This is a genomic window from Stenotrophomonas sp. Ste96, from assembly GCF_024519495.1.
In the GTDB taxonomy this organism is placed as follows: domain Bacteria; phylum Pseudomonadota; class Gammaproteobacteria; order Xanthomonadales; family Xanthomonadaceae; genus Stenotrophomonas; species Stenotrophomonas bentonitica_A.
This window is the reverse complement of the sequence record NZ_JALJRX010000006.1, coordinates 151536-203812: the sequence shown is the minus strand read 5'-3', so window position 1 is coordinate 203812 and position 52277 is coordinate 151536. Positions and strand designations below refer to the sequence as shown.

48 protein-coding genes are annotated in these 52277 nt (G+C 68.1%); 34 read left to right on the top strand and 14 right to left on the bottom strand.

The window, feature by feature from the left end; genetic code table 11:
• Positions 1 to 197: 197 nt before the first annotated feature.
• Positions 198 to 1595 carry a cytochrome ubiquinol oxidase subunit I gene (locus OC373_RS15850; protein WP_261998047.1) on the top strand — a complete coding sequence of 466 codons (1398 nt, stop codon included), beginning with the start codon at positions 198 to 200 and terminating at the stop codon, positions 1593 to 1595.
• 1 nt (position 1596) lies between these two features.
• The gene (cydB, locus tag OC373_RS15845; protein ID WP_019185501.1) at positions 1597 to 2610 is read left to right on the top strand and encodes a cytochrome d ubiquinol oxidase subunit II; all 1014 of its coding nucleotides are present in this window, start codon (positions 1597 to 1599) and stop codon (positions 2608 to 2610) included.
• Between the two features lie 198 nt (positions 2611 to 2808).
• Here the strand turns inward: cydB and OC373_RS15840 are convergent, their stop codons facing one another.
• Positions 2809 to 3831, bottom strand: coding sequence for a pteridine-dependent deoxygenase (locus OC373_RS15840; protein WP_070426213.1), 1023 nt, complete (start codon positions 3829 to 3831; stop codon positions 2809 to 2811).
• A gap of 126 nt (positions 3832 to 3957) precedes the next feature.
• Here OC373_RS15840 and OC373_RS15835 point away from each other — a divergent pair, with 126 nt between their 5' ends.
• The 21 genes from OC373_RS15835 to OC373_RS15735 all read left to right on the top strand — a co-directional run bounded on the left by OC373_RS15835 (position 3958) and on the right by OC373_RS15735 (position 24700).
• A complete protein-coding gene (locus tag OC373_RS15835; RefSeq protein ID WP_070426212.1) occupies positions 3958 to 4692 on the top strand; it encodes a beta-ketoacyl synthase chain length factor in 735 nt (244 codons plus the stop codon).
• Positions 4685 to 5488 (top strand): lysophospholipid acyltransferase family protein, encoded by an 804-nt coding sequence (locus tag OC373_RS15830; RefSeq protein ID WP_019185498.1) that lies wholly within the window; start codon positions 4685 to 4687, stop codon positions 5486 to 5488. Before OC373_RS15835 ends, OC373_RS15830 begins: the two co-directional genes overlap by 8 nt.
• Positions 5475 to 5735: a phosphopantetheine-binding protein gene (locus OC373_RS15825; RefSeq protein ID WP_019185497.1), complete on the top strand. Its 261-nt coding sequence runs from the start codon at positions 5475 to 5477 to the stop codon at positions 5733 to 5735. The genes OC373_RS15830 and OC373_RS15825 overlap by 14 nt, the downstream gene beginning before the upstream one ends.
• A 20-nt stretch (positions 5736 to 5755) precedes the next feature.
• A complete protein-coding gene (locus OC373_RS15820; protein ID WP_019185496.1) occupies positions 5756 to 6013 on the top strand; it encodes an acyl carrier protein in 258 nt (85 codons plus the stop codon).
• Between the two features lie 22 nt (positions 6014 to 6035).
• A complete protein-coding gene (locus tag OC373_RS15815; protein WP_019185495.1) occupies positions 6036 to 6587 on the top strand; it encodes a membrane protein in 552 nt (183 codons plus the stop codon).
• The gene (locus tag OC373_RS15810; protein WP_261998046.1) at positions 6580 to 8265 is read left to right on the top strand and encodes an AMP-binding protein; all 1686 of its coding nucleotides are present in this window, start codon (positions 6580 to 6582) and stop codon (positions 8263 to 8265) included. The genes OC373_RS15815 and OC373_RS15810 overlap by 8 nt, the downstream gene beginning before the upstream one ends.
• The gene (locus OC373_RS15805; RefSeq protein WP_261998045.1) at positions 8258 to 9043 is read left to right on the top strand and encodes a glycosyltransferase family 2 protein; all 786 of its coding nucleotides are present in this window, start codon (positions 8258 to 8260) and stop codon (positions 9041 to 9043) included. Before OC373_RS15810 ends, OC373_RS15805 begins: the two co-directional genes overlap by 8 nt.
• The gene (locus tag OC373_RS15800; protein ID WP_019185492.1) at positions 9040 to 9987 is read left to right on the top strand and encodes an acyltransferase; all 948 of its coding nucleotides are present in this window, start codon (positions 9040 to 9042) and stop codon (positions 9985 to 9987) included. Before OC373_RS15805 ends, OC373_RS15800 begins: the two co-directional genes overlap by 4 nt.
• Positions 9977 to 11533 carry an aromatic amino acid ammonia-lyase gene (locus tag OC373_RS15795; protein WP_070426210.1) on the top strand — a complete coding sequence of 519 codons (1557 nt, stop codon included), beginning with the start codon at positions 9977 to 9979 and terminating at the stop codon, positions 11531 to 11533. Before OC373_RS15800 ends, OC373_RS15795 begins: the two co-directional genes overlap by 11 nt.
• Positions 11520 to 11942, top strand: a complete 423-nt coding sequence (locus OC373_RS15790; RefSeq protein ID WP_019185490.1) for a thioesterase family protein — start codon at positions 11520 to 11522, stop codon at positions 11940 to 11942. The genes OC373_RS15795 and OC373_RS15790 overlap by 14 nt, the downstream gene beginning before the upstream one ends.
• Positions 11939 to 12559 (top strand): outer membrane lipoprotein carrier protein LolA, encoded by a 621-nt coding sequence (locus OC373_RS15785; RefSeq protein WP_261998044.1) that lies wholly within the window; start codon positions 11939 to 11941, stop codon positions 12557 to 12559. Before OC373_RS15790 ends, OC373_RS15785 begins: the two co-directional genes overlap by 4 nt.
• The gene (locus tag OC373_RS15780; protein ID WP_261998043.1) at positions 12552 to 14897 is read left to right on the top strand and encodes an MMPL family transporter; all 2346 of its coding nucleotides are present in this window, start codon (positions 12552 to 12554) and stop codon (positions 14895 to 14897) included. The genes OC373_RS15785 and OC373_RS15780 overlap by 8 nt, the downstream gene beginning before the upstream one ends.
• 42 nt (positions 14898 to 14939) lie before the next feature.
• A complete protein-coding gene (locus OC373_RS15775) occupies positions 14940 to 16181 on the top strand; it encodes an NAD(P)/FAD-dependent oxidoreductase (RefSeq protein ID WP_261998042.1) in 1242 nt (413 codons plus the stop codon).
• Positions 16169 to 16720, top strand: coding sequence for a DUF3261 domain-containing protein (locus OC373_RS15770; protein ID WP_261998041.1), 552 nt, complete (start codon positions 16169 to 16171; stop codon positions 16718 to 16720). The genes OC373_RS15775 and OC373_RS15770 overlap by 13 nt, the downstream gene beginning before the upstream one ends.
• Positions 16717 to 17904, top strand: a complete 1188-nt coding sequence (locus OC373_RS15765) for a beta-ketoacyl-[acyl-carrier-protein] synthase family protein (RefSeq protein ID WP_261998040.1) — start codon at positions 16717 to 16719, stop codon at positions 17902 to 17904. Before OC373_RS15770 ends, OC373_RS15765 begins: the two co-directional genes overlap by 4 nt.
• Positions 17901 to 18362 carry a hypothetical protein gene (locus tag OC373_RS15760; protein WP_019185484.1) on the top strand — a complete coding sequence of 154 codons (462 nt, stop codon included), beginning with the start codon at positions 17901 to 17903 and terminating at the stop codon, positions 18360 to 18362. Before OC373_RS15765 ends, OC373_RS15760 begins: the two co-directional genes overlap by 4 nt.
• Positions 18359 to 19090 (top strand): 3-oxoacyl-ACP reductase FabG, encoded by a 732-nt coding sequence (gene fabG / locus OC373_RS15755; RefSeq protein WP_070426205.1) that lies wholly within the window; start codon positions 18359 to 18361, stop codon positions 19088 to 19090. Before OC373_RS15760 ends, fabG begins: the two co-directional genes overlap by 4 nt.
• The gene (locus OC373_RS15750) at positions 19090 to 20331 is read left to right on the top strand and encodes a beta-ketoacyl-ACP synthase (RefSeq protein ID WP_261998039.1); all 1242 of its coding nucleotides are present in this window, start codon (positions 19090 to 19092) and stop codon (positions 20329 to 20331) included. The genes fabG and OC373_RS15750 overlap by 1 nt, the downstream gene beginning before the upstream one ends.
• Before the next feature lie 75 nt (positions 20332 to 20406).
• The gene (locus OC373_RS15745) at positions 20407 to 20844 is read left to right on the top strand and encodes an excinuclease ATPase subunit (RefSeq protein ID WP_070426203.1); all 438 of its coding nucleotides are present in this window, start codon (positions 20407 to 20409) and stop codon (positions 20842 to 20844) included.
• 261 nt (positions 20845 to 21105) lie between these two features.
• Positions 21106 to 21372, top strand: coding sequence for a YcgL domain-containing protein (locus tag OC373_RS15740; RefSeq protein ID WP_261998038.1), 267 nt, complete (start codon positions 21106 to 21108; stop codon positions 21370 to 21372).
• Entirely contained in the window at positions 21365 to 24700 is a 3336-nt protein-coding gene (locus OC373_RS15735) for an ankyrin repeat domain-containing protein (protein ID WP_261998037.1), read from the top strand. The genes OC373_RS15740 and OC373_RS15735 overlap by 8 nt, the downstream gene beginning before the upstream one ends.
• Before the next feature lie 74 nt (positions 24701 to 24774).
• On the opposite strand, the gene OC373_RS15730 is transcribed toward OC373_RS15735, so the two are convergent.
• The gene (locus OC373_RS15730) at positions 24775 to 26580 is read right to left on the bottom strand and encodes a monovalent cation:proton antiporter-2 (CPA2) family protein (protein WP_070426201.1); all 1806 of its coding nucleotides are present in this window, start codon (positions 26578 to 26580) and stop codon (positions 24775 to 24777) included.
• A gap of 345 nt (positions 26581 to 26925) precedes the next feature.
• On the opposite strand from OC373_RS15730, the gene mgtE reads away from it, so the two are divergent.
• The gene (mgtE, locus tag OC373_RS15725) at positions 26926 to 28296 is read left to right on the top strand and encodes a magnesium transporter (RefSeq protein ID WP_019185477.1); all 1371 of its coding nucleotides are present in this window, start codon (positions 26926 to 26928) and stop codon (positions 28294 to 28296) included.
• 52 nt (positions 28297 to 28348) lie between these two features.
• Complete coding sequence (locus OC373_RS15720) at positions 28349 to 31093, top strand: bifunctional acetate--CoA ligase family protein/GNAT family N-acetyltransferase (RefSeq protein WP_261998036.1); 2745 nt, start codon at positions 28349 to 28351, stop codon at positions 31091 to 31093.
• Positions 31094 to 31115: 22 nt separating this feature from the next.
• Here OC373_RS15720 and imm9 read toward each other — a convergent pair whose 3' ends face one another.
• Positions 31116 to 31583, bottom strand: a complete 468-nt coding sequence (gene imm9, locus OC373_RS15715; protein WP_261998035.1) for an Imm9 family immunity protein — start codon at positions 31581 to 31583, stop codon at positions 31116 to 31118.
• A gap of 194 nt (positions 31584 to 31777) precedes the next feature.
• On the opposite strand from imm9, the gene OC373_RS15710 reads away from it, so the two are divergent.
• Positions 31778 to 32473 carry an alpha/beta hydrolase gene (locus tag OC373_RS15710; protein ID WP_261998034.1) on the top strand — a complete coding sequence of 232 codons (696 nt, stop codon included), beginning with the start codon at positions 31778 to 31780 and terminating at the stop codon, positions 32471 to 32473.
• A gap of 127 nt (positions 32474 to 32600) precedes the next feature.
• Here the strand turns inward: OC373_RS15710 and dkgB are convergent, their stop codons facing one another.
• Together dkgB and OC373_RS15700 are read right to left on the bottom strand one after the other, a co-directional pair.
• Positions 32601 to 33404, bottom strand: coding sequence for a 2,5-didehydrogluconate reductase DkgB (gene dkgB, locus OC373_RS15705; RefSeq protein ID WP_261998033.1), 804 nt, complete (start codon positions 33402 to 33404; stop codon positions 32601 to 32603).
• A gap of 164 nt (positions 33405 to 33568) precedes the next feature.
• Positions 33569 to 34783, bottom strand: a complete 1215-nt coding sequence (locus OC373_RS15700; RefSeq protein WP_261998032.1) for an MFS transporter — start codon at positions 34781 to 34783, stop codon at positions 33569 to 33571.
• A gap of 127 nt (positions 34784 to 34910) precedes the next feature.
• Here OC373_RS15700 and OC373_RS15695 point away from each other — a divergent pair, with 127 nt between their 5' ends.
• Positions 34911 to 35813, top strand: coding sequence for a LysR family transcriptional regulator (locus tag OC373_RS15695; RefSeq protein ID WP_070426195.1), 903 nt, complete (start codon positions 34911 to 34913; stop codon positions 35811 to 35813).
• Positions 35814 to 35888: 75 nt separating this feature from the next.
• On the opposite strand, the gene OC373_RS15690 is transcribed toward OC373_RS15695, so the two are convergent.
• On the bottom strand, positions 35889 to 38021 hold the full coding sequence (locus tag OC373_RS15690; protein WP_261998031.1) for a methyl-accepting chemotaxis protein: 2133 nt from the start codon (positions 38019 to 38021) through the stop codon (positions 35889 to 35891).
• A 181-nt stretch (positions 38022 to 38202) separates the two neighbouring features.
• Between OC373_RS15690 and OC373_RS15685 the strand changes: the two genes are divergently transcribed.
• A complete protein-coding gene (locus tag OC373_RS15685) occupies positions 38203 to 38655 on the top strand; it encodes an Rrf2 family transcriptional regulator (protein ID WP_261998030.1) in 453 nt (150 codons plus the stop codon).
• Positions 38645 to 39553, top strand: coding sequence for an NAD(P)/FAD-dependent oxidoreductase (locus tag OC373_RS15680; protein ID WP_261998029.1), 909 nt, complete (start codon positions 38645 to 38647; stop codon positions 39551 to 39553). The genes OC373_RS15685 and OC373_RS15680 overlap by 11 nt, the downstream gene beginning before the upstream one ends.
• A 92-nt stretch (positions 39554 to 39645) precedes the next feature.
• Here the strand turns inward: OC373_RS15680 and OC373_RS15675 are convergent, their stop codons facing one another.
• On the bottom strand, positions 39646 to 40605 hold the full coding sequence (locus OC373_RS15675) for an aldo/keto reductase (protein ID WP_261998028.1): 960 nt from the start codon (positions 40603 to 40605) through the stop codon (positions 39646 to 39648).
• A 225-nt stretch (positions 40606 to 40830) separates the two neighbouring features.
• Between OC373_RS15675 and OC373_RS15670 the strand changes: the two genes are divergently transcribed.
• From OC373_RS15670 to OC373_RS15660, 3 genes are all read left to right on the top strand, one after another.
• Positions 40831 to 41640 (top strand): methyltransferase, encoded by an 810-nt coding sequence (locus OC373_RS15670; RefSeq protein ID WP_261998051.1) that lies wholly within the window; start codon positions 40831 to 40833, stop codon positions 41638 to 41640.
• A 56-nt stretch (positions 41641 to 41696) separates the two neighbouring features.
• Entirely contained in the window at positions 41697 to 41957 is a 261-nt protein-coding gene (locus OC373_RS15665; protein WP_261998027.1) for a hypothetical protein, read from the top strand.
• A gap of 70 nt (positions 41958 to 42027) precedes the next feature.
• A complete protein-coding gene (locus OC373_RS15660; RefSeq protein WP_070426189.1) occupies positions 42028 to 42570 on the top strand; it encodes a pseudouridine synthase in 543 nt (180 codons plus the stop codon).
• Between the two features lie 56 nt (positions 42571 to 42626).
• Here the strand turns inward: OC373_RS15660 and OC373_RS15655 are convergent, their stop codons facing one another.
• The gene (locus OC373_RS15655; protein ID WP_019185464.1) at positions 42627 to 43016 is read right to left on the bottom strand and encodes a hypothetical protein; all 390 of its coding nucleotides are present in this window, start codon (positions 43014 to 43016) and stop codon (positions 42627 to 42629) included.
• A 180-nt stretch (positions 43017 to 43196) separates the two neighbouring features.
• Positions 43197 to 45701 (bottom strand): ATP-dependent helicase HrpB, encoded by a 2505-nt coding sequence (gene hrpB / locus OC373_RS15650; protein WP_261998026.1) that lies wholly within the window; start codon positions 45699 to 45701, stop codon positions 43197 to 43199.
• A gap of 103 nt (positions 45702 to 45804) precedes the next feature.
• On the opposite strand from hrpB, the gene OC373_RS15645 reads away from it, so the two are divergent.
• Complete coding sequence (locus tag OC373_RS15645; RefSeq protein ID WP_261998025.1) at positions 45805 to 46602, top strand: TatD family hydrolase; 798 nt, start codon at positions 45805 to 45807, stop codon at positions 46600 to 46602.
• Between the two features lie 80 nt (positions 46603 to 46682).
• Here the strand turns inward: OC373_RS15645 and OC373_RS15640 are convergent, their stop codons facing one another.
• The 5 genes from OC373_RS15640 to OC373_RS15620 all read right to left on the bottom strand — a co-directional run bounded on the left by OC373_RS15640 (position 46683) and on the right by OC373_RS15620 (position 51336).
• Positions 46683 to 47579 (bottom strand): epimerase, encoded by an 897-nt coding sequence (locus OC373_RS15640; protein WP_261998024.1) that lies wholly within the window; start codon positions 47577 to 47579, stop codon positions 46683 to 46685.
• Between the two features lie 5 nt (positions 47580 to 47584).
• Positions 47585 to 48523, bottom strand: coding sequence for a 2-dehydropantoate 2-reductase (gene panE, locus OC373_RS15635; RefSeq protein ID WP_261998023.1), 939 nt, complete (start codon positions 48521 to 48523; stop codon positions 47585 to 47587).
• A 66-nt stretch (positions 48524 to 48589) separates the two neighbouring features.
• On the bottom strand, positions 48590 to 49360 hold the full coding sequence (locus OC373_RS15630; RefSeq protein ID WP_026070141.1) for a hypothetical protein: 771 nt from the start codon (positions 49358 to 49360) through the stop codon (positions 48590 to 48592).
• 219 nt (positions 49361 to 49579) lie between these two features.
• Positions 49580 to 50380, bottom strand: a complete 801-nt coding sequence (locus OC373_RS15625; RefSeq protein ID WP_019185458.1) for an ABC transporter permease — start codon at positions 50378 to 50380, stop codon at positions 49580 to 49582.
• Positions 50377 to 51336: an ABC transporter ATP-binding protein gene (locus tag OC373_RS15620; RefSeq protein WP_026070140.1), complete on the bottom strand. Its 960-nt coding sequence runs from the start codon at positions 51334 to 51336 to the stop codon at positions 50377 to 50379. The genes OC373_RS15625 and OC373_RS15620 overlap by 4 nt, the downstream gene beginning before the upstream one ends.
• 104 nt (positions 51337 to 51440) lie before the next feature.
• Between OC373_RS15620 and OC373_RS15615 the strand changes: the two genes are divergently transcribed.
• Positions 51441 to 52190 (top strand): ferredoxin--NADP reductase, encoded by a 750-nt coding sequence (locus tag OC373_RS15615; RefSeq protein WP_261998022.1) that lies wholly within the window; start codon positions 51441 to 51443, stop codon positions 52188 to 52190.
• The last annotated feature ends 87 nt before the right edge of the window (positions 52191 to 52277 follow it).

The window sequence follows — 52277 nt, the reverse complement described above, 5'->3', positions numbered from 1 at the left end:
ATACCCTTTCCGGCGAATGTCCTCCGGCGTCGGCCTGCGGCCGCCCCCTCCCCCTTTATTTCGCCTCCAAGGGTATGGGGGCCCAGCGCCCGACCCACCTGCGACAAAGTGAAGCAGCGCGTCACCGGGTCGCATGTGCCTTTCACGGATACAGGCCCAGACTGGTGCGGATTCCAGAAGCCAGTCGGAGGCGTCTCTTGGACGCGTTGTTGTTGTCCCGGATCCAGTTCGGGTTCGTCATCAGTTTCCACGTGCTGTTCCCGGCCTTCACGATCGGGACCGCCAGTTGGCTGGCCTTTGTCGAATCGCGCTGGCTGCGCACCGGCAATCCGGTCTGGCGCGAGCTGTATTTCTTCTGGCAGAAGATCTTCGCCGTGTCCTTCGGCATGGGCGTGGTCAGCGGCATCGTCATGGCCTTCCAGTTCGGCACCAACTGGCCGCGGCTGAGCGAGGTCGCCGGTACCGTGATCGGGCCGCTGCTCACCTATGAAGTGCTCACCGCGTTCTTCCTGGAAGCCAGCTTCCTGGGCGTGATGATGTTCGGCTGGGGCAAGGTCTCGCCGCGGCTGCATTTCTTCTCCACCTGCATGGTGGCGCTGGGCACGCTGGTCTCCACGTTCTGGATCCTGTCCTCCAACAGCTGGCTGCAGACGCCGGCCGGCTACGACATCATCGACGGCATCGTGCACCCTCAGAACTGGTGGCACGTGGTGTTCAATCCCTCCTTCCCGTACCGCCTGGCGCACATGGCCCTGGGCTCGTTCATTACCACCTGCTTCGTGATCGGTGGCGTGGGCGCGTGGTACCTGCGCAAGGACGTGCACCGTGAAGCCGGACGCAAGATGCTGCTGGCCGCGGTGGGCTTTGCCGCGCTGACGGTGCCGGTGCAGATTTTCGTCGGGGACATGCATGGGCTGAACACGTTGAAGCACCAGCCGATGAAGATCGCGGCGATGGAAGCGCACTGGCATTCCGAAGGCGAGGGCAAGGGCGTGCCGCTGGTGGTGTTCGCCGTGCCCAACGAGAAGGCCGAGCGCAATGACTACGAGATCGCGATCCCGCGCCTGGGCAGCCTGATCCTCACCCATTCGCTGGATGGCACCTTCGATCCGCTCACCTCGGTGCCTGCCAGCGATCGGCCGCCGGTGGTCCCGGTGTTCTTCGCATTCCGGGTGATGGTCGGGCTGGGCACGCTGATGCTGCTGCTGGCCTGGGTCTCGGCGTTCCAGTGGTGGCGCGGCAAACTGCTGCAGTCGCGCTGGTTGATCCGCGGCTGGAACTGGATGCTGCCCAGCGGCTTCATCGCGCTGATTTCCGGCTGGTTCGTGACCGAGATGGGCCGGCAACCGTGGGTGGTCTATGGCGTACTGCGCACGGCCGATGCAGTCGGCCCGCAGAGTGCGTGGATGACGGCGTTGTCGCTCGGTGTGTACATCGTGGGCTATGCGTTCGTGTTCGGCTGGGGCATCTGGTACCTGGTGAAGATCATCCGCACCGGTCCCAAGCCGCATGAGCCGGCACCGAAGCTGGATGCCGGCAGCCACACCCCGGCGCGGCCGCTGTCCGGTGCCGATGAACCGCTGGAGGAGCGCTGAGATGGAGATGACCACCTGGTTGCCCGTGGCATGGTTCGCGGTGATCGGCTTCGGCGTGCTGATGTACGTGGTGCTGGATGGCTTCGTGCTCGGCATCGGCATCCTGGCGCCGATGGCCGAGGATGAAGAACAGCTCGACATCATGATGAACACCGCCGCGCCGATCTGGGACGGCAACGAAACCTGGCTGGTGCTGGGCGGGGCCGGGTTGATGGCGGCGTTCCCGAAGGCGTACGCCGCGCTGCTGTCCGCGCTGTACCTGCCGGTGCTGCTGCTGGTGGTGGCGCTGGTGTTCCGCGGCGTGGCCTTCGAATTCCGCTTCAAGGCACACCGCTCGCGCAAGCTGTGGAGCGTGGCGTTCGGCCTGGGTTCGCTGCTGGCCGCGTTCGCGCAGGGCGTGATCCTCGGCGCGCTTGTGCAGGGCCTTCAGGTCGTGGATGGCCGTTACGTGGGCGGCGCCTTCAGCTGGTTCAGCCCGTTCTCGATGCTGACCGGCGCTGCCGTGGTGTTCGGCTACGCGCTGCTGGGCAGCACCTGGCTGATCCTCAAGACCGAGGGCCGCGAGCAGACCTTCGCGCGCACCTTGACCCGCCCGCTGGTGGTCGCCGTGATCGTGTTCATGGGCCTGGTCAGCGCGTGGCTGCCGTTCCTGGATTCGCGCCTGATGGCGCGCTGGTTCAGCGATGGCAACTTCTGGTGGCTCTCGCCGGTGCCGTTGCTGACCTTGGCGGTCGCCACGGCGCTGTGGCGCAGCGCGATGCACCCCAAGCGCGATCTGCCGCCGTTCCTGTTGACGCTGGGCCTGTTCGTGCTGGGCTTCATCGGCCTGGTGCTGGGCATGTGGCCGTACCTGCTGCCCCCCAGCATGACCTTGTGGCAGGCCGCCGCGCCGGCCTCGTCGCTGAGCTTCAGCCTGGTCGGGCTGGTGATCCTGCTGCCGGTGATCCTGGGCTATACGGCGTGGTCGTACCGGGTGTTCCGCGGCAAGGTGCGGGCGGATGTGGGGTATCACTGAGGAAAGCGCGGTGGCTATTCCCGGTTCCGTGTGGGCGAGGGCGGTCAGACCCTGCGCGCACGTGCCGTAAACCCATCCATGGGGGCTCGACGGGTGCCAGCGATGGCGAAGAGCAGCCGACCGACGGTCGGCTCTACGGGCAGCACGCCACCGACGCCGACCCCGATCAGGCACGACCGGCACATCACGCCGTTTGGCTCAGCCGTGCAGCCCCTCGATCTCCACCAGCAGCTCCGCGCGGCACACCTCCGCATGCAGCACCACGAACGGCGGTGCCGTCGGCAGCGCCGCCATCTGCGCCGCCACCGGGCCCATATCCTCCGCTCGGCGCACATACACCTTGAGCACCGAGCCCGAACCCAGCACCGGTGACAACGACGGCCGCTGGCCGCGCGCCGTATCCACCAGGCTCTGCAGATTCGTCAGCGTCTCGCGCAACTGCTCATCCACCGCCCCCGTGTGCTGCGACACATGGCCCACGATCGCCGCCGTCCCCGACTGCAGCAGCGGCAGGCCCGTCGCCAGCGGCGGCAGCAGCGCACGCGAAAAACTGGGCGACTGCGGCCCGTACTGGCGCGGATACCGGAACGCGCTCACCTGGCGCGGATTCTCCAGCGGCTGGCCCGGTTCACGCGCGGCCAGCCAATACACCTGCAGGCGGCGCTCGCCATCGAAACGGCCGATGCAGGTCGCCGCCGGCAGCGCGGCCTCGTCCAGCTCGCGCAGGCCACGGACGCGGCCCACGCAGAAGCGCCGATAACGTTCCTGGTCACCGTCGCCCTCGGTCACGGCATCAAGATAGTTCCAGGTCCGCAGCAGGTGCGGATAGCCGCACCGCGACAGGAACGCGCTCATCCGCGCGTAGGCCTCGGCCGCAGCCGATTCGATATCGCTGTCGGTCTCCTCGATCTCCAGCACCCCGAACAGCAGGCTGTCGTTGTGCGACCAGCGTACCCCGTCGGTGACCCCGTGTTCGACCGGCGTGCCGCCGCGCCAGACCTCGATCTGCGCCGGGCCCTGTTCGGCCAGCGGCACCTGCAGCCAGCGCGGGTCGTCCAGCGTGGCGCGGGGAAGGCCGAAGCCGAACACGGCCAGCGTGCGCGGGTCGGCCAGTGCCGCCTCGCGCTGCGTGGCCGGGACGTACGCGACACGGAACAACGCGGGTCCGGAGGAAGGGGAAGCGACTGCCGGGGCCGTTGCGTTGTCGATCGTGTTGCTCATTTCAGAATGTGAATGCAGCCAGTGCCGAGAGTGTCATGATAGCGTGCGCTCCTTTCCCGGCGCCGCCACCGGTGCCAGGCGATGTCGACGGCCTTCTCCTGGTACCCATCCATCATGTTGGCGGGAATGATTGAGTTTTCTGTAATCGATTGGGCGGCGTGGGCGCCGGGCATCACCACCCACGCGCAGTGGCAGGCGTGGGCGAAGGCCCCCTGGCTGCCCACCGGTGAGGACACCCCCGCGTTGTCCGAAGTGCCCGCCATGCAGCGACGTCGCATCGAGCGGCTCGGACGCATGGCGATCCAGACCGCCTGCTGGTGCGAGCAGCCCGACGACGGTGGCCGGGTGCCGCTGGTGTTCGCCTCGCGGCACGGCGACGTGGCCCGTTCGATGGAGCTGCTCAACACCCTGAGTGCGGACCAGCCGATGTCGCCGACCGGCTTCGGCCTGTCGGTGCACAACGCGATCGCCGCGCTGTACTCGATCGCCCGCGGCCAGCGGGGCAACTATCTGGCCCTCGCGGCCGGCCGGGCCACGGTGGAAACGGCCTGCGTGGAGGCCTTCGGGCTGCTCGCCGATGGTGCGCCGGAGGTGCGGCTGGTGGTGTACGAATCGCCGCTGCCGCCGATCTATGCCGGCTTCGCCGACGAGCCCGACCCTTTCTTCGCGTGGTGCTGGCGGCTCGGGCCGGCCAGCGGCCCCGGCACCCGACTGTCGCTGGGCTGGGGTGCCGGCGGCGGGGATCGTCCCTCCGACGGTCTGCCGCATGGCCTTGAAGCGCTGCGCTTCCTGCTGGCGGGGTCGCCTTCGCTGGGCCTGGAGGCCGACGGCCAGCACTGGAGCTGGCAACGCCATGGCTGAGCGCTGGCCGGCCCGGATCAACCGTGCCTGGCGGGTGCTGGGCACGGGGCTGAGCTTTGCCGCCTTCGGGATCGGCGGGCTGGTCCTGGGCGGGATGCTGTTCCTGTCCCTGTTGCTGGTCCGCGACCCGGTCCGCCGGCGCGTGCTGGCGCGGCGCCTGGTCCAGGCCGGTTTCGCCACCCACGTCGGCCTGATGCGCCGGCTGGGGCTGATGACCTACGAGATCCGCGGGGGCGAGCGCCTGCAGCGCAACGGCCTGCTGATTCTGGCCAACCATCCGACCCTGATCGACGTGGTGCTGCTGATCGCCCAGCTGCCCAATGCCGACTGCGTGGTCAAGCAGGCCGTGGCCCGCAACCCGTTCATGCGCGGCCCGGTCCGGGCCGCCGGTTATGTTTCCAATGATGATGGGGCCGGGCTGGTGGACGACTGCATCGCCGCGGTCCAGGCCGGCGGCAACCTGGTGATCTTCCCGGAAGGGACCCGGACCGTGCCCGGGCAGCCGCTGCGCCTGCAGCGTGGCGCGGCCAACATCGCGGTGCGGGGCCGGCTGGACATCACCCCGGTGCGGATCACCTGCACCCCGCCGACCCTGACCAAGGGCCAGAAATGGTATCGTGTGCCATCACGGCGATTTCACGTTCAGCTGGAAGTCGGGGAGGATCTCCCGATCGCCCCGTTTCTGAACGAGACCGGCGATGCGCCCAGGGGGGATGCCTTGGCGGCCAGGCGTGTGACCGATCATCTTGCCCATTACTTCGACTTCGCTGGAGACCCGACCCGTGCAGGCACTTGAGCACGAGATCAAGGAATTGATCATTTCATCGCTTTCACTGGAAGACATCACTCCCGAAGACATCGATTCCGCCGCCCCCCTGTTTGTCGAGGGGCTGGGCCTGGATTCGATCGACGCGCTGGAACTTGGATTGGCCCTGCAGAAAAAGTACGGTGTCAGCCTGTCAGCCGATTCGGAAGAGACCCGTCGCCATTTCTCCAGCGTGCGTGCCCTGAGCGAGTTTGTCGCCGCACGCCAGCCGTCCTAACGGCGCGTCAGGATTTACCCATGACCAAGAACGAACTTTTCGAGCGCATCGTCAAGATCCTCAAGGACAGCTTTGAGATCGAGCCGAGCCGCATCACGCCTGCCGCGCGGCTGTACGACGACCTGGACATCGACAGCATCGACGCGGTCGACCTGATCGTGCAGCTCAAGCCGCTGCTCGGCCGCAATCTGCAACCGGAAGCCTTCAAGCAGGTGCGCACCGTGCAGGACATCGTGGATGTGGTGCACGGGCTGTTGCCCGGTCAAGCGGCCGCCTGACGGCCATCGCTGAAGACTGACCATGGTCCGGGTACGCGTCGCGGCGTTTGCGTTGCTGTCGCTGGCATACCCGCTGGTGGTGTACCTGTCGCTGGGCCGGTTCGAGCCGCGCTGGTTGTCGCTGCTGCTGTTCACCCTGGCCGCGCTGCGCGCGCTGACCACCCGCCAGGCGGTGTGGTGGGTGGCCGCGCTCGGTACCGGCGTGCTCGCCCTGGTCGCCACGGCCTTCAACCAGGCGCTGCCGCTGAAGCTGTACCCGGCGCTGGTGAATGCGGTGATGCTGGTGATCTTCGCTACCAGCCTGCGCTTCGGCCCCAGCGCGGTGGAGCGCCTGGCGCGGCTGAGCGAGCCGGACCTGCCGCCGTTCGCCGTGATCTATACCCGCCGCGTCACCTGGATCTGGTGCGGCTTCTTTGTTCTCAACGGAAGTCTGGCCCTGGCCACGGCGCTGTGGGCGTCCAACCAGGTCTGGGCGTTCTACAACGGATTGTTGGCGTACGTGATGATGGGTGCTCTGTTTGGTGGGGAATGGCTGGTCCGGCGACGGGTCAAGGCGGCGCATGCGCATGGCTGAGTGGATCGCACTGGACCGGCTGGCGCTGGTGCCGCGCCCGGGCCGCATCGTCGGCATCGCCGGCGACACCGTGGTGGACCATCCGCAGTTCCGCACGCAGGTGCTGCGCTGGCAGCAGGCCTTTGCACGCGCGCCCGGCACCGACTGGGCGCTGTATTTCGATGACACGCTCACCTTCGCCGCCGCTCTGCTGGGGGCGTGGCATGCCGGCAAGCGCGTGTTCCTCGGGGGCGACAACCTGCCGGCCACGCTGGAAGGATTGAGCCCACGCGTGGCCGGTTTTGCGGGTGACGTGCCGGCGCGCTATGCGCCGCTGCAGCCGGATCCGGAGGTCGATCCCGCCGTGGTGCTGCAACCGCTGGATGAAGCCGCACTGGCACTGGTGGTGTTCACCTCCGGCAGCACCGGTGCGCCGAGCGCGATCGTCAAACGCATGCGCCAGCTGACCCGCGAGGTGGATGCGTTGCAGGCCGCCTTCGGCGAGCAGATGGACGGCGCGCAGGTGCAGGGCACGGTTTCGCACCAGCACATCTACGGCCTGCTGTTCCGCGTGCTGTGGCCGCTGGTGGCCGGCCGCGCGATCCAGCCGCGCCGGTTTTTCCATGAGGACCTGGTCAGCGCGCTGGGCGGCCAGCCGTCGGTGCTGGTGGCGACCCCGGCCCACCTCAAACGGTTGCCCGAACAGCTGGACTGGTCCTCGCTGGGCGGCCAGCTGCGTGCGGTGTTCTCCTCCGGCGGCCCGCTGCCGACCGAGGCGGCGCTGCAGGTCCGCGCCCTGATGGGCGTGGCCCCGACCGAGGTCTTCGGCAGCAGCGAGACCGGTGGCGTGGCCTGGCGGCGCTGGAGTGCCGCCCAGCCGCAGTGGCATCCGTTGCCGGGCGTTGCCTGGCGGATCGAGGAAGGTTGCCTGGCGGTGCGTTCGCCGCACCTGGACAACGACGACTGGTGGCTGACCCAGGACCGCGCCGTCGCCGATGACGGCCACAGCTTCCGGCTGCTCGGCCGCGCCGACCGCATCGTCAAGATCGAAGAGCGCCGTGTCTCGCTGGACGCCCTCGAACAGCAGCTGCGTGCGCACCCGGCGGTGCAGGACGTGCGCGTGCTGGTGCTGCCGGGCGCGCGCGAACAGCTGGCCGCCGTGGTGGTGCCGCAGGCGGCGGGCGCCGCGAACTGGGACGATGCACAGCGCCGCCGCCAGGCGCAGCAGCTCGGCGCGCATCTGGCCCAAAGCCACGATGCCGTGACCCGGCCGCGCCGCTGGCGTTTCATCGACGAACTGCCGCTCAACGCGCAGGGCAAGGTTACGGCCGCGGCACTGGCGGCCCTGTTCCGGCCGCTGATGCCGACCCCCGAGTGGCAGCAGCGCGATGCCACCAGCGCCTCGCTGCAGCTCGTGCTGGATCCGGACCTGGTCGCATTCGACGGGCACTTCCCGCAGGCCAGGATCCTGCCCGGCGTGGTCCAGCTGGACTGGGCGATCCACTACGGCCGCAGCGCATTCACGATGCCGCCGCAGTTCCTGCGCATGGACGCGGTCAAGTTCCAGCACGTGGCCCGCCCGGGCGACTGCCTGCAGCTGAGCCTGGGCTGGGATGCGGCCAGGTCGGCGATGAGCTTCCGCTACGTCTCCATCCATGGCGTGCACGCCAGCGGCCGGGTGGTGTTTGGTGATGCGTGATGACTCCGGTGACGGCATGAGCAGATCGGCCTTCGCCCCGCTGGTGGTGATCCCGGTGTACGACCACGCGCATGCGATCGGTGCGGTGGTGCAGGGCGTGCTGGCCAGTGGGCAGCCGTGCCTGCTGGTCGACGATGGCTCGCACCGGGAGTGCGCGCAGGTGCTTGATGCGCTGGCCCGCGAGCACGCGCCGCGGGTCACGCTGCTGCGGCTGGCGGTGAACCAGGGCAAGGGTGGCGCGATGCTGGCCGGCTTTGCCGAAGCCGCGCGCCTGGGCTACAGCCACGTGCTGCAGATCGATGCCGACGGCCAGCACGAGACCGCCGATATCCCCCGTTTCGTCGCGCTGTCGCAGGCGCAGCCGGAGGCGGTGATCTGTGGTATCCCGCGCTATGACGCCAGCGTGCCCAAGGCGCGCCTGTACGGCCGCTACGCCACGCATATCTGGGTCTGGATCAACACGCTGTCGCTGCAGATCCGCGACTCGATGTGTGGCTTCCGCCTGTATCCACTGGCCCCGGTGATCCGCCTGATGGGCGAGGAAACCATCGGCCGGCGCATGGATTTCGACAGTGAAATCCTGGTGCGGCTGTTCTGGCGTGGGGTGAAGGTGATCAGTGTGCCGACCGCCGTTACCTATCCCAGCGATGGCGTCTCGCACTTCGATGTGTGGCGCGACAACGTGCGCATCAGCCGCATGCACGCGCGCCTGTTCGTCGGGATGCTGTGGCGCGCGCCGCGGCTGCTGTGGCAGCGCATCGCAGGGCCCGGCGCATGACCACGCCCGCCCCCGGCAGCGCCCCGCACTGGGCCGACATCGGCGAGTCCACCTCGGCCGCCGGCGTGCTGTTCCTGTGCTGGGTGCACCGCTGGTTCGGCCGCTGGCCGTTCCGGCTGTGCGTGTACCCGGTGGTGCTCTGCCACTGGTTGAGCAACCGGGTCGCGCGCGAATCGTCGCTGCAGTACCTGGAGCGCCTGCAGGCCCATACCGGCGTGTTCCCCTCGGCACCCGGGCGCTGGCAGAGCCTGAAGCACTTCGCGCTGTTTGCCGACACCATGCTCGACAAGCTGCTCGGCCTGGGCGGCCGCTATCCGCCCGAGCACATCCATCTGCAGCGCGACCTGGTGCTGGACAAGATCGCGCGCCGCGAAGGCGGGCTGATCCTCACCGCGCACATCGGTTGCCTGGAGCTGTGCCAGGTATTGGCCGAGCGGGTGCCGGGCTTCCACATCACCGTGCTGGTCCACACTGCGCACGCGCAGCGCTTCAACCGCCTGATGCAGCGGCTCGATCCGCTGGCCTCGGTGGAGCTGCTGCAGGTCACCGACATGGGCCCGGCCACCGCGGTCGAGCTGCAGCGCCGGGTCGAGGCGGGTGGTTTCGTGGCCATCGTCGGCGACCGCGTGCCGCTGCGTGGCGGGCGCACCGTGCCGGCCCCGTTCCTCGGCCACACCGCGCAGTTCCCGATCGGCGCCTATGTACTGGCCGCGGCGCTGGCGTGCCCGGTCTACACCATGGCCTGCCTGCATCACGGCCGCGGCTACCAGGTGCGCTTTGAACAGTTCACCGACCGCATCGTATTGCCGCGCGGTTCGCGTGACGCCGCGCTGACCGCGCAGGCGGAACATTTCGCCCGGTGGCTGGAAGTTCAGGTCACCCAGGCACCCTTGGACTGGTTCAATTTCTTCCCCTTCTGGGATCAGGCATCTCATGGCAAGTAAGGCCGATCAGGCACCCTCCGTCCGCTTCGGCGATGCGCCGCTGACCATCGAAGACGTGGTCGCGCTGTCACAGCGCCAGGCCCAGGCCGTGGTCACCGACGATGCCGCGTTCACCGCACACATCCAGCGCGGCGCGGACTTCCTCGATCGGCTGCTGCGCGAAGACGGCGTCATCTACGGGGTGACCACCGGCTACGGCGATTCGTGCACGGTGAACATTCCGCCAGCGCTGGTGGCCGAACTGCCGCACCACCTGTTCACCTACCACGGCTGTGGCCTGGGCCGTTTCCTGGACCCGCAGGAAACCCGTGCGGTGATCGCCGCGCGCCTGGCTTCGCTGGTGCGCGGCATGTCCGGGGTCAGCCACCCGCTGCTGCAGGGCCTGGCCACGCTGCTGCGGCATGACGTGCTGCCGCTGATCCCGGCCGAAGGCTCGGTCGGCGCCAGCGGCGACCTCACCCCGCTGTCCTACGTGGCCGCGGTGCTGTGTGGCGAGCGCGAGGTGCTGTACCAGGGGTCGCGCCGCCCGGCGGCCGAGGTGCTGGCCGAGATAGGCATGGCGCCGCTGCGGCTGCGCCCCAAGGAAGGCCTGGCGATCATGAACGGCACCGCCGTGATGACGGCGCTGGCCTGCCTGGCGTACGACCGCGCCGACTACCTGACCAGGCTGGCCACGCGCCTGACCGCCTTCAACGTGCTGGCCAGTGACGGCAACGCCCATCATTTCGATGAAATGCTGTTCGCTGCCAAGCCGCACCCGGGGCAGACCCGGATCGCCGCGCGCCTGCGCCAGGACCTGCACAGCGACCGGCCGCCGCGCAACGAACAGCGCCTGCAGGACCGTTACTCGCTGCGCTGCGCCCCGCACGTGATCGGCGTGGTGCAGGACGCCCTGCCGTTCTTCCGCCAGCTGATCGAAACCGAACTCAACAGCGCCAACGACAACCCGCTGATCGATGTCGAGGGCGAGCGCATCCTGCATGGTGGCCACTTCTACGGCGGCCACATCGCCTTCGCGATGGACGCGCTGAAGAACACCATCGCCAATCTGGCCGACCTGCTCGACCGGCAGATGGCGCTGGTGGTGGATGCACGCTTCAACCATGGCCTGCCGGCCAACCTGTCAGCCGCCACCGGTGAGCGCGCGGCGATCAACCATGGTCTGAAGGCGCTGCAGATCAGTGTCTCGGCGTGGACTGCCGAAGCGCTCAAGCAGACCATGCCGGCCTCGGTGTTCTCGCGTTCCACCGAATGCCACAACCAGGACAAGGTCAGCATGGGCACCATCGCCGCGCGCGACTGCCTGCGTGTGATCGAGCTGACCGAGCAGGTCGTGGCGGCGCTGCTGATCACCGCCCGCCAGGGCGTGGCGCTGCGTGAGCGCGTCGGCATGAAGGCCACGCTGCACGGCGATCTGGCCGCGATGTACCAGGACCTGTCCGAGCGCATCGCCCTGATCGAGGAGGACCGCGCGCTGGATGGTGAGCTGCGCGCCCTGCTGGACGATATCCGCGCACAGCGCTGGGAGCTGTATGTCGACGCCTGATCTGAGCTTCGAGGTCGCGCTGTCGCCGGCCTTCCATGACTGCGATGCGATGCAGGTGGTCTGGCACGGCAACTACTTCAAGTACTTCGAGATCGCGCGTTGCGCCCTGCTGCAGCGCCATGATTACGACTACCCGCAGATGCGCGATTCCGGTTACCTGTGGCCGGTGGTCGATGCGCGGGTGAAGTACATCCGCCCGCTGCTGTACGGCCAGGCACTGCGCGTGCGCGCCACGATCACCGAGTGGGAAAACCGCCTGAAGATCGCCTATGAAATCGTGGATGCGGACAGCGGTACCACGCTGACCCGCGCCCATACCATCCAGGTCGCGGTCGACGCGGCCACCAATGAAATGCTCTACCTGTGCCCGCCGGTGCTGTGGGAGCGTCTGGGAGTGCAACCGCAATGAACCGTTTCCTGCGCATGCTGTGCGTGCTGGTGATGCTGGCCATGGCCGCCCCGGCGTTCGCCGCCACCGATGTGGAGGCAGTCAAGCAGCGTGTGGCCAAGGTCGACGTGCTGCGCGGCGAGTTCACCCAGGAGAAACAGGTCGCCGGGTTCAAGAACCCGCTGCGCTCGCAGGGTCGCTTCGTGCTGGCCCAGGACCACGGGGTGGTCTGGACCACGCTCAAGCCGTTCCCCTCCGAGGTGGTGGTCACCCGCGACCGCATCCTGAGCCGGCAAAGCGATGGCAGCAGCCGGGTCGAACTGGATGGCCGCCAGCAGCCGGCGATGCGCTCGGTCAACGCGATCATGTTCGCGCTGATGAGCGGCGATGCGCAGGCGCTGTCGGCGCAGTTCACGGTCAAGGTCGAGGTATTGCCCGGCAATGCCTGGCGCATGCAGCTGACGCCGCGCTCGGCCATGCTCGGCAAGGTGTTTGCGCAGCTCACTCTGAGCGGTGACCGCTACGTGCGCGAGGTGCAGATCAACGAGGCCAACCAGGATGTCACCCGCATCCACTTTGCCGGCATGAGCGATACGCCGGCGGCGTTGAGCGCCGACGAGGGCCGCAAGTTTGAATGACGTGCTGACGTCCAACGGCCGCCTGCAGCGCCTCTGGCGCTGGCTGGCCATTGCCTGGCTGCTGGTGCTGATCGGCCTGGGCGTGCAGCAATGGCAGTTGTGGAAGAGCGAATCGCGGATCGATACCGACATCCTCGCGCTGCTGCCGCAGGATGCGCACGACCGCCTGCTGTCCGATGTCACCCGCCGTATTGCCGATGCCAACGCGCGCCAGATCGTGGTGTTGCTGGGCAGTACCGATGCGGCGCAGACCAAGGCGGCCGAGGCCGCATTCCGCGATGCCATCAAGGTGGAGCGGGGCGCTGCCCCGCTGCTCCAGGAAAGCGGCTCGATCGAAGGCTGGTTCGATCAGGCACGGGCGTTCTACGCACCGTATCGCGACCGCCTGCTGACCAGTGCACAGCGCGAGCGGCTGCGGAACGAACCCACCGATGGTCTGGCCGAATCGGCACTGGCGGCGCTGTACGGCCCGATGGGCGCGCCGCGCCTGACCGAGTGGCGCCAGGATCCGCTCTCGCTGTGGCCGCAGTGGTGGCAGGAGCGCGCGCTGGGTTCGGGCCTGCAGATGGGCGATGAAGGCCTGCTGGAAGCCGATGGAAAGCATTGGTCGATCGTGCAGTACGACACGGTCGGCTCGGCGTTCCAGCTCGATGGCGAGCGCCATATCGACCTGCTGCTGGACACCGCCGCCGAGGCCGCCATGAAGCAGGCGCCGGGTCTGGAAGTGCTGCGTGCCGGTGTGCCGCTGCATGCGGAAGCCGCGGCCGTGCAGGCCAACTGGGAGATCAATACGATCGGCTGGGGGTCGCTGGCCGCGGTATTGCTGCTGGTCTGGCTGGCGTTCCGTTCGCTGCGCCCGATCCTGCTGGTGGCCGCCTCGCTGCTGATCGGCTGTGGCGTCGCGCTGGCGGTGACGGTGCTGGTGTTCGGCAAGGTGCATGTGCTGACGCTGGTGTTCGGTGCCTCGCTGGTGGGCGTGGCCGAGGATTACGGCATCCACTGGTTCGCCTCGCGCCAGGCCGAACCGGCTGACCGCCGCTGGAAGCTGCTGCGGCATCTGCTGCCGGGCCTGTGGCTGGCGTTGCTGACCAGCGCACTGGCCTATCTCGCGCTGGGCCTGGCGCCGTTCCCGGGGCTGCGCCAGATGGCGCTGTTCTCGGTGGTCGGCCTGGCCGCCGCCTTCCTGACCGTGATCTTCTGGTTCCCGTGGCTGGATGGCGGCGAAATCCGTCGTACCGGTTTCGCCCGCTGGCTGGGCGCCACGCTGGAGCGCTGGCCGCGCCTGCACGGGCGCAAGGCGGCGATGTTCCTGGGCGTGGTGACGGTGCTCTCGGCGATCGGCATCGCCCGCCTGCAGACCAATGACGACCTGCGCAGCCTGCAGTCATCGCCGCCGGACCTGATCGCCCAGCAGATCCGCATCAGCCAGATGCTGGGCATGCCCAGCCCGGCGCAGTTCTATCTGGTCCAGGGCGATACCGCCGAGCAGGTGCTGGAGCGCGAAGAGGCACTGATCGATCGTCTGCGCGTGCTGGAAGCGGACAAACAGATCGGTGGCTACCGTGCGATCAGCGACTGGCTGCCCTCGCAGCAGCGCCAACATGCCGATGCGGCCCTGACCGCCAGGGTCGAGCCGCAGGTGCTGGCACGGGTCGGTGCGGCGGTGGGTGAGCCACTGCTGCGCCCGGCCTATGCTGCGCAGGACCTGCAGGCCGACGCCTTCCTTGCCTCGCCGGCAGCCATGCCGTTCCGACATCTGTGGCTGGGCACGGTCGGGCAGGGCGTGGCGTCGGTGGTGATGGTCGATGACCTCTCGCGTGCCGATGCGCTGGCACTGCTGGAAGCACAGGCCAAGGGCATCGATGGCGTGCGCTGGGTGGACCGGACCGCCGATTTCTCGCAGCTGCTCAAGCATTACCGCAAGCTGATGAGCGGGCTGCTGCTGATCGGCATCGCGCTGGTGTTTGCGGTGCTGTTCTGGCGCTACCGCGGCCAGGCCTGGCGCGTGCTCGCCCCGACCCTGATCGCCGGCGCACTGACACTGGCGCTGCTGGGGCTGTTGGGCCAGCCACTGCAACTGTTCAACGTCCTCGCGCTGATGCTGCTGCTCGGCATGGGCATCGACTACGGCATCTTCCTGATCGAACACCGCGGTGATGCCAGTGCCTGGCTCGCGGTCTGCGTGGGCGCGGCCAGCACCTGGTTGTCGTTCGGCCTGCTCGGGCTGTCGGCCACGCCGGCGCTGCGCGCCTTCGGCTTGACCCTGTTGTTCGGCATCGGCCTGGTCTGGCTGATCTCGCCGCTGTTCCGCCCGCCACCGCACGACGCACCGCACTGAGCGACCGCGTTTCCCTCTCATGATCTGATCAAGGATGTATCGATGAACCCGCAGGTGGAACGTACTGAAATCCTCGTCATCGGCGCCGGCCCGGCCGGCTCCGTGGCGGCGGCGATGCTGCGCCGGCAGGGGCGCCAGGTGCTGATCCTGGAGCGCCAGGCGTTCCCGCGGTTCTCGATCGGCGAGAGCCTGCTGCCGCAGAGCATGGAATACATCGAGGCGGCCGGGCTGCTGCAGGATGTGGTGCAGGCCGGGTTCCAGTACAAGAACGGTGCGGCGTTCGTGCGCGGCGAGGCGACCACCGAGTTTGATTTCCGCGACAAGTTCTCGCCGGGCTGGGGCACCACCTACCAGGTGCAGCGCGCCGACTTCGATGACGTACTGGCGCGCGGTGCCGAGCGGATGGGCGCTACGCTGCGCTTCGGTGATGAGGTGCTGTCCGTGCAGCCCGGGCGTCCGGCGCAGGTGCAGGTGCGTCGGCCCGATGGCAGCGAGTACACCATCGAGGCCGGTTTCATTCTCGACGCCAGCGGCTTCGCCCGGTTGCTGCCGCGCCTGCTGGACCTGGAGTCGCCGTCGAATTTCCCGGTGCGCGGTGCGATCTTCTGCCATGTGCGCGACCACATTCCTGCAGGCGCGGGCTTTGATCGCAACAAGATCCTGATCACCACCCATCCCGAGCACGTGGACGTGTGGTACTGGACGATTCCGTTCTCCAACGGTTGCTGTTCGCTGGGCGTGGTGGCCGAGCCGAGCTTCTTCGCGCGCTACCCGGGCACCGATCTGGAGAAGCTGCAGGCCATCGTCGGTGAGGACCCGAACCTGGCCCGCCTGCTCGGGAACGCCGAATGGGCGGTGCTGCCGGTGCGCACCATCACCGGGTACTCGGCCAATGTCTCCTCGTTGTGGGGCGAAGGCTATGCCCTGCTCGGCAACGCCGGCGAGTTCCTCGATCCGGTGTTTTCCTCGGGGGTGACCATCGCGTTCAAATCGGCCCAGCTGGCCAGCGATTGCCTGGCCCGCGAGCACGCCGGTGAGACGGTCGACTGGGAACAGGACTTCTCGGTGCCGCTGCGCGCCGGGGTGAAAACCTTCCGGCGCTTCGTCGAGGCCTGGTACGCCGGTGGCTTCCAGAAGATCATCTACCATCCCGATCCGCAGCCGGAGGTGCGCCGCATGATCTCCTCGATCCTGGCCGGCTATGCCTGGGATACCAACAATCCGTACGTTGCCGACGTCAGCGGCCGGCGCCTGCGCGTGCTGGAGGAACTGTGCAGCGCCTGATCCTGACCCTGTTGTTGAGCCTGCTGCTGGCCGCATGCGCCAGCACCCGCATGCCCACGCCGCTGGTACAGCTGCCCGTGCTGCAGCTGGCGCCCTCGGCATTGCCGCAGCCGGTGCAGCTGCAGCAGCGCCTGCAGTTCCGCTTCGGCAGCCACGAGCGTGAGCTGGATGCCCTGCTGGAGGTGGATGCCGAACAGGTGCGGCTGGCGGTGCAGGCGATGGGCCAGACCGGCGTGCGCATGGTCTGGGACGGGCAGCATCTGGAACAGACCCGGGCGCCGTGGCTGCCGCCGCAGGTGCGCGGCGAGCGCGTGCTCGACGACCTGCAGTTCGCGTTGTGGCCCGCCGCGGCGATCCGTGCCGCGCTGCCGGACGGCTGGAGCCTGCAGGAAACCGACGGCATGCGCAGCCTGGTCCAGGGCGGCACACCCTGGCTGGTGCGCGAGACATTGCCCGATGGTCGCGTGCGGCTGCGCAACCTGGCCGAGGGCTACGAACTGGTGATCGAATCAATGGACATGGGGCAGGGCCGAGAGTGAGCAGCAGCGCGGTCTATCTGAATGAGCTGGGGGTGATCTGCGCACTGGGGGCCGACCGCGCCCAGGTGCGCGAGGGCCTGTTCGCGGCGCAGCCCGGTGGGCTGCACGACAACGACACCCTCCTGCCTGGCCGCACCCTGGCGCTGGGCGAAGTGCAGGCGCCGCTGCCGGACCTGGCCGACCTGCCGGTCGCCCTGCGCGGCCGCAACAACGGCCTGCTGGACGCTGCGCTCGGCCAGATCCGCGAGGCCGTCGATGCCGCCGTCGCCCGTTTTGGTGCCGAGCGCGTGGCAGTGATCATCGGTACCAGCACCTCGGGCATCGGCGAGTCGGAGCACGCACTGCGCACCTATCACCGCGATGGCGTGTGGCCGGCGGATTTCCATTACGCCCAGCAGGAAATGGGCACCGCCGCGCGCTTCGTGCGTGAGCGGATCGGCAGCACCGGCCCGGCCTGGACGATCTCCACCGCGTGCTCGTCCAGCGCCAAGGCGCTGATGTCGGCCGCACGCCTGCTGCGCGCCGGCGTGGTCGATGCGGTGGTCGCCGGCGGGGCGGACTCGATGTGCCGCTTCACCGTGGCCGGGTTCAGCGCGCTGGAGTCGGTCTCGGCGGTGCGCTGCAATCCCTTCTCGGTAAACCGCAGCGGCATCAACATCGGTGAAGGCGCCGCGCTGTTCCTGATGACCCGCGAGCCGGGCCCGGTGCGGCTGTCCGGCTGGGGCGAATCGTCCGATGCCCACCACATGTCTGCGCCGGATCCGCAGGGACGCGGCGCGATCGATGCCATGCAGCAGGCCCTGGACCGGGCCGGGCTGGCGCCGGCGCAGATCGACTACGTGAACCTGCATGGCACCGCCACTGGTCACAACGATGCGATGGAAAGCCAGGCGGTCGCCGCGGTGCTGGGCACGCAGGTGCCGGCCAGCTCGACCAAGCCGCTGACCGGGCACACGCTCGGCGCCTCGGGCGCGATCGAATCGGCGCTGTGCTGGATGACCCTGGCCGACAACCCGGACCAGCATCTGCCCACCCACTGGTGGGACGGGCAGGCCGATGACGCCTTGCCGGCGCTGGCCCTGGTGGCACCGGGCACGCGCGCTGCGCAACCGCTGCAGCACGTGCTCAGCCATTCGTTCGCCTTCGGCGGCAGCAACGCCGTGCTGGCCCTGGCGCGAGGATGAGCATGCCGCTGCCCGATGACATCGACGCGGTGCTGCCGCACCGCGACAGCATGCGCCTGATCCACCGCGTGGTGGCCTGGCAGGACGAGTCCATCGCCGTTGAGGTGGACGTGCCCGCGCAGGGGCTGTTCTGCACGCCTGATGGCGTGCCCGCCTGGGTCGGGGTGGAGTACATGGCGCAGGCGATCGCCGCCTGGGCTGGGTGCCGCGCACGCCACGCCGGCCGCGCGCCGTCGATCGGCTTCCTGCTTGGCACCCGCCGGTACACCGCCCACCAGCCGTTCTTTGCCGCCGGCAGCTGCCTGCGGGTGGAGGCGAACTGCGAGTTGTTGGGCGAGAATGGCCTGGGCATGTTCGCCTGCCGGATCCTGGCGGGCGATATCGAAATGGCGGTTGCCAACGTCTCCGTGTTTGAACCCACGGACGCGATGGCCTATCTGGAGAGTGGAGAGGCATGACAGGGAATCTGACCGTGCTGGTGACCGGCGCCAGCCGGGGCATCGGCCGTGCCGTGGCGCTGCGTTGCGCGCGCGACGGCTTCGATGTGGTGGTGCATTGCCGCAGCCGCATCGAGGAAGCACAGGCCGTGGTGGCCGAGATCCAGGCGCTGGGCCGACAGGCCCGGGTGCTCATGTTCGACGTGAGCGACCGCGATGCCGCGCGTACCGCGCTGGAAGCGGACATCGAAGCGCACGGCACGTATTACGGGGTGGTCTGCAATGCCGGCATCGCCCGCGATGGCGCCTTCCCGGCGATGCCGGCCGAGGATTGGGATGCGGTCATCCACACCAACCTGGACAGCTTCTACAACGTGCTGCACCCGCTGGTGATGCCGCTGGTGCGCCGGCGCAAGCCTGGCCGCATCGTCACCTTGTCCTCGGTCTCCGGCCTGGTCGGCAACCGCGGCCAGACCAACTACAGCGCGGCCAAGGCCGGCATCATCGGCGCCACCAAGGCGCTGGCGCTGGAGCTGGCCAGCCGCGCGATCACGGTCAACTGCGTGGCCCCCGGGCTGATCGAGACCGAGATGGTCAATGAAGAAGTGGTCGAGCACGCGCTCAAGCTGATCCCGGCCAACCGCCTGGGCCAGCCGGAGGAGGTCGCTGCCGCGGTCTCGTTTCTGCTCTCCGAATCGGCCGGCTACATCACCCGCCAGGTGATCTCGGTCAACGGAGGGATGGTCTGATGGCCCGCCCCGATCGTCGCGTGGTGGTCACCGGCGCGGCTGCCATCAGCCCGCTCGGGCAGGACTGGGCGAGCATCCGTGCGCGCCTGCAGGCCAGGACCAATGCGGTGCGCTACATCCCCGAGTGGGAGGTCTTCGATGGCCTCAACACGCGGCTGGCCGCACCGGCGGAAGATTTCGAACTGCCCGCCAACTACAACCGCAAGACCACCCGCAGCATGGGCAAGGTCGCGGTGATGTCGGTGCGCGCCACCGAGCTGGCGCTGGAGGCGGCCGGCCTGCTCGGCCATCCGGTGCTGCGCAGTGGCATGGCCGGCGTGGCCTATGGCTCGTCCTCGGGCAGCCACGAGGCTACCGCCGAGTTCGGCCGGATGCTGCATGAGCACACCACCGAAGGCATCAGCGCCACCACCTACCTGAAAATGATGAGCCACACCTCGCCGGTGAACATCGGCGTGTTCTTCGGCTTGTCCGGGCGGGTCTACACCACCTCCAGCGCCTGCACCTCGGGCAGCCAGGGCGTGGGCTCGGGCTATGAAGCGATCCGCAGCGGCAAGCAGACCGTGATGGTCACCGGCGGTGCCGAGCAGCTCGACGCCACCGCCGCCGCCGTGTTCGACACCCTGTTCGCCACCAGCGTGCGCAACGATGCGCCGCAGACCACGCCCAGTCCGTTCGATGCGCACCGCGACGGCCTGGTGCTGGGCGAGGGCGCCTGCACGCTGATCCTGGAAGAGCTGGAGCATGCCCAGGCCCGCGGCGCCACGATCCTGGCCGAAGTGGTCGGCTACGCCACCAACAGCGACGGCCAGCACGTCACCCAGCCCAGCGCCGGAACCATGGCGCAGGCCATGCGGCTGGCGCTGGAGGATGCCGACCTGGCTGCCGACCGGATCGGTTACGTCAACGCGCACGGCACCGCCACCGAGCACGGCGACATCGCCGAAACCCAGGCCACCCACCAGGTGTTCGGCCCCGGCGTGCCGATCAGCTCGCTCAAGAGTTATGTGGGTCACATGCTCGGTGCCTGTGGCGCGTTCGAGGCCTGGCTGAGCATCGAGATGATGCGCGAGGGCTGGTTCGCCCCCACCCTGAACCTGCACGAGGTCGATCCCCGATGCGGCGCGCTGGATTACATCCATGGCGACGGCCGTGCCCTGCAGACCGACTACGTCATGAGCAACAACTTCGCCTTCGGCGGCATCAACACCTCGTTGATCTTCCGCCGCTGGCAGGATTGACCGCAGTTTCCGGCCCGCGTCGCGGGCCGGCCGTTCCGTAGACCCCTCGCATCCCCCCAACAAGGAGAAAGTTGAATGCGTCGTTTTGCCCTGATCGCCGCCACCGCGCTGCTCGCCCTGGCCAGTACCGCCCAAGCCCGCGAAACCCGTGTCGAGCAGTCGCTGCATGAGCTGGTCAATTCCGCTGAAGCCCGCAACGTGGGCATCGACGGCAGCGTGAAGTTCTATCTGGCCGGTGAAAAGGTCAGCGTGGTGGAGCGCCTGGGCGAGGACGTGACCAACAAGAAGACCAACGCCGCCAACAAGAGCGATGCCGAAGCCTGCCGCTGGGTGGCGCTGTCGGCGCTGCGCGCGCTGCAGGATGGGGCAAAGTCGCGCGGTGCCAATGCCGTGGTCGACATCGTCAGCTACTACAAGAAGAACGAGTTCAAGAGCACCACCAGCTACGAATGCTACGCGGGCGCGATCCTGGCCGGCGTGGCGCTGAAGGGCACCTACGCCAAGGTGAAGTGAGCCCCCGGACCACCGTCCCTGCCGGGGCGGTGGTCCATGCAGCGGCCAACGCAGGTACCGGCGGCATCGCCGCAGCGACGCATTCATCACAGCGGCATCGGCAGACTGCAGCGGCGCCCAGCTGAACGACATCACGACATTGATGAACCTGATGCTGTCGCGTGACGGAAAACCGACGGTAGACAGTGCACGTGGCTTTCACCTGTGCCGGCTTTCCTCCACAATCATTGTCATTAACTACCCTGGGCAACGCCCTGCGGCATGCAAGCCTACGTCTATAAAAGCCAACGCAAGCAGGACAGCTTCGTCTATCTCGCCGTTCGTGATGACTTCTCGGTCATCCCTGACGCGGTAAAGGCCTCGCTGGCGCCGTTCCAGTTCGTTCTCGAAGTGGCCCTGACTCCCGACCGTCGCCTCGCCCAGGTCGATGCCGCACAAGTGCGCCAGAACCTGACCGAGCGTGGATCCCATCTGCAGTTGCCGCCGCCTCCGTTGGCGCCGGTCAGGTTCCCGCGACGCAATGATTGAATCCCAACGCCCCCGCGCCGTCGCATCTGCTGCCGCCCTCGGTGCGCTGCTGGCCCTGGCTGCGGCCATCGGCGGCGTGCCCGGTGCCGTGTGCGCTGCGTTGGCCCAGCCGGCGTTCGCGCTGGCGGTCTCGTGGTGGCGCCGCACCCGCTCGCTGCAGCCGCTGCCGCAGGTGGTCCGTGAGGATGCGCCTGCGCTGCTGGCGCTGTGGGGGCTGGGCCCGCTGCTGCTGACCCTGCTGGTGGCCTGGCCGCTGAGTGCCCTGCACGACAGCGGCAGCCTGGCCGCCGCGCTCGGCGTGAGCGTGGCAGTCAGCGCCGCGCTGCTCGGGGTCTGGCGGACCTGGCCGCTGTGGAATGACGTGGAACGCAGCGAAGGCAGCCTGGCCCGTCACTGGCAGACCCTGGCCGGACGCGACCTGACCGCCTGGCGCGGGCTGGCCGTTGCTGCGCTGGTGGTGCTGGTGTGCGCGCTGGTGGTGCTGCCGGCGTGGCCGGGCCTGGTCTCGGCGGCGCTGCACTGGCCGGTCGCCGCTGCGGTGGTACTGCTGTCCCCGCTGGCGCACGTGCTGCTGCAGGCGATCGCCCCCGCATCGACCCTGAGCGCACCGGTACCGGCCGAGACCCGCGGTGACCGCGATGATCTGTTCGCCGACGCGTACGCCGAGCCCAAACCGCTGGAATCGATCAGCCTGCACGAACAGCAGCCGGCGCTGTACGACGCGGCGCGCAGCGGCCGGGTCGACCGTGCCCTGCAGTTGCTGCAGGCCGGCGCCGACCCGCACGGGCTGCCCGATCCGGCTTGGCGCGACCAGCGCAGCCTGGCCGTGCTGGCCGCGGTGCTGCCCGACCTGCGCCTGCTGCGCGAACTGATCGCGCGCGGCGTGGGCGTCAATGCCCCGCACCGTGGCATGACCCCGCTGCTGGCCGCTACCCGCGACAGTTGGCACGGTCGCCCCGAGGCGGTGATGACCCTGCTCGCCAATGGCGCCGACCCGCGCGCGGTGGACAGCGAGGGCAACACGCCGCTGCATCACGCGGCGCGCAGTTCCGATCCCGGTGTCGCCGCGCTGCTGCGCGATGCCGCCGCCGAAGTGGACGCGCTCAATGACGACGGCTGGTCGCCGCTGGCCGTGGCCTGCCAGGTCGGCAACTGGCGGCTGGCCAAGTTCCTGCTCGAACGCGGGGCCAAGACCGAGCCGGCCGAGGGCACGCCCGTGCTGCTGGCCGCGGCCGGCACTGAAGAAGACGACCCGGCCGGTGTGCAGCTGCTGCTCAAGCACAAGGCCCGCGCCGATGCGCGCGACCGCCAGCGCCGCAGTGCGCTGCACGAAGCTGCGCTGGCCGGCCATGTCGACATCATCGACGTGCTGCTGGCCGCCGGCGCCAACCTGGAAGCACGTGATGCACTGGCGCGCACGCCGTGGCTGGAGGCCGCGCGTGGTGGCCGGGCCGGCGTGGTCGAACACCTGCTGCCGCACCATCCCGACCTCAATGCGGTGGATGGCGAAGGCCGCAACGCGGTGCTGCTGGCCTGCATGGCCGACAACGTCTCGCCGCTGCTGGTGCGCCGCCTGCGCGACCTGGGCATCGCCGCCGACGTGGCCGATCCGCAGGGCCGACGCGCGGTGGACATCGCCGCCGGTGCCGGGCGCTGGGCCATCGTATCGCTGCTGGATCCGTCCTATCCGCTGCCCTCGGCGGTCAGCGATGGGCTGGTGATCTCCGGTGACAGCGATGCGGCTCCTGCGTCGCTGCCGGACCGCCCGCCGCTGGAACTGCTGCGCGAAGCACTGAGCTTCGGCAACGTCGAGGGCATGGCCGCCCTGGCCCGTCTGTGCGCGTCCGAAGAACTCGGTGCGCTGCTGCACGATGCCGAACTGGCCCTGGACCCGCAGGCGCTGGACTGGCTGCTGGCGCATGGTGCGGCCCCGGAAGTGCTCGATGCCTGCGGAGATACCCCGATGTTCGCGCTGTTGGCGCGCGGCATCGATGCGGTGCCGGCCCTGCAGGTGCTGCTGCGCCGCGGCCTCTCCCCGGCCGGTCGCGGTGGCCTGGCGCGCCTGCTGAGCGCCTGCGCCCAGCATGACCACGCCTCGCGTGGCCTGGAGCAACTTGCACTCGAACTGCTGGAACGCGGCGCCGACCCGTTCGCGCCGTCGCCGGCGGGCGACCCGCCGCTCTCGCTGGCCGTCCGCCTGGGCTGGCTGCGCCTGCAGCAGGCCCTGCTGACGCTGGGCGTGGACCGCGAAGCGCGCGACAGCCATGGCATGACCGCCCTGCATCTGGCCACGGCGCTCGCGCGCGAAGGCTCGATCAAACTGCTGGTGCAGCAGGGCGCCTCACCCGAAGCCCGCGCCGCCGACGGCCAGACCCCGCTGGGCGTGGCATTGTCGATCGGCCGCCGCGACCTCGCCGACTGGCTGGACTGGCGGGTGTGGCCGTTGCCCCGCCGCGCGCTGCGCGACGGTGACCTGCCGGCCGCTGCGATGGCCGGCGATGCCGATGCCGTGCGTCGCCTGATCGACCTGGGGTTCGGGGTCGATGCCGTCGACGCCCAGGGCTGCACTGCGCTGCTGCGCGCCGCTGGTGGCGGTCACCTGGCCGTGGTGGATCTGCTGCTGACCCGCGGTGCCAACCCGCAGCATGCCGCCGCCAGTGGCGCCACGCCGCTTTCGGCGGCAGTGAGCATGCGCCAGGTGGATATCGTCTCGGCGCTGCTCGATGCCGGTGCCGAACTCGAATACCGCCTGCCGGGCGGCGTCACCGTGCTGATGCTGGCCTCCGCACTGGGCCTGCCGGACATCGTCTCGCGCCTGCTCACCGCCGGTGCCAACGTGCACGCCGGCGATGCCCAGCAACTGGGTCCGCTGCACTGCGCGGCGCTGTACGGCTTCAGCGCGCGGGACCGTGCGCGTCTGCTCGCCCTGCTCGACACCCTGCTGCTGGCCGGTGCCGAACCGGACCAGGCCGCCGCCGGCTCGGTCACGCCGTTGCTGCTGCTGCTCGGCGCACGCGCCGAGCCGGGCACCGCCTGCGACGAGCAGATCGTGCTCGCTGCGGTGGAGCGTCTGCTGGACGAAGAGGTCTCGCTGGACGTGCGTGATCCGCGTGGCTTCGGTCCGCTGCATCTGGCGGCGCTGCACGGCCTGCCGCTGCTGGTGCAGCGCCTGCTGCGTGCCGGCGCCGATCCGGATGTACGCGACGCGCTCAACCGCAGCCCGCGCGAGATCGCGGTGATGCGCGGCTTCATCGACGTCGCTGGCGAATTCGAACCGCTGGTGCCGGGCGTCTCCTCGATGGCCCGGTTCCTGCGCGATAACGGCTGACTCCGCGGCGGGTAGTGCCGGCCGCTGGCCGGCAGCGGATCAATGATGCACGCGACGGTGCATCCGCAGGTTCATCAATGCTGCGGACGGTCGTCCGCGCCCTTCCCATCACTCTCCGCATCCGCCTCGAACAGATGCATCAGGTCCGCACGCGCATCGCGCGAGGTCTGGATCACGGCCGCTTCGTCGTCGTAGACCAGGTACTGATCGCGCAGGAGTTTTTCGTCGTGCTCTCGGAAGCGCTGCACATGGCTGCGTGCGGTCTCCACCGACATGCCCAGCGCGATCAGCATCCGTTCGCTCAGTTCCAGGCTGGTGCCGAACACCTCGCGGAACGGCTCGGCGGACATGTCCATCAGCCGCCACGCATGCTGGCGGTTGCGTGCGCGCACCAGCACCACCGCATCCGGATACATGCGCCGGATCAGCCGCGTGGCCCGCATGTTGGCGTCCGGATCATCCAGCGTGACCACGTACACGCGGATGTGTTCACCACCTGCGGCGCGCAGCATCTCCGGTCGGGTCGGGTCGCCGTAATAGAGTTTGTTGCCGAACCGGCGCAGGTCCGAGACCGTGTCCGGGTTCGACTCCAGCGCCACGAAGGGAATCTTCTGCGCGGTCAGCAGGCGCGCCACCACCTGGCCGAAGCGGCCCATGCCGGCAATCATCACCTGTGGCTGTACATCGTTGATGTCGACCTTGTCAGCGGGCTGGACGGGGGCCTTGGGTCCCTCGTCGCGACCCAGCAGGCGGATCAGGACGATCATCAGCAGCGGTGTGATCGCCATCGACAGACCCACGATCGCCACCAGCCGATCATGGTTGGCGCTGCCCAGCAGATGCGCGCGCTGCGCCTCGTTGAACACCACGAAGGCGAACTCGCCGCCCAGCCACAGCACGCTGCCCAGCAGTACCGCATGGCGGGTACGCAGCTTGGCCAGCTTGCCGATCCCGAACAGCAGGCCGAACTTCACCACCAGCAGGATCGCCACGCCGGCGGCGATCATCATCGGCTCGGCGATGATGCGGTCCAGGTCGATGCCCATGCCCACCGCGATGAAGAACAGGCCGAGCAGCAGGCCCTTGAACGGCTCGATCTGCGATTCCAGTTCGTGCCGGAATTCCGAATCGGACAGCAGCACACCGGCCAGGAACGCCCCCAGGCTGGGGCTCAGGCCGGCCTCCTGCATGAACCACGCGGTGCCCAGCACCACCAGCAGCGCAGTGGCGGTGAATACTTCGGGGCTGCGTGTACGCGCGATGATGTTGAACAACCGGCGCAGCACCGGCCGCCCGCACAGGATCACCACGGCCAGCGCGCCGATCGCGATCGCCACGTCGTTCCACTGCAGGGTGTCGTTGCGCGCACCGCCGAGCAACGGAATCGCGGCCAGCAACGGGATCGCGATCAGATCCTGGAACAGCAGGATCGCAAACCCGAGCCGCCCGTAATCGCTGTTGATCGCCTTGTGCTCGGACAGCAGCTGCAGGCCGACCGCCGTGGAGGACAGCGCCAGCGCGATGCCGACGATCAACGCACTCTTCCACTGGAAATGATCGAGCATCAGCAGGCTGCCGAGCACGAGGGCGCTGAGCGCCACCTGCAGCGCGCCGGCCCCGAACACCGAGCGGCGCATCACCTTCAGGCGGGCGGGGGACAACTCCAGGCCGATCACGAACAGCAGCATCACCACGCCGATCTCGGCGGCGCTGAGGATGCGGTCGGCGTCCTGCACGAAGCCCAGCCCATCGGGGCCGAGCACCACGCCGGCGGCGAGGTAGCCGAGCACCGCGCCCAGGCCGAGCTTCTTGAACACCGGCACCGCGATCACCGCGGCCAGCAGCAGCACCAGGGCCAGCTCGAGCGCGCCGCTATGCATGGGAGAACCTGCTCATGGGATCGTGTGCCGTGCGGGTGGAAAGCCTCCCCGGGGCAGCCGGGGCCCGTGGCCGGGGCCACGCGCCATTATGCGGCCGCGATGCCGGCCGAAGGCCACTGTTACCCGAACGGCGCGCTCCCCAAGGGTTGACCTGCGTCACACCCGGGTCCAGACTGCCCGCCGCTGCTGGCGTCCGCCGTCGGCAGTAAACCCATCCGGAGTCCCCAACCCATGTCCAGCGACAGTAGAAGTCGACCTTGCTCGACGCCAGCGATGGCGACCGCCTGACACGGGTCGGTTCGCCAGCGTTGGCGTCGCGCAATGCGATACCCACAGGCGAATACGATGAACCAGAAAGACCTGCTGCGCCCGGTGGCCGATGCCGCCTCCTTGAGCGCACCCCTCGATAATTTCAACACCGCCGATGCGGTGGAATTCCTCAACACGCTGAGCCTGTCGCGCGCCGCCGATACGCTGGCCGCGCTGCCGTTGCCGCGCGCGGTGAAGATGCTCGAGCAGCCCGAGCTCAACCGCGGTGGCGATCTGGTGGCGGCCATGCCGGTCGCCCGCGCCGCCGCCCTGCTCGGCCTGATGGCCGATGACCGCGCCACCGATATCGTCCACGAGCTGGACGAGGACGAGCGCGCGCGCCTGATCCCGCTGCTCAGCCCCGAGGCCCGCAAGGCGATCCAGCAGCTGCTCAGCTACCCGGCCCACACCGCCGGCGCCTTGATGACCACCGAGTTCGTCAGCGTGCCCTCGGACTGGACGGTCGGCCGCACCCTGCAGCACATCCGCGAGGTGGAGCGCACCCGCGAGACCGTCTACGCGATCTACGTGCTGGACCCGCATACCCGTGCGCTGGTGCAGGTCGTCACCATGCGCCGGTTGATCACCGGGCTGCCCGAGGAGCCCATCCTCGACGTCGCCCAGGTCAATCCGCCGGTGACGGTGGATGTGCAGCTGGACCAGGAAGAAGTCGCGCAGCTGATCCGCCGCCACGACCTGCTCGCGATCCCGGTGGTGGATGCGCAGCACCATGTGCTGGGCATCGTCACGGTGGACGACATCCTTGATGCCCTGATCGAAGAATCCACCGAGGACGTGCACAAGTTCGGCGGCATGGAAGCGCTGGAAAAGCCGTACATGCAGATCGGCTTCTTCGAAATGCTGCGCAAGCGTGCCGGCTGGCTGAGCGTGCTGTTCCTGGGTGAGATGCTGACCGCCAGCGCGATGCAGCACTACGAAGACGAGCTGGCGCGCGCGGTGGTGCTGACGCTGTTCATCCCGCTGATCATGAGCTCGGGCGGCAACTCCGGCTCGCAGGCGACCTCGCTGCTGATCCGCAGCCTGGCTCTGCGCGAGCTGCGCCTGCGCGACTGGTGGAAGGTGGCGCTGCGCGAGGTGCCGACCGGCATCACCCTGGGCGCGATCCTGGGCGTGCTGGCGATCATCCGCATCGTCTCCTGGCAGCTGCTGGGCCTGCATGACTACGGCGATCACTGGCAGCTGCTGGCACTGACCATCGGCGCGGCCCTGGTCGGTATCGTCACCTTCGGCTCGCTGTCCGGCTCGATGCTGCCCTTCATCCTCAAGCGGCTGGGCTTCGACCCGGCCAGCGCCTCGGCCCCGTTCGTGGCCACGCTGGTGGACGTCACCGGCCTGGTCATCTACTTCAGCATCGCCGCGATGATCCTGCGCGGCACCCTGCTTTAACAGGGACGGGGGTGGTTAATAACCACCCCCGTCCCTGTTACTGTCTGGTCGCATGAGCACCTACCACCTGCAAGCCGTCTTCCGCCCGCAGTCGGTCGCCGTGATCGGCGGCAGCCCGCGTGAACGCTCCGCCGGCCGGGCGGTGATGCGCAACCTGCGCGGCACCGGCTTCCCGGGCAAGGTGGCCTGGATCAATCCGCGGTACAGCGAGATCGACGGCATCCGCACCGTGAAGCGGCTCAAGGACCTGGATTGGGTGCCCGAGCTGGTGGTGATCACCGCCCCGGCCAGCATCGTGCCGCAGGTGGTGGCCACCGCCGCCGAGCGCGGCGTCAGCGCGGCGATCATCCTCACTGCCAACCTGGGCGAGGGCCCGGGCTCGCTGGCCGCACAGGTGGAAGCGGCGGCACGGCCCAAGGGCCTGCGCATACTCGGCCCGCACTGCCTGGGCGTGATCGCCCCGCACGCGCGCTTGAACGCCAGCATCGCCGCGCATTTCCCGCAGGCCGGCGATCTGGCCCTGATCTCCGAATCCAGCGCGATCGCAGCGGCCCTGGTGGAGTGGGGCGTGGCACGCTCGGTCGGTTTTTCCGCCGTGGTATCGCTGGGTGACACCCTGGATGTCGACTTCGGCGATCTGCTCGACTACTTCGCCACCGATTACCGCACCCGCGCGATCCTGCTCTACGTCGAGCACATCCGTGACGCGCGCAAGTTCATGTCGGCCGCGCGCGCCGCGGCGCGTGCCAAGCCGGTGGTGGTGGTCAAGTCCGGCCGTCATATCCGCATCAATCCCGATGCCGATACCCACGTACAGGCGCTGGCCAGTGCCGATGCGGTATATGGCGCGGCGTTCAACCGCGCCGGCCTGCTGCGCGTCAGCGCGCTGGACGAACTGTTCACCGCCGCCGAAACACTCGGCCGGCTCGGAACCTTCCCGGGCCGTCGCCTGGCGATCCTGAGCAACGGTGGCGGGGTAGGGCGGCTGGCGGTGGATCAGCTGCTGGCCCTGCGCGGCAGCCTGGCCGAACTGTCGCCGGCCACCGTCGCCCAGCTCGATGCGGTGCTGCCGCAGGGCTGGTCGCGCAGCAATCCGGTCGACATCGTGGTCGATGCCGACGGCGACCGCTACGCTGCGGCGATCGAAGCGCTGATGTCCGATACCGAGAACGACGCGGTACTGGTGGTCAACGTGCCGACGGCGTTCACCTCCTCGGCCGATGCCGCGCAGGCGCTGACCCGTACGCTGGGCCTGCGCCCGCGCCATCACCGCGACAAGCCGGTGTTCGCGGTGTGGCTGGGCAACGACGACCGCGCCACCGCCACGCTCAACGCCGCACGTGTGCCGACCTACCCGACCGAAGCCGAGGCCGTGCGCGGTTTCCAGCACCTGGTGCGCTACCGAGACGCGCAGGCCGCGTTGATGGAAACCCCGCCCAGCCTGCCCGAGGATTTCGTGGTCGATACCGCCGGCGCCCGCGCGCTGGTGGAGGCTGCGCTTGCCGCCGGCCAACAGTGGCTGGACCCGATCGCTACCCACCAGCTGCTGAGCGCCTATGGCATTCCGTCCGCACCGGTGATGCAGGCACGGGATGCGCACGAGGCGATGGACCTGGCCCAGCCGCTGCTGGAGCAGGGCGCCACGGTCGCGATCAAGGTGTTCTCGGCCGACATTCCGCACAAATCCGATGTGGACGGGGTGCGTTTGAACCTCAGCACCCTGCAGTCGGTGCATGCGGCAGCTACTTCGATCATCGCGCGCGCGCACGAGAAACGGCCCGATGCGCGCATCGATGGCGTGCTGGTGCAGCCGACCATCGTGCGGCCCAAGGCCCGCGAGCTGATCGCCGGCATCGCCGATGACCCGACCTTCGGCCCGGTGGTCGTGTTCGGCCGCGGCGGCACCGCGGTCGAAGTGATCGATGACAAGGCGATCGCCCTGCCGCCGCTGGACCTGCGCCTGTCGCATGAACTGATCGGCCGCACGCGGGTCTCACGCATCCTCAAGGCGTACCGCGATGTCCCGGCCGCCGACGAACGTGCAGTCGCGCTGATCCTGGTCAAGCTTGCCCAGCTTGCCGCCGACATCCCCGAGATCCGCACGCTCGACATCAATCCGCTGCTGGCTGACCGCGACGGTGTGATCGCACTCGATGCGCGCGTGGCCATCGAACCGTCGCGCAAGCTGCACAAAGGCCGCGGTCATCCGCGCTTCGCGGTGTTCCCCTACCCGAAGGAGTGGGAGCGCACCATCACCCTGTCCGACGGCGCGCCGGCGTTCGTACGCCCGGTCCGCCCCGAGGACGACGCGCTGTTCCGCGCGTTCTTCGCCCGCGTGACCGACGACGACCTGCGCCTGCGCTTCTTCCAGTCGGTGAAGCATTTCAGCCACGAGTTCATCGCACGCCTGACCCAGCTCGACTACGCGCGCTCCATCGCGCTGGTGGCGATCGACCCGCGCAGCGGCGACATGCTTGGCGCGGTGCGGCTGCACGCCGATGCGGACTACGACCGCGGCGAGTACGGCATCCTGATCCGCTCCGATCTCAAGGGCCATGGCATCGGCTGGCGGCTGATGGCGATCATGATCGAGTATGCCCAGTGGCTCGGCCTGAATATCATTGAAGGCCAGGTGCTGCGCGAAAACAGCACCATGCTGGCGATGTGCCAGAGCCTGGGCTTCAAGACGCGACTGGACCCGGACGATTCCACGGTGATGGTGGTGACCCTGCCTGTGCAGGACGTGCAGGTGCCGCAGGCGCCTGCATCAGGAGAAGCAACAAGTAACGCGTCATGAAACGGGAACGGCCCTCAGAGGCCTAGCTCTGAAACCGAATCCTCTGGGCATTGCAGGTAAATCCATGACGGAAGCCTTCATTGATTGCCGCCTTGGCACTTTCGAAGATGTAGTCATTCAGGTTGTCGTACTGCTCGAAGACCGGCTGCATGAGGTGAAAGGATCTTTCATTCAGTGGCTGAAAGAAGCCAGTCTTTACATTGGGTAGTCCGTAAGTTGCCTGGTCGCTATCTGGAACTGTCATCGATATGGATACTTCGAATTCCTTTTCCGACGGGTACCTTGCCGCACGTTTGAAAACGCCAATTCCACTAGTGGAGCGCATGCAAATGCTTATCAGCAATGCCCAGTGGTTCAGGTGATCCAGGTTGATCCTTGGCGTAATTTCGCTCAAGTGATCTATCAGTTTTCGCCTGATGGACTCTATTTCTACTTTGTCACCCAAGCCCGGAATCTCACTGTGAATCAGGAGTTTGACTGGCGTACTCACGGACGTTGATCCTTCCGATCTGGCTGTGAAGGTCGACTCGCATGCCCATGCAAGTTGCAGGAATGTGAGCTGTGCTGGCGAATGGCTGACGCAGAACAACGCGCTGTTGAATTCTTACCCTCCCGGCCCAACCCCGCAACGCTGCGTGTCGCAACCTACATGGTTGTAACGGTGGGAGAAGGCGACAATACGGCATGACCGATCGCCTCCCCCTGCTGCTGCTCCCCGGCCTGCTCAACGACGCTGAACTCTGGCGCGCGCAGATCGCCGACCTGTCAGATATCGCCGACTGCATCGTCGGCGACCAGACCCGTGGTGAGACGATGCAGGCGGTGGTCGAGGACGTGCTGGCCCAGGCACCGGCGCGTTTCGCGCTGGCCGGTTTCTCGCTGGGTGGGTTCGTGGCGCAGGCGATCCTGCGCACTGCGCCGGAACGCGTTCTGCGGCTGGCCCTGATCGATACCTCGATCCATGCCGACTCGCCCGAGCGTGCCAGGCAACGCCAGACCCAGCAGGCCAGCGTGCGCCTGCCCGGAAAATTCCACGGTTTCGGTGATACGTTGATGCGCAGCTACATCGACGCCTCGCGGCTGGAAGACGATGTGCTGGTGCAGCGCGTACGCGACATGACCGCGCGGCTGGGTGCGGAGGTGTTCCTGCGCCAGAGCGCCCTGGATCGGGTGGATGGCCACGACGTGCTGGCCGGGTACCGCGATCCACTGTTGATCGTATGTGGTGCGAACGACCGCATCACCCCGCTGGCAATCAGCGAGGAGATGCATGCGCTGGTACCGCACTCGCGCCTGGTGGTGCTGCCCGACTGCGGGCATCTGGCCCCGATGGAGAAGCCGGACGAGGTCAGCGCCGCAATGCGGGACTGGTTGCGGTGATGCCGGCCAGCGGCCGGCGCTACCCGATGATGCCCACGTCGTTGATCAGGCGCTGGCTCTTCCGGTAGGTGCCGACGGTTGGTCGGCACGCACCACCCACGCCCGACCCACGGTCGGGCGCTACCGATCAATCCCAGGCTGGCGCGATCGCTTCCGGATTGGCCAGGCGATGCCCGCGATCCAGCGTGGCGATCTGCGCCATGTCCTCATCGCTCAAACGCAGGTCGGCCGCGAGCAGGTTGCCGGCCAGGTTGTCGCGCTTGGTCGAGGACGGAATCACCGCAAAGCCCTGCTGCAACGCCCACGCCAGCGCGACCTGGGCCGGGGTGGCCTGGTGACGCTCGGCGATGGCCTGGATGACCGGGTCCTTGAGTACTTCGCCGTAGGCCAGGCTCATGTACGCGGTGACATGGATGCCCTGGTCCTTCAGGAACGCGATCAACGCGCGGTTCTGCAGGTACGGGTGGACTTCGATCTGGTTGGTGGCGATCGCCCCGGCCCCCAGGATCTCGATGGCCTGGCGGGTCTGGGCGATGGTGAAGTTGGAGATGCCGATCTGCCGGGTCAGGCCCTGCGACTTCGCCTCGGCCAATGCACCCAGATACTCGGCCATCGGCACGGCATCCTTCGGCGAGGGCCAGTGGATCAGGGTCAGCTCGACATGGTCGGTGCGCAGCTTGCGCAGGCTCTCGCGCAGGCTCTCCAGCAGCGCGTCGTGGTGGAAGTTGGCGATCCAGATCTTGGTGGTGATGAACAGCTCATCGCGGGCCACGCCGGATTCGGCGATGGCCTGGCCGACCTCGGCCTCGTTCTCGTAGATCTGCGCGGTATCGATGGCGCGGTAGCCGACGTCCAGCGCGTTGCGCACCGAATCGATGACGGTCTGGCCTTTCAGGCGGAACGTGCCGAGGCCGAATGCGGGAATGCTCATGGAAACTCCTTCATGGGGTGAGGTGCAGGCTACGCCGCGCACCGTAAAGCGACGGTAGAGCCGACCGTGGGTCGGCTGTGGTTGCGTGGAACGAATCGTTGCTCGTCTGTCACGTAGAGCCGACCGTTGGTCGGCTGCGGTCACGGGTCCGCGACCGGAATCCCTCAATGCGCACTCACGGCGATGCCTTCGGCGCGGTCGGCCACCCCATCGCGGCGGTCCAGGCGGCCGCTCAACGCGGTCAGGCCGAAGGCGCCCATCACTACCAGCGCGCCCAGCCACGGGGTGTGCATCAGGCCGAAGTGATCGACCACCAGGCCACCCAGCGAAGCACCGAGCGCGATGCCGATGTTGAAGGCGGCGATGTTCAGGCCCGACGCCACGTCGGCGGCCTGCGGAGCGAAACGCTGTGCCTGCTTGACCACGTACACCTGCAGCCCCGGCACGTTGCCGAACGCCACCGCGCCCAGCGCCAGCACGGTCAGCAGCACCAGCCAGGTGTTGTAGGCGGTGAAGGTGAGCACGAACAGCACGGCCGCCAGCAGCGCGAAGATCAGCTTCAGTGCCGGGATCGGGCCGAGGCGGTCGGCCAGGCGGCCGCCCCACAGGTTGCCGATCGCCACCGACACGCCATAGACCAGCAGTACGCCGCTGACCGCATTGGCCGAGAAACCGGTGACGTCCTGCAGGATCGACGCCAGGTAGGTGAACGACAGGAAGGTGCCGCCGTAGCCGAGCGCGGTGATCGCATACACCAGCAGCAGGCGCGGCTGCGCCAGCACCGACAGCTGCTGGCCGAAGGTCGCCGGCGCGCTGCGCTGCAGGTTGCGCGGCACGAACAGCAGGCTGCCGATCAGCGCGATCACGCCCAGCGCGGCCACCGCCAGGAAGGTCGCACGCCAGCCCAGGTGCTGGCCGATGAAGGTGCCCAGCGGCACGCCGGTGACCAGGGCCACGGTGAGGCCGGTGAACATGATCGCGATCGCGCTGGCCGCTTTCTCCTTGGGCACGACCGAGGTGGCGATGATCGAGCCGATCGAGAAGAACACGCCGTGCGCCAGGCCGGTGAGCACGCGCGCGACGATCAGCGAGCCATAGCCCGGCGCCATCCAGGCGATCACGTTGCCGAGCGTGAACAGCAGCATCAGCGCGACCAGCAGGGTCTTGCGCGGCACCCGTCCGGTCAGCGCGGTGAGCACCGGGGCACCGACCGCCACGCCCAGTGCGTACAGCGACACCAGCAGGCCGGCCGAGGGCAGGGTGACGCCGAGGTCGGCGGCGATCGTCGGAATCAGGCCGACGATGACGAATTCAGTCGTGCCGATGGCGTACGCACCCAGCGTCAGCGCCAACAAGGCCAAAGGGATACCACGGGACATGGACGGATACCGGTGGGGAGTGAGGCTGCGCAGTCTGCGCGCCGCACTCTTGCGGAAAAAGCGGCCTTCACGCCAATCACTGTTGCTTCATGGTCAATAATGGGCGGTCTCCCGCCGTGCCGCCGCCATGAAAACCACCCTTGATGAAATGCAGGCCTTCATCGCCGTGATCGACAGCGGGTCGATCACCGCTGCCGCCGAACAGCTGGGCCAGACCACCTCCGGTGTGAGCCGGGCGCTTGGCCGGCTGGAGGAGAAACTCGGTACCACGTTGTTGACCCGCACTACCCGTCGTCTGCAGCTGACCGAGGAGGGCGACGCGTTCCTGGCCCAGGCACGCGCGATCGTGGCCTCGGTGGAGGCGGCCGAAGAGCAGATCGCCGCGCGCCGTGAGCGACCGGCCGGGCGCCTGCGCGTGGATGCGGCGATGCCGTTCGTCCTGCACGTGATCGCCCCGCTGGTGGCCAGCTACCGCGCGCGCTATCCCGAGGTGGCGCTGGAGCTCAACAGCAGCGAGCGCTACATCGATCTGCTGGAGCGGCGCACCGATGTGGCGATCCGGATCGGGCCGCTGGCCGATTCCACCCTGCACGCGCGGCCGCTGGCCCACAGCCGGCTGCGCGTGATGGCCAGCCCGGCATATCTGGCGCAGCACGGTACCCCGCGCGACGTGGATGCGCTGGCGGGGCACACCCTGCTCGGCTTCAACGAGCCTGACTCGCTCAATCACTGGCCGCTGCCCGGGGCGACCGACGCGCTGCTGCACGTGCGCCCGGCGGTGGCGGTCTCCAGCGGCGAAACGCTGCGCCGGCTGGCGCTGGAAGGGGTCGGGATCGTCAGCCTGTCTGATTTCATGACCCACCGCGACCGCGAGGCCGGCGCCCTGGTGCAGGTGCTGCCGGATATCACCGTGGAGGTGCGGCAGCCGATCCACGCCGTGTACTACCGCAACACGGCGGTCTCGGCGCGGATCAGCTCCTTCCTCGATCACCTGGCGCAGGCCATGCTCGGCACGCCCTACGTCCGTTAGTGCCGGCCGCTGGCCGGCTCCCTCGCGATGCCCACTGCGTGCGGTTGCCGGCCAGCGGCCGTTACGACGGCTGCATCATGCCGCGCGCGCCAAGCCGCCCATCGCACCGCGCCCGGCATCCAGCACGAACACATCCACCGCCGCGTTCAGGGCCAGCGCCTGGTCTTCCATGCTGCGCGCCGCCGCTGAAGCTTCTTCCACCAGCGCTGCGTTCTGCTGCGTGGTCTGGTCCATCTGCACCACGGTCTGGTTGACCTGCTCGATCCCGGCGGACTGCTCCTGCGAGGCGGCTGCGATGTCGGCCATGATGTCGGTGACGCGCTGCACACTGCCGACGATCTCGCCCATGGTCTGCCCGGCCTGCTGCACCAGCGCGGCGCCGCTGTCGACATCGGTGACGGATTGATCGATCAGCCCCTTGATCTCCTTGGCCGCGCTGGCCGAGCGCTGCGCCAGCGTGCGCACTTCGCTGGCGACCACCGCAAAGCCGCGGCCCTGCTCGCCGGCGCGCGCCGCTTCCACCGCAGCGTTGAGCGCAAGGATGTTCGTCTGGAACGCGATGCCGTCGATGACGCTGATGATCTCGGCGATCTGCCGCGACGAGGCCTGGATCGCCCCCATCGTGGTGACCACCTGGCCGACCACCTCGCCGCCTTGCGAAGCGACCGAGGCGGCGTTGATCGAGAGCTGGTTGGCCTGGCGCGCATGCTCGGCGTTCTGGCGCACGGTGGAGGTGAGTTCCTCCATCGAGGCGGCGGTTTCTTCCAGGTTGGCGGCCTGCTGTTCGGTGCGGCGCGACAGGTCGCTGTTGCCCGCGGCGATCTCGCCGGCGGCGGTCTGGATCGACTGCGCGGCGTGCTTGATGTCGCCAACGATGGTGGTCAGCTGACCGGTGGTACGCGCCATGTCATCGCGCATGCGCGCGAACACCCCGTGGAAGTCGCCGTGCATGCGCGCGCTCAGATCACCTCCGGCGATCGCCTGCAGCACGCGCGACACTTCGCCCAGATCCTGCTCGGTGGTCTGCATCAGGCGGTTGAGGCCGCCGACCATCTCGCCGAAGTCGTGCTGGTAGCGTGCCTCATCGCCGCGCTGGCTGAAATCGCCCACGGCCGCTGCTGCCGCCAATCGTTTGATCTCGGCATTGATCGCACCGAGGTTGGCCTTGGCGGTATCCAGCGCCTGGGTGATCACCGCCTTCTCGCCGGGCAGGCGTTCCATGTCCACCGACAGATCACCGACCGCATAGTGGCCCATGATCTCGATCGCCCGCAGCTTCACCTGGATGTGGTTGGCGACCAGGGTGTTGGTGTCGCGGACCATCTGCCCATAGCCGCCCGGGAATGCCGTGGCGTCCATGCGGTAGCTGATCTCACCGGCGTCGTGGCGCTGGGCCATCGTCGCCTGCGCGGCCAGCACGCCCTTCAGGGTCTGGGTAACCTCGCGCATCGCGGTGCCAAGGCGACCGATCTCATCGCCGCTGCGCACCACCACCACATGCTCCAGATCGCCGCGCGCCACCGCGCGGGCCGCGGCTTCGACCGCGACCACCGGGGCGATCACCGCGCGCCGCAGCCACAGGGTGAGCACGGCCAGCAGCACCAGCGCCGCCAGCGCCGTGACCATGGCCGAGGCGACCAGCGCGGCGCGTGCGCGCTCGGAGGTTGCACTGGTCTCGTACTCGGCCCGTTCGCTGGCGCGCGCCGCCAGGGCATCCAGCGTGGCGCCCACGGCGCGGTCGGCGCCGCGCACCAGCGCGTCGCCGGCCTGGGTGTCATAGCCACTGGCCGCGAACGCCTCCAGCGCGCCGCGGTAGCGGGCCTCCAATGCGCGGTGCTCGGCCAGGAACCGGTTGGCCAGCGTGCGTGTCTGTTCATCGCGGCTGGTCGCCAGCGTGCCGGCCAGGGCTTCAATGCGGCGTCCTTCCGCATCGAACGCCGCCAGGTGGCGCTCGCGCAGCGCTTCATCGGCGCCGCGGATCAACACGTTCTTCCACTCCTGCACCTGCAGCCGGAACTCGCGCTGCAGCAGCTCGGCCTGCGCTTTGCGGGCGACCTCGACCGGCACCTCGGCCGACAGGTTCCGCCAGGCCGACCCCAGCCCGGCCAGGGCCGCCAGCACGATGATGACCAGGCCGAGCGACAGCGCGCCCAGCAGTTTGAATTGAAGACTCAGGGCGCGTGGACGCGCCGGTGCGGAGGACGTCATGAGAGATCAAAAGTAAGGAAGGGCGATGCGGTATCGGTCTGCCGGAGAAGGCCTGAAGTGCGACGCCAATCACGGTTACCGTTCCATTAAACGTTGTGACGATGGCGTGTAGATGAAATTTGCTCACATATGGAACAAAGCAGGACTGGACACCCTGGCTATATGTAACTATTGTTGTTACATGAAATCCAGTAACCAGTTTTCCGACGCGCTGCATGTGATGGCCCATCTGGTCGGCCAGGACGGCCCACGCACCTCCGAGCAGCTCGCGACCTGCCTGCCCACCCACCCCGTGGTCATCCGTCGCCTGCTGTCCGCCCTGCACAAGGGCGGTCTGGTGACCACGGTGCGGGGCCACGGCGGCGGCAGCCAACTGGCGCGGGCACCGGCGCAGATCACCCTGCACGACGTGTATGTCGCCATCGGTGCGCCGCCCCTGCTGCACACCGGTGCGCGCGAGACCGGGCGCGGCTGCCCGGTGCAGCGCGTGGTCAACGAGGCGCTGGACGCCAGTTACCGCCAGGCCCAGGCGCTGCTCGAGGCCCGCCTGCGTGACACCACCCTGGCCACGCTGGGCGAAGAATTCGCCCGCCACCTGGCCCACCACGCTGCAGGAGTTCCCCATGACGTTTGATGCGATTGTCGTCGGCGGCAGTTTCGCCGGCCTGTCCGCGGCCCTGATCCTGGCGCGTGCGCGCCGCGAGATCCTGGTGATCGACAGCGGCCTGCCGCGCAACCGCTTCGCCGCCCATTCCCAGGGCGTGCTGGGCCAGGATGGCATCGCCGGCGCCGAGCTGCTGCGCAACGCCAAGGCGCAGTTGTTGGACTACCCGACGGTGCGCTGGGTCAACGATACGGTCAGCACGGCCCAGCCGACCGTGGATGGTTTCGTGGTCGGCACCGCCAACGGTGACACCTGGGCCACGCGCAAGCTGCTGCTGGCCACCGGCATCGCCGATGAACTGCCCGAACTGCCCGGCCTGGCCGAGCGCTGGGGCCACAGCGTGGTGCACTGCCCGTACTGCCATGGTTATGAAATCGGCGGCGGCGCGATCGGCCTGCTGGGCGGGCATGAGAAATCCGCCACGATGGCCGCGTTGCTCGCGGACTGGGGCAACGTCACCCTGTTCGCGCACGGCATGACACTGGCACCGGAGGAACTCGCCGCCCTGCAGCACCGCGGGGTCGGCATCGAGCACGAGGCGGTGATCGGTCTCGAAGGCGAGGCACCGGCGCTGAGCGCTGCCGTGCTCGCCGATGGCCGCCGGGTCGAACTGCGCGCGCTGTTCGTCACCGCGCGCCAGCATATGGCGACCCCGCTGGTGGAACAGCTGGGCTGCGTGCTGGAGGACAGCCCGGTCGGCGTGCTGGTCCAGGTCGACCCGGGCAAGCAGACCAGCGTGCCCGGCATCTATGCCGCGGGCGATGCCACGCTGGTCGGCAACATCAGCCTGGCCAGTGCCGAAGGCGTGCGCGCCGGCGTCAGCCTGCACCACGCGCTGGTCGCCGAGGACAGCCGGGCCAGCCGATAAGGCGAGGGCGCTCGGCCGGGCCGGAAACCGAGCGCCGCCCCATACGGAAACAGCCGCCCCGGGGCGGCTGTCCGTCATCCATGACGGTGGGCTCAGGCCTGTTCGGCGCTCGCCGCATCCAGCTGCTGCACTTCCTGCGCCGACAGCGCGACCTTCGCGGCGGCCAGCACATCGTTCAACTGCTCGACACTGGTGGCGCTGACGATCGGCGCGGTGATGCCCGGGCGGGCGATCAGCCAGGCGATCGCGATCTGCGACGGGCTCACGCCATGCGTGCTGGCGACGTCGTCCAGTGCGCCGAGGATGCGCAGGCCACGCGGATTGACATACTTGTCCACCACGCTCTGGCCGCGCGCGCTGCTCTTGCCCGCATCGGCGGCACTGCGGTACTTGCCGCTGAGGAAGCCGCTGGCCAGTGAGTAGTAGCTGATCACGCCGAGCTGCGCGTCGCGCACTACCGCTTCCAGCCCGGCTTCATAACCGGCGCGGTCGTACAGGTTGTACTCCGGCTGCAGCGTCTCGTAGCGGGGCAGCTTGTAATCGGCCGAGACCTTCAAGGCATCGCTCAGGCGCTCGGCGCTGTAGTTGGACGCACCGATCGCGCGCACCTTGCCCTGTTCGATCAGGCGACCGAAAGCAGCCAGCGTGGATTCGAGCGGGGTGGATTCATCATCTTCGTGGGCCTGGTACAGATCGATCACGTCGGTCTGCAGGCGGCGCAGCGAATCCTCCACGGCGGCGGTGATGTTGTCGGCCGACAGGCCCGGGTGTTCGGACCACTTGGCCACCTTGGTCGCCAGCACCACCTTGTCGCGCTTGCCGCTGTGCTTGAACCAGCGGCCCAGGATGGTTTCCGACTCGCCGCCCTGGTTACCGGGCACCCACGCCGAATAGACATCGGCGGTATCGACCAGGTTGAAGCCGGCCTCGACGAAGGCATCGAGCAGGGCGAAGGAGGTCTTCTCGTCCGCACTCCAGCCGAAGACATTGCCACCGAAGGCGATGGGAGCGACATGGAGGCCGGAACGACCGAGTTCGCGCGTAGCAGTCATGGGTGATGTTCTCCCTGGGAATCGTTTCCACAGGATACGGCCGGGGGGGTGACAGCGTTGCGGCAGCAGGCACAAAACAGTGTTCTGGATTGCTGCGTCGCACTAACGCTTTGTGAACACCTGTGCACGCTTGGCTGCTAGTCTCGCCGCATCCCGTTACCGGAAGCCCCGCCGATGAAAGCCCGTTCGTTGACCTGTGCCTGCCTGTTCACTGTCTCCACCCTGATGCTTGCCGCACCCGCGATGGCCATCAAGCCCGCCGGCCCGAACGCGCAGGTCGCGATCACCCCGGCGGTGCAGAAGGCCGTGCAGGACAGCCGCCGCGATCCGGCCAACGTCAAGCGCGATGCCTACCGCCATCCAGCGCAGACCCTGTCGTTCTTCGGTGTCGCGCCGGGCCAGACCGTCATCGAGATCACCCCGGGCAACGGCTGGTATTCGGAAATCCTCGCGCCGCTGCTGCACGACAAGGGCCAGTACGTAGCCGCCGTGGTCGACCCGGCGGCCGTGCCGGAGGGGCGTGGCCGTGATTACCAGCAGCGCAGCCGCGAAGGCCTGGAAGAGAAATTCGCCGCTGACGCCAGCGTGTTCGGCAAGAGCCGTGTGGTGGCTTATGACCCGAAGGCCCCGGTGTTCGGTCCGGCCAACTCGGCCGATGTCGTGCTCACCTTCCGCAACGTGCACAACTGGCGCAGCAGCGGCCAGGCTGAAGGCATGTTCAAGGGCTTCTTCTCGGTGCTCAAGCCGGGCGGCGTGCTCGGCGTGGTGGAGCACCGCGCCAAGGCCGATGTGCCGGCCGACGACAAGACCGGTTATGTCGGCCAGCAGCAGGTGATCGCGATGGCCAAGGCCGCCGGTTTCGAACTGGCCGGCAGCAGCGAGATCAACACCAACCCGCGCGACACCAAGGATTATCCGAATGGCGTGTGGACGCTGCCGCCGACCAACCAGCATGACGCGGCAGATGAAGCCAAGTACCAGGCGATCGGCGAAAGCGACCGCATGACGCTGCGCTTCGTGAAGCCGGGCAAGTAATACACCACGCGCGGGCTATTGCCCGCGCGTTCCAGGGAAGGTAGAGGAAAGCACTTTTGAAGAAGCTGCTGTTGATCGCGTTGGCGGTGGTCACGCTGATCAAGATCGTTGATTTCGTGTTCTACGGCCGCAACGGCTACGACCTGATGGGGGCCGCCGGTTTCGGGCTCCTGCTCGCCGGTGCAGCCCTGGACGGGCGTCGCGCGTTGAATGCGCCCGCCACCGGGTCCCGGGCACGGCAAGCCCGCATCGCCACTGTCTGCGGCGTGGTGCTGGTGCTGGTCTACTTCCTGCTCAAAATGAAGATCATCGGATAACGTTCGCCGCGGATCGCGGCGTCGGCGTGGGGATGGGACAATGGACCACCCCACCGCCGCTGTCGCCCCGATGCTGATCGCCTTCAACAAACCGTTCAATGTGCTGTGCCAGTTCACCGACCGCAGCCAGCCGCCACGCGCGACGCTGGCCGGCTTCGGTCTGCCACCGGCGGTGTATGCCGCCGGGCGGTTGGATTACGACAGCGAAGGCCTGCTGCTGCTCACCGACGATGGCGGCCTGGCCCACCAGTTGACCGATCCGCGGCACAAGGCCGACAAGACCTACTGGGTGCAGGTGGAAGGTACGGTGACCGATGAGCAGGTCCAGGCGTTGCGCCGAGGCGTGCTGCTCAACGATGGCCCCACATTGCCGGCCGGTGTCGAGCGCTTGGAGCCCGCACCCGAATTGTGGCCACGCACGCCGCCGGTCCGCTTCCGCAAGACGGTGCCCGATGCGTGGCTGGCCATCACGCTGCGCGAGGGCCGTAACCGGCAGGTGCGGCGGATGACCGCAGCGGTCGGCCTGCCGACGCTGCGCCTGGTCCGGGTTTCCATGGGCGCGCATGCGATCGGCGATCTGCAACCTGGGCAATGGCGGGAGATCGGACAATAAAAAACCGCCGGCTGAGGCCGGCGGTTTCCATGCGGATTCGGTGAAGCGTCAGCCGATCAGGCGTCGCTGCCGATATCGCTGGTTTCATCCACCACGGTGTCGTTGCGGCGGTTGCGGGCGCTGATGCGCTGCGCCTGGCCGTTCACCACGCCGCCGTTGGCGAGCTTCTTCTTCTGCTGCTTGCGGTACAGCGCGTAGCCCAGCAGGCCGACGCCGACAGCGGCGGCGGCGATGGTCACGGCCGGATTGCGGCGCACCACCTTGGCGGCGACCTTGCTGCCGGTCTTGACTGCGCCCAGCGCCGCGCCGGTCTTGATCCAGTCGGTGGCCTGCGGGCCGAAGTGGCGCAGGTTGCTGCCGGCATGCTTGAGGCCGTCACCAGCGGTGCTGGCGATGTCCAGGGCGCGCTCGAGGGCGCGGTCGGTAATCACGGTCAATCTGCTCATGGGGGGTCCTTTGCCTCGGTTCTGATCCAGTGTCGCGCGATGGCCGTGTACGCGGTGTTATCCACCGGCGACGGCCAGGTCATGACTGTAGCGGCTCGGTGCAGCGTGGTCAGCGGGGCGTGTGGTGCCGGTCAGGTAGCAGCCATGAATGGGGGCAACGCGATGGCGGCGGAGGCGCGCTCACGTCCCGCGCGGCTTGGCCCGGTGCGTGGCCGTGGCCGTCCAGGGATCGTCCGGCCATGGATGCTTGGGATAGCGGCCCTTCATTTCCTTCTTCACTTCGGCATAGGTGTTCGCCCAGAAATTGCGCAGGTCCTGGGTGACCTGCAGCGGCCGGCCGCCTGGGGAAAGCAGATGCAGCGTCAGCGGGATGCGGCCATCGGCGATGCGCGGGGTGTCGCTCAGGCCGAACAGTTCCTGCAGTTTGACGGCCAGCACCGGCGCCTGCGGCGTGACGCCATCGGCATCGAGCGCGTAGTGGATCGGGCGCTCCATCCCGGAAGGCACGGTAATGCGCACCGGGGCATGGCGATCGATCAGCTGGCGTTGCGCCCACGGCAGCGGTGATTTCAGCGCTTCACCCAAGGTGGATTCGTCGAGCGCGTCCAGGCGGGTCCTGCCGTTGAATGCGGGGGTCAGCCAGGTCGGCAGCGTCGCCAACAGCGCTGCGTCGGAGACATCCGGCAGTTCCAACTCCGGCATCCATGCCCGCACCGCCAGCACACGTGCCTGCCACTGGCGCAGCCCCTCGGTCCACGGCAACGCATCCAGCCCAAGTTCGGCAACCGCTTCAGTCAGTGCCTGCGCGGCGTGTGCAGGATCCACGCGGCCGGCCGAGCGGCTGTCCAGCACGATGCGGTCGAAGCGGGTTTCCCGTCGCGCGACCAAGGCACGCTTTTCACCATCCCAGCGCACCACGTCTTCCTGTTTGAAGCGATCGGGAAAATCACGGCGCAGGCGGTTCTCGTCCACCGGCGCGGCGCGCAGCAGCAACGCATCGCGTGCCTCGTAGCGCAGCTCCACGGCGACCAGCCACGGCTCGCCACGCAGATCGCTGGGATCGAACAGGCGCGCGCTGCGGCCATTGGCCAGCAGATAGCGCAGCGGATCGGTCGGATGGCGGGCAGCGATCCGGTCCGGAAATGCATGGGCGAGCAGGTCACCGAGTTGATGCGCTTCGACTGAGGAAGGAGGCGCGGCATCACAGCGCAGGCGTCGCCGCCATTGTTTGCTGGCGGCATCGATGGTCGCCAGGCCGCCGCGGTTGGCATCGGGTGGCACGCGCCCCTGGCGGAACGCCGCCAGCGCACGCCACCGCGCGGCGAGCGCATCACCGCCCTGGCGCAGCGGATCGCGCGCTTCCACCAGCGCGGCCAGATCGCAGGCCAGGGCCTGTTCGGCACCTGTGCCGGCCGCCATCAGCATCGCGGCCAGCCGCGGATGCGTGCCGAGGGTCAGCATGCGCCGGCCCAGCGGGGTCAGCGTGCCGCTGTCGCTGAGCGCGCCCAGGCGCTGCAGCAGTTCACGGGCGGCGGCCAATGCACCGGCCGGCGGTGTATCCACGAAGCGCAGGTCGTCACTGCCCCAGGCGGCCAGTTCCAGCGCCAGCGAGGCCAGTTCCACCTGCGCGATCTCGGGCCGACGCTGTGCCTCCAGGCGCTGCGACTGCGGCCACAGCCGCCAGGCCCAGCCCTCGGCGACACGGCCGGCGCGGCCGGCACGCTGATCGGCCGAGGCCTGCGCGATGTGGACCACATCCAGGCGCGCGAAGCCGCTGTTGGGGTCATAGCGCGGCTCGCGGGCCAGCCCCGCGTCGATCACCACGCGCACGCCGGGCAGGGTCACCGACGACTCGGCCACGTTGGTGGCCAGCACCACGCGGCGGCGGCCGCCGGGATCGGGCTGCAGCACCTGCGATTGCTGATCCACCGGCAGTTCGCCGTGCAGCGGCAATACCTGCACGGCGGGATCGAGCACGGACTGCAGCGCGGTCTGCACGCGCGCGATCTCGCGCTGGCCGGGCAGGAACACCAGCACATCGCCGGGATGCTCGGCCAACGCCTGCTCCACCGCACGGCGCGCCTGCGGTTCCAGCGCTTCGTCGCGGCGTGCGGGGAAATGCGCGATCGTCACCGGGAAGCTGCGGCCTTCGCTGCTCAACCGGGGCGCATCGAGGAACTGCGCCAGCCGCTCGCCATCCAGGGTGGCCGACATCACCACGATGCGCAGGTCCTCGCGCAGCTGCGACTGCACATCCAGCGCCAGCGCCAGGCCCAGATCGCCGGCAAGGTGGCGCTCATGGAATTCATCGAACAGCAGTGCGCCCACGCCCTCCAGCAACGGATCGTCCTGCAGCATCCGGGTCAGGATGCCTTCGGTCACCACTTCAATCCGGGTCCGCGCGGAGATCCTGTTCTCGAAGCGGATGCGATAGCCGACGGTCTCACCGACGTTCTCGCCCAGCTGTCGCGCCATGAACTGCGCCGCGCTGCGGGCGGCCACGCGGCGTGGCTCGAGCATGATGATCCTGCGGCCTTCCAGCCACGGTGCATCCAGCAGCGCCAACGGCACCTGGGTGGTCTTGCCGGCGCCGGGCGGTGCTTCCAGCACCAGCCGGGTGCCGTGCTCCAGCGTGGTCTGGATCTGCGGCAGCAGTGTGGAAATCGGGAACATCGGGGTGGTCATGCGGCAAGGATACGGGGCCCAGGCGGGGGCGGCGAGACGCGCGCGCCGGGGCATCGCGGGGAGCACGGTAGAATGCCCGGGTTCACCCGTCCTGTAGCCCCACATGCAACTGATCGATATCGGCGCCAACCTCACCCATGACTCTTTCGATCGCGACCGCGACGCCGTGCTGGCGCGTGCGCGCGAGGCCGGGGTGGTGCAGATGGTGATCACCGGCGCCAGCCGCGAGCATTCGCCGATGGCGCTGGCGCTGGCCCGCCAGCACCCGGGGTTCCTGTATGCGACCGCTGGCGTGCATCCGCACCATGCGGTGGAATACACCGACGAGTGCGACGCGGAAATGCGCGCGCTGCACGCGCATGCCGAGGTGGTGGCGGTAGGTGAGTGCGGGCTGGATTACTTCCGCGATTTCTCGCCGCGCCCGGCGCAGCACCGCGCCTTCGAGCGCCAGCTGCAGCTCGCCGCCGAAAACGGCAAGCCGCTGTTCCTGCACCAGCGCGACGCGCATGCCGATTTCATGGCGCAGATGAAGAATTTCGAGGGCAAGCTCGGCCCGGCAGTGGTGCACTGCTTCACCGGCGAGCGCCAGGAACTGTTCGATTACCTGGACCAGGACTGGTACATCGGCATCACCGGCTGGTTGTGCGATGAACGCCGTGGCGCCCACCTGCGCGAGCTGGTCAAGCACATCCCGGCCGACCGCCTGATGATCGAGACCGACGCGCCCTACCTGCTGCCGCGCACGCTCAAGCCCCTGCCGAAAGACCGTCGCAACGAGCCGATGTACCTGTCGCACATCGTCGAGGAGCTGGCGCGCGACCGCGGGGAGGACGTGGAGATCACGGCCGCCCACGCGACGGCGGCTACGCGCACGTTCTTCCGGCTCCCTGACGCGGCTTGAGAAGGTAGGTACCGACCGTTGGTCGGTACGCGTGTCGGACCCCGCATGGGTACGCCGCACCCACGACCGACGGTCGTGGGCTAGCGCAGGGCAGGGCGTCCGTCGCCGTGCGCCCACGCATCGTCCAGTCCTTCGCGGTACGTGGTGAAGCGTGGCTGCCACTGCAATGCCGCGCGCGTGGCGCGTCCGTCGATGCGCTTGTTGCTGGCGTAGAAGCGGCGCAGTGAGGCGGCCACCTCGGGTGCGTCCCACGCCTGCACGACGGGCAGCGGCAGTCCACTCAGCGCCGCGGCGTAGGCCACCACGTCCTGTGGCGGCGCCGGTTCGTCATCGCTCAGCAGATGCAGCGCAGCGCCTGCAGGCCGCTGCATCGCAGCCTGCACGCCGCTGGCCAGGTCCGCCACGTGCAGCCGGTTGAACACCAGCCCCGGCCGCACCACCTGCCTCGCCTTGCCCTGCGCCAACTGCACCAGCGCATTGCGCCCGCGCCCATACAGGCCCGGCAGGCGGAACACCGCCGAGGCAATGCCACGCGCCTGCGCGAATGCCTGCCACTTCTGTTCCGCGCGCAGGCGCTTCAGGGCGGTCTCATCGGTCGCATCGGCGGCAGACGTCTCGTCGACCCAACCGCCATCGCGGTCGGCGTAGACCGCGGTGGAGGAGAGATAGCCGACCCAACGCAGCGCAGGGCTGTCGCCCAGCGCATCGATGAGCAGGCGCAAGGCCGGGTCGCCGTCTGCATCCGGTGGCACGGAGCAGACGATGGCCTCGGCCGTGCGGATCGCCTCGCGCAGGCCCGCGCTGATCGGTTCGCCTGCAACCAGACGGTGGCGGAGCAGCCCATCCGCCGGCGCACTGGCCGGATCGCGTACGGTGCCGCTGCAGGCCACCCCGTTCGAGTGCAGCAGCGCGGCCAGATGCCGCCCGCTATAGCCCAGGCCCAGCACCAGCACGTGGGACGGCAGCGCGGCAGGCATGGCGCTCAGGCGCTGCGCTGCTGCTGGTAGGCCTGGAGGTGCGCATAGGCCACGGCCAGCAGCGGTGCGGCCCGGCCGGCCGCCCGTGCCCGTACCAGCATGTCGCCGACGATATGCTCGGCCTCGACCTGTTGGCCGGCCTCCAGATCGCGCAGCATCGACGCCTTCAACGCCGAGCCGGACTGGGTGGTCGCGGCCAGTGCGATCTCCTGCGCCTTGGCCGGGATCGGCTCGCCGGCCGCCTCGGCCACCGCCAGGCACTCCTCGTACAGGCCCCGCACGATCGCCGCACCGTCATCGGTGGCCACGATCGTGCCGACATCGGCGCGCATCAGGCAGGTCGCCGCCGCCAGCGTGGTCAGGAAGGTGTATTTGATCCACTGCTCCTGCCCGATCGCATCGGTGGCGACGTGGTCCACGCCCGCCTGCACGCAGGCCGCCGCCAGCGCCAGCACGCGCGCGCTGCTGCCGGTGCCGTCGCGCTCGCCGAAGGTCAGCTTGGCCGCCGGCGCCAGATGCACCACCGCGCCGTCGCTGGCCTTGGTCGCGCTGATGAAGCACAGCCCGCCCAGCACGGCGTCGCGGCCGAAGCGTGCGTCGAGATCGGCGTAATGCCGCAGCCCGTTGAGGATCGGCAACACCGTGGTACGCGGGCCCATCGCCGGGGCGATCGCCTCGATCGAGCTGGCCAGGTCGTAGGCCTTGCAGCTCAGGATCACCAGGTCGAAGGGCTCAGCGCTTGCCAGTGCAGGCAGCGCCTCGGCGGTGACGTGCTTGACCGGGAAGGTCGCATCGCCCAGCGGGCTGCGGATCACCAGCCCTTCGCCCGCCAGCTGGGCCGCACGCGCCGGGCGGACGAGGAAGGTGACGTCCACGCCGGCCTGGGCCAGGCGACCACCGAAGTACCCGCCGGTCCCGCCGGCGCCAAGGATCAGGATGCGCATGACAATCTCACTGCTGATGGATGGCTCAATAACCAATTGTGCCGAATTCACTGCACCGATCGAATGCTAAACCCTGAAATCTTCCGTGTACCCAAGCAACAGTGTGGTGCGAAGCCGTAGAACGTCGCTTAGCGCGGACCATGCCTCTGTTGACCCCTGTGAACCATAGACCGCCTGCAGGTCGCTGATCAGCTCAAGGATATCGTCGCTCGCCAGCAGGTCGTCCCGCTGGAACCCCAACCAGGACGCGCCAATCCCAAACAGCCGATAGCTGTATCTGTCGCGGAGATGCCTGGTCAGCGCATGGTTCTGGAAGATGTTCCAATCTGCCTCAAAGTAGCCGTTGGGTAGTGCGGCAATCAGCAGATCCTCTCTCATGACAGGCACGCGCTGAATGCACACCACTTCGTCAAGAATCGAATCGGGATCGTCATTGACTTCGCTCAGCGCCCAAATATCCTGATCCGAGCAGCGTAGGGATCCGGTCAGTGCCGACCACTCGACGCGATGCTCAGAGGACTCAAGCCGTTCAATCACATGCGTCAGCACAGTGCATCGTGCAGCCAAGGCCTCTGCGGGTGATGACATATCCTCGCCAACATCGGCATCCAGGGCGATGCGCTCGTCGTCCGACGAGGCGTGCATGCTTGTGTAGCAACATTGGTTCAGGTCGTCGAGCGTGCAAAGAAATCGATCCGATGGAAAGGCCGCACGCTGCTCATCCAGGCAGCCGAGAATTTCCTGCATGCGTGGAAATGGGCTTAAAACCATATGGCTGAATGCGTCAATTGGTCCGTCGGACACAGCTTGATCCAGAGGAATCTGAACAATCTTCATAGTCGGTGTGGCCGAAAAACACATTGATTCTGCGAAGGTTTCTCGCAAGGTTCAGGCGGTCGGCCCAATTCTTGGGTGGGAGGGTGTTGTTACGATGCACCAGGTACCGTCCGGCGTCGAATGTAATCGCCCTCACAAAGCAAAAGGCCCCGGCGAATCCGCCGAGGCCCAGTGCCGACCGGGAATCCCCGATCCATCACAGATACTACGCGCGCAGCATCAGCTCCGCATCCCCACGCCCCGCTTCAGCAGCCACAGCGCCAGCGCCGTCAGCGCCACCACGAAGCCGATCATCAGCGCATAGGCCACCCACAGCGGCACATCGCTGGTGCCCAGCAGGCCGTAGCGGAACGCGTTGACCATGTAGAAGATCGGATTGGCATGCGTGGCCGCTTCGGCCCAGGTCGGCAGCAGCTTCACCGAATAGAACACGCCGCCCAGGTAGGTCAGCGGGGTCAGGATGAAGGTCGGCACGATCGCCACGTCATCGAACTTCTTGGCGTACACCGCGTTGATGAAGCCGGCCAGCGAGAAGATCGTCGCGCCCAGCAGCACCGTGGTCAGCGTCACCAGCGGATGCGGGATGCGCACCGGGGTAAAGAACATCGCGATGATCAGCACGATCACGCCGACCATCAGGCCGCGCAGCACCGCACCGGACACATAGCCCCACAGGATCACCCAGTTGGGCATCGGGCTGACCAGCAGCTCTTCCACGTGGCGGCCGAACTTGGCGCCGAAGAACGACGAGCTGATGTTGCCGTAGCTGTTCTGGATCACGCTCATCATCACCAGGCCCGGCACGATGAACTGCATGTAGCTGTAGCCGCCCATCTCGCCCACGCGCGAGCCGATCAGGCCGCCGAAGATCAGGAAGTACAGGGTCATGGTGATCGCCGGCGGCACCAGGGTCTGGCCCCAGATGCGCAGGATGCGCGCCACTTCGCGGCGCACGATGGTCATCAGTGCGATGCGGTTGCGCTGGCCGTCGGTCAGGACCGGGGTCGGGGTGCTGCTCATGCCACGTTCTCCTGGTTGCCGGTGAGGCGCACGAACAGCTCCTCCAGGCGGTTGCTCTTGGTGCGCATCGAACGCACGCGGATACCGGCGGCGTTCAAGGCGTCAAACACACGGTTGAGGTCCATCGCGCGCGGCATGTCCACGTCCAGCGTGTGGCTGTCGGTGGCGATCAGGATCGCGCCTTCGATCTCCGGCAGCTGGGCCGGCAGGCTGCCGTCGATGTCGAACAGGAAGCCCTCCACGTCCAGCTTGGCCAGCAGTTCGCGCATCGGGCCTTGGGTGACGATCTGGCCGTGGTTGATGATGGCCAGGTTCCGGCACAGGTGCTCGGCTTCTTCCAGGTAATGCGTGGTGAGGATGATCGTGGTGCCGGCGGCGTTGATCTCCTTGAGCACGCGCCACATGTCGCGGCGGATTTCGATGTCCACCCCGGCGGTCGGTTCATCCAGGATCAGCAGCCGCGGGCGGGTCATCATCGCGCGGGCGATCATCAACCGGCGCTTCATGCCCCCGGACAGGGTGCGGCTCATCACCTGCGCCTTGTCCCACAGGTGGGCGCGCTTGAGTTCTTCTTCGGCCATCTTCTCGGCCTCGGCACGGGCCACGCCATAGAAGCCGGCGTAGTTGACCAGGATGTCGAAGGGCTTTTCGAACAGGTTGAAGTTGATTTCCTGGGGGACCAGGCCGATCAGGCGCATGGTCGCGCTGCGGTGGCGCACCAGGTCGCTGCCGAAGACCTCGACCTGGCCTTCGCTGAGGTTCACCAGCGAGCTGATGATGCCGATCAGGGTCGACTTGCCGGCGCCGTTGGGACCCAGCAGGGCGAAGAAGTCGCCCGGGGCCACGTCCAGCGAGACGCCCTTCAGCGCCTGGGTGCCGTTGTCATAGGTTTTGCGGAGGTCACGCACCCGCAGGGCGGGCACGGCGGTGGGCGCGGAAGTGTTCTGGGAAGCCAAGCTCTTGCCTTCGCGCCTATGGGCTGGCGCTGGATAGGGGCGGGGAGCGGCTATTATAGAAGACCCCGAGGGCTTGCCCCGGCTACACACTGTCCCGAAAAGTCGTGCCTGCTCAATTCCCCCTCAAACTGGTCGACCGGCGCATGCTGGCCCCGACCGTCGGCCATTACCAGTTCCTGCGTGATGACGGCCAGCCGCTGGATTTCCAGCCCGGTCAGTTCATCCAGGTCCATTTCGAGTACGCCGACGGCACCGCTACCAAGCGCAGCTATTCGCTGGCGACCATTCATGATCACGCCCTCGGCGCGGGCGATGCGGTCGATATCGCGGTCAGCTTCGTCCCTGGCGGCGCCGCCACCTCCCTCTTCGAGGGCCTGGACATCGGCGGCCACGTCAGCGCCAGCGGTCCGTTCGGCCGGTTCTGCCTGCAGCCGGGCGACCACAACGCCCGCTACCTGCTGATCGCCACCGGCACCGGGGTCACCCCGTACCGCTCGATGCTGCCGCTGCTGGCCACCGCCATGGCCGAGCGTGGCGTGGAGGTGGTCCTGCTGCAGGGTGCCCGCACGCCGGCCGAACTGCTCTACAGCGACGACTTCCGGGCCTTCGCCGAGGCCCACCCGGGCTTCCGCTATGTCCCGTGCCTGTCCCGCGAGCTGCCGGAGAACCCGCATCCGGACGTGCGCCACGGCTACGTGCAGCAGCATCTGGCCGAGTTCGCCCCGAGCGCGGCCACCGACATCGCCTACCTGTGCGGCAACCCGGACATGGTCGATGCCACCTTCGAGGCGCTGAAAGACGCCGGGCTCCCCACGCCGCAGGTGCGGCGCGAGAAGTACGTCAGCAGCAAGTAACCCCGCTTTCCGGCGCGCCGCTGGCCGGTGCGCGGCAGGCAGGCGCCGCTGCCCGGTCCCGGACCGGGCAGCGCTGCACCGTGGCGG

What these genes read in the sequence shown, in the direction of transcription:
- cydB (WP_019185501.1), top strand. Translation starts at nt 1,597, where the DNA reads ATGGAGATGACCACCTGGTTGCCCGTGGCATGGTTCGCGGTGATCGGC.
- OC373_RS15840 (WP_070426213.1), bottom strand. Translation starts at nt 3,831, where the DNA reads ATGAGCAACACGATCGACAACGCAACGGCCCCGGCAGTCGCTTCCCCT.
- OC373_RS15835 (WP_070426212.1), top strand. Translation starts at nt 3,958, where the DNA reads ATGATTGAGTTTTCTGTAATCGATTGGGCGGCGTGGGCGCCGGGCATC.
- OC373_RS15830 (WP_019185498.1), top strand. Translation starts at nt 4,685, where the DNA reads ATGGCTGAGCGCTGGCCGGCCCGGATCAACCGTGCCTGGCGGGTGCTG.
- OC373_RS15820 (WP_019185496.1), top strand. Translation starts at nt 5,756, where the DNA reads ATGACCAAGAACGAACTTTTCGAGCGCATCGTCAAGATCCTCAAGGAC.
- OC373_RS15815 (WP_019185495.1), top strand. Translation starts at nt 6,036, where the DNA reads ATGGTCCGGGTACGCGTCGCGGCGTTTGCGTTGCTGTCGCTGGCATAC.
- OC373_RS15810 (WP_261998046.1), top strand. Translation starts at nt 6,580, where the DNA reads ATGGCTGAGTGGATCGCACTGGACCGGCTGGCGCTGGTGCCGCGCCCG.
- OC373_RS15805 (WP_261998045.1), top strand. Translation starts at nt 8,258, where the DNA reads ATGCGTGATGACTCCGGTGACGGCATGAGCAGATCGGCCTTCGCCCCG.
- OC373_RS15800 (WP_019185492.1), top strand. Translation starts at nt 9,040, where the DNA reads ATGACCACGCCCGCCCCCGGCAGCGCCCCGCACTGGGCCGACATCGGC.
- OC373_RS15795 (WP_070426210.1), top strand. Translation starts at nt 9,977, where the DNA reads ATGGCAAGTAAGGCCGATCAGGCACCCTCCGTCCGCTTCGGCGATGCG.
- OC373_RS15790 (WP_019185490.1), top strand. Translation starts at nt 11,520, where the DNA reads ATGTCGACGCCTGATCTGAGCTTCGAGGTCGCGCTGTCGCCGGCCTTC.
- OC373_RS15785 (WP_261998044.1), top strand. Translation starts at nt 11,939, where the DNA reads ATGAACCGTTTCCTGCGCATGCTGTGCGTGCTGGTGATGCTGGCCATG.
- OC373_RS15775 (WP_261998042.1), top strand. Translation starts at nt 14,940, where the DNA reads ATGAACCCGCAGGTGGAACGTACTGAAATCCTCGTCATCGGCGCCGGC.
- OC373_RS15760 (WP_019185484.1), top strand. Translation starts at nt 17,901, where the DNA reads ATGAGCATGCCGCTGCCCGATGACATCGACGCGGTGCTGCCGCACCGC.
- fabG (WP_070426205.1), top strand. Translation starts at nt 18,359, where the DNA reads ATGACAGGGAATCTGACCGTGCTGGTGACCGGCGCCAGCCGGGGCATC.
- OC373_RS15750 (WP_261998039.1), top strand. Translation starts at nt 19,090, where the DNA reads ATGGCCCGCCCCGATCGTCGCGTGGTGGTCACCGGCGCGGCTGCCATC.
- OC373_RS15745 (WP_070426203.1), top strand. Translation starts at nt 20,407, where the DNA reads ATGCGTCGTTTTGCCCTGATCGCCGCCACCGCGCTGCTCGCCCTGGCC.
- OC373_RS15740 (WP_261998038.1), top strand. Translation starts at nt 21,106, where the DNA reads ATGCAAGCCTACGTCTATAAAAGCCAACGCAAGCAGGACAGCTTCGTC.
- OC373_RS15735 (WP_261998037.1), top strand. Translation starts at nt 21,365, where the DNA reads ATGATTGAATCCCAACGCCCCCGCGCCGTCGCATCTGCTGCCGCCCTC.
- OC373_RS15730 (WP_070426201.1), bottom strand. Translation starts at nt 26,580, where the DNA reads ATGCATAGCGGCGCGCTCGAGCTGGCCCTGGTGCTGCTGCTGGCCGCG.
- mgtE (WP_019185477.1), top strand. Translation starts at nt 26,926, where the DNA reads ATGAACCAGAAAGACCTGCTGCGCCCGGTGGCCGATGCCGCCTCCTTG.
- OC373_RS15720 (WP_261998036.1), top strand. Translation starts at nt 28,349, where the DNA reads ATGAGCACCTACCACCTGCAAGCCGTCTTCCGCCCGCAGTCGGTCGCC.
- OC373_RS15710 (WP_261998034.1), top strand. Translation starts at nt 31,778, where the DNA reads ATGACCGATCGCCTCCCCCTGCTGCTGCTCCCCGGCCTGCTCAACGAC.
- dkgB (WP_261998033.1), bottom strand. Translation starts at nt 33,404, where the DNA reads ATGAGCATTCCCGCATTCGGCCTCGGCACGTTCCGCCTGAAAGGCCAG.
- OC373_RS15700 (WP_261998032.1), bottom strand. Translation starts at nt 34,783, where the DNA reads ATGTCCCGTGGTATCCCTTTGGCCTTGTTGGCGCTGACGCTGGGTGCG.
- OC373_RS15695 (WP_070426195.1), top strand. Translation starts at nt 34,911, where the DNA reads ATGAAAACCACCCTTGATGAAATGCAGGCCTTCATCGCCGTGATCGAC.
- OC373_RS15690 (WP_261998031.1), bottom strand. Translation starts at nt 38,021, where the DNA reads ATGACGTCCTCCGCACCGGCGCGTCCACGCGCCCTGAGTCTTCAATTC.
- OC373_RS15685 (WP_261998030.1), top strand. Translation starts at nt 38,203, where the DNA reads ATGAAATCCAGTAACCAGTTTTCCGACGCGCTGCATGTGATGGCCCAT.
- OC373_RS15680 (WP_261998029.1), top strand. Translation starts at nt 38,645, where the DNA reads ATGACGTTTGATGCGATTGTCGTCGGCGGCAGTTTCGCCGGCCTGTCC.
- OC373_RS15675 (WP_261998028.1), bottom strand. Translation starts at nt 40,605, where the DNA reads ATGACTGCTACGCGCGAACTCGGTCGTTCCGGCCTCCATGTCGCTCCC.
- OC373_RS15670 (WP_261998051.1), top strand. Translation starts at nt 40,831, where the DNA reads ATGCTTGCCGCACCCGCGATGGCCATCAAGCCCGCCGGCCCGAACGCG.
- OC373_RS15660 (WP_070426189.1), top strand. Translation starts at nt 42,028, where the DNA reads ATGCTGATCGCCTTCAACAAACCGTTCAATGTGCTGTGCCAGTTCACC.
- OC373_RS15655 (WP_019185464.1), bottom strand. Translation starts at nt 43,016, where the DNA reads ATGAGCAGATTGACCGTGATTACCGACCGCGCCCTCGAGCGCGCCCTG.
- hrpB (WP_261998026.1), bottom strand. Translation starts at nt 45,701, where the DNA reads ATGACCACCCCGATGTTCCCGATTTCCACACTGCTGCCGCAGATCCAG.
- OC373_RS15645 (WP_261998025.1), top strand. Translation starts at nt 45,805, where the DNA reads ATGCAACTGATCGATATCGGCGCCAACCTCACCCATGACTCTTTCGAT.
- OC373_RS15640 (WP_261998024.1), bottom strand. Translation starts at nt 47,579, where the DNA reads ATGCCTGCCGCGCTGCCGTCCCACGTGCTGGTGCTGGGCCTGGGCTAT.
- panE (WP_261998023.1), bottom strand. Translation starts at nt 48,523, where the DNA reads ATGCGCATCCTGATCCTTGGCGCCGGCGGGACCGGCGGGTACTTCGGT.
- OC373_RS15630 (WP_026070141.1), bottom strand. Translation starts at nt 49,360, where the DNA reads ATGAAGATTGTTCAGATTCCTCTGGATCAAGCTGTGTCCGACGGACCA.
- OC373_RS15625 (WP_019185458.1), bottom strand. Translation starts at nt 50,380, where the DNA reads ATGAGCAGCACCCCGACCCCGGTCCTGACCGACGGCCAGCGCAACCGC.